This is a genomic window from Halomonas cupida, assembly GCF_900142755.1.
In the GTDB taxonomy this organism is placed as follows: Bacteria; Pseudomonadota; Gammaproteobacteria; order Pseudomonadales; family Halomonadaceae; genus Halomonas; species Halomonas cupida.
On the sequence record NZ_FRCA01000019.1, the window covers coordinates 8616 to 57070 of the forward strand.

At 59.0% G+C, this 48455-nt stretch carries 39 protein-coding genes and 1 pseudogene; 24 read left to right on the forward strand and 16 right to left on the reverse strand.

Annotation, left to right across the window (positions count from 1 at the left end; genetic code table 11):
• Nucleotides 1–146 precede the first annotated feature (146 nt).
• Together BUE38_RS21295 and BUE38_RS21300 are read right to left on the reverse strand one after the other, a co-directional pair.
• Complete coding sequence (locus tag BUE38_RS21295; protein ID WP_073437259.1) at nucleotides 147–1319, reverse strand: 1-acyl-sn-glycerol-3-phosphate acyltransferase; 1173 nt, start codon at nucleotides 1317–1319, stop codon at nucleotides 147–149.
• Entirely contained in the window at nucleotides 1316–2266 is a 951-nt protein-coding gene (locus BUE38_RS21300) for a recombination-associated protein RdgC (protein ID WP_073437260.1), read from the reverse strand. Before BUE38_RS21300 ends, BUE38_RS21295 begins: the two co-directional genes overlap by 4 nt.
• A gap of 244 nt (nucleotides 2267–2510) precedes the next feature.
• Here BUE38_RS21300 and BUE38_RS21305 point away from each other — a divergent pair, with 244 nt between their 5' ends.
• The 8 genes from BUE38_RS21305 (at nucleotide 2511) to BUE38_RS21340 (ending at nucleotide 14012) form a co-directional block, all read left to right on the forward strand.
• Nucleotides 2511–3041, forward strand: a complete 531-nt coding sequence (locus BUE38_RS21305) for an acyl-CoA thioesterase (protein ID WP_084542087.1) — start codon at nucleotides 2511–2513, stop codon at nucleotides 3039–3041.
• A gap of 182 nt (nucleotides 3042–3223) precedes the next feature.
• Nucleotides 3224–5998 (forward strand): DNA gyrase subunit A, encoded by a 2775-nt coding sequence (gene gyrA / locus BUE38_RS21310; protein ID WP_073437261.1) that lies wholly within the window; start codon nucleotides 3224–3226, stop codon nucleotides 5996–5998.
• A 78-nt stretch (nucleotides 5999–6076) separates the two neighbouring features.
• On the forward strand, nucleotides 6077–7180 hold the full coding sequence (gene serC / locus BUE38_RS21315; protein WP_073437262.1) for a 3-phosphoserine/phosphohydroxythreonine transaminase: 1104 nt from the start codon (nucleotides 6077–6079) through the stop codon (nucleotides 7178–7180).
• A gap of 9 nt (nucleotides 7181–7189) precedes the next feature.
• Complete coding sequence (pheA, locus tag BUE38_RS21320) at nucleotides 7190–8284, forward strand: prephenate dehydratase (protein ID WP_073437263.1); 1095 nt, start codon at nucleotides 7190–7192, stop codon at nucleotides 8282–8284.
• A gap of 53 nt (nucleotides 8285–8337) precedes the next feature.
• On the forward strand, nucleotides 8338–10626 hold the full coding sequence (locus tag BUE38_RS21325) for a bifunctional prephenate dehydrogenase/3-phosphoshikimate 1-carboxyvinyltransferase (protein ID WP_073437264.1): 2289 nt from the start codon (nucleotides 8338–8340) through the stop codon (nucleotides 10624–10626).
• Nucleotides 10623–11333 (forward strand): (d)CMP kinase, encoded by a 711-nt coding sequence (gene cmk, locus BUE38_RS21330; protein WP_073437265.1) that lies wholly within the window; start codon nucleotides 10623–10625, stop codon nucleotides 11331–11333. The genes BUE38_RS21325 and cmk overlap by 4 nt, the downstream gene beginning before the upstream one ends.
• Nucleotides 11334–11540: 207 nt before the next feature.
• Nucleotides 11541–13217, forward strand: coding sequence for a 30S ribosomal protein S1 (gene rpsA, locus BUE38_RS21335; RefSeq protein WP_073437266.1), 1677 nt, complete (start codon nucleotides 11541–11543; stop codon nucleotides 13215–13217).
• Nucleotides 13218–13637: 420 nt separating this feature from the next.
• The gene (locus tag BUE38_RS21340; RefSeq protein ID WP_073437267.1) at nucleotides 13638–14012 is read left to right on the forward strand and encodes a histone-like nucleoid-structuring protein, MvaT/MvaU family; all 375 of its coding nucleotides are present in this window, start codon (nucleotides 13638–13640) and stop codon (nucleotides 14010–14012) included.
• 266 nt (nucleotides 14013–14278) lie between these two features.
• Here BUE38_RS21340 and BUE38_RS21345 read toward each other — a convergent pair whose 3' ends face one another.
• Complete coding sequence (locus tag BUE38_RS21345) at nucleotides 14279–15085, reverse strand: helix-turn-helix domain-containing protein (RefSeq protein ID WP_073437268.1); 807 nt, start codon at nucleotides 15083–15085, stop codon at nucleotides 14279–14281.
• Between the two features lie 359 nt (nucleotides 15086–15444).
• Between BUE38_RS21345 and BUE38_RS21350 the strand changes: the two genes are divergently transcribed.
• Nucleotides 15445–15753: a hypothetical protein gene (locus BUE38_RS21350; protein ID WP_073437269.1), complete on the forward strand. Its 309-nt coding sequence runs from the start codon at nucleotides 15445–15447 to the stop codon at nucleotides 15751–15753.
• 21 nt (nucleotides 15754–15774) lie between these two features.
• On the opposite strand, the gene BUE38_RS21355 is transcribed toward BUE38_RS21350, so the two are convergent.
• The 4 genes from BUE38_RS21355 to BUE38_RS21370 form a co-directional block, all read right to left on the reverse strand.
• A complete protein-coding gene (locus BUE38_RS21355) occupies nucleotides 15775–16647 on the reverse strand; it encodes a DNA replication terminus site-binding protein (protein ID WP_073437270.1) in 873 nt (290 codons plus the stop codon).
• On the reverse strand, nucleotides 16640–16876 hold the full coding sequence (gene yacG, locus BUE38_RS21360) for a DNA gyrase inhibitor YacG (RefSeq protein WP_073437271.1): 237 nt from the start codon (nucleotides 16874–16876) through the stop codon (nucleotides 16640–16642). Before yacG ends, BUE38_RS21355 begins: the two co-directional genes overlap by 8 nt.
• 102 nt (nucleotides 16877–16978) lie before the next feature.
• On the reverse strand, nucleotides 16979–17602 hold the full coding sequence (coaE, locus tag BUE38_RS21365) for a dephospho-CoA kinase (RefSeq protein ID WP_073437272.1): 624 nt from the start codon (nucleotides 17600–17602) through the stop codon (nucleotides 16979–16981).
• A 144-nt stretch (nucleotides 17603–17746) separates the two neighbouring features.
• Nucleotides 17747–18568 carry a prepilin peptidase gene (locus BUE38_RS21370; RefSeq protein ID WP_073437295.1) on the reverse strand — a complete coding sequence of 274 codons (822 nt, stop codon included), beginning with the start codon at nucleotides 18566–18568 and terminating at the stop codon, nucleotides 17747–17749.
• Nucleotides 18569–18800: 232 nt separating this feature from the next.
• Between BUE38_RS21370 and nagZ the strand changes: the two genes are divergently transcribed.
• Nucleotides 18801–19814, forward strand: a complete 1014-nt coding sequence (gene nagZ / locus BUE38_RS21375) for a beta-N-acetylhexosaminidase (RefSeq protein ID WP_073437273.1) — start codon at nucleotides 18801–18803, stop codon at nucleotides 19812–19814.
• 21 nt (nucleotides 19815–19835) lie between these two features.
• A complete protein-coding gene (locus BUE38_RS21380; protein ID WP_073437274.1) occupies nucleotides 19836–20414 on the forward strand; it encodes a hypoxanthine-guanine phosphoribosyltransferase in 579 nt (192 codons plus the stop codon).
• Between the two features lie 130 nt (nucleotides 20415–20544).
• Here BUE38_RS21380 and BUE38_RS21385 read toward each other — a convergent pair whose 3' ends face one another.
• Together BUE38_RS21385 and BUE38_RS21390 are read right to left on the reverse strand one after the other, a co-directional pair.
• Nucleotides 20545–22236, reverse strand: coding sequence for an AMP-binding protein (locus BUE38_RS21385; RefSeq protein WP_073437275.1), 1692 nt, complete (start codon nucleotides 22234–22236; stop codon nucleotides 20545–20547).
• A gap of 103 nt (nucleotides 22237–22339) precedes the next feature.
• Entirely contained in the window at nucleotides 22340–22771 is a 432-nt protein-coding gene (locus tag BUE38_RS21390) for a MerR family transcriptional regulator (protein ID WP_073437296.1), read from the reverse strand.
• Nucleotides 22772–23346: 575 nt separating this feature from the next.
• Here BUE38_RS21390 and BUE38_RS21395 point away from each other — a divergent pair.
• The 5 genes from BUE38_RS21395 (at nucleotide 23347) to BUE38_RS21415 (ending at nucleotide 29462) form a co-directional block, all read left to right on the forward strand.
• Nucleotides 23347–24513 carry an acyl-CoA dehydrogenase family protein gene (locus BUE38_RS21395; RefSeq protein ID WP_073437276.1) on the forward strand — a complete coding sequence of 389 codons (1167 nt, stop codon included), beginning with the start codon at nucleotides 23347–23349 and terminating at the stop codon, nucleotides 24511–24513.
• Between the two features lie 67 nt (nucleotides 24514–24580).
• Nucleotides 24581–25813 carry an enoyl-CoA hydratase/isomerase family protein gene (locus tag BUE38_RS21400; protein WP_073437277.1) on the forward strand — a complete coding sequence of 411 codons (1233 nt, stop codon included), beginning with the start codon at nucleotides 24581–24583 and terminating at the stop codon, nucleotides 25811–25813.
• Complete coding sequence (mmsB, locus tag BUE38_RS21405; RefSeq protein WP_073437278.1) at nucleotides 25810–26727, forward strand: 3-hydroxyisobutyrate dehydrogenase; 918 nt, start codon at nucleotides 25810–25812, stop codon at nucleotides 26725–26727. The genes BUE38_RS21400 and mmsB overlap by 4 nt, the downstream gene beginning before the upstream one ends.
• Before the next feature lie 260 nt (nucleotides 26728–26987).
• A complete protein-coding gene (locus BUE38_RS21410) occupies nucleotides 26988–28169 on the forward strand; it encodes an acyl-CoA dehydrogenase (RefSeq protein ID WP_073437279.1) in 1182 nt (393 codons plus the stop codon).
• 3 nt (nucleotides 28170–28172) lie between these two features.
• Nucleotides 28173–29462 carry a CaiB/BaiF CoA transferase family protein gene (locus BUE38_RS21415; protein ID WP_073437280.1) on the forward strand — a complete coding sequence of 430 codons (1290 nt, stop codon included), beginning with the start codon at nucleotides 28173–28175 and terminating at the stop codon, nucleotides 29460–29462.
• A gap of 436 nt (nucleotides 29463–29898) precedes the next feature.
• Here BUE38_RS21415 and BUE38_RS21420 read toward each other — a convergent pair whose 3' ends face one another.
• From BUE38_RS21420 to ppsR, 5 genes are all read right to left on the reverse strand, one after another.
• Nucleotides 29899–31029 carry a DUF1513 domain-containing protein gene (locus tag BUE38_RS21420; protein WP_073437281.1) on the reverse strand — a complete coding sequence of 377 codons (1131 nt, stop codon included), beginning with the start codon at nucleotides 31027–31029 and terminating at the stop codon, nucleotides 29899–29901.
• A gap of 9 nt (nucleotides 31030–31038) precedes the next feature.
• Nucleotides 31039–32076, reverse strand: coding sequence for an imelysin family protein (locus tag BUE38_RS21425; protein ID WP_073437297.1), 1038 nt, complete (start codon nucleotides 32074–32076; stop codon nucleotides 31039–31041).
• A gap of 59 nt (nucleotides 32077–32135) precedes the next feature.
• On the reverse strand, nucleotides 32136–33590 hold the full coding sequence (locus tag BUE38_RS21430; RefSeq protein WP_084542089.1) for a di-heme oxidoreductase family protein: 1455 nt from the start codon (nucleotides 33588–33590) through the stop codon (nucleotides 32136–32138).
• Nucleotides 33591–33746: 156 nt separating this feature from the next.
• Nucleotides 33747–35027, reverse strand: coding sequence for an imelysin family protein (locus tag BUE38_RS21435; RefSeq protein ID WP_073437282.1), 1281 nt, complete (start codon nucleotides 35025–35027; stop codon nucleotides 33747–33749).
• Nucleotides 35028–35422: 395 nt separating this feature from the next.
• Nucleotides 35423–36256, reverse strand: coding sequence for a posphoenolpyruvate synthetase regulatory kinase/phosphorylase PpsR (ppsR, locus tag BUE38_RS21440; RefSeq protein ID WP_073437283.1), 834 nt, complete (start codon nucleotides 36254–36256; stop codon nucleotides 35423–35425).
• 406 nt (nucleotides 36257–36662) lie between these two features.
• Here ppsR and ppsA point away from each other — a divergent pair, with 406 nt between their 5' ends.
• On the forward strand, nucleotides 36663–39035 hold the full coding sequence (ppsA, locus tag BUE38_RS21445) for a phosphoenolpyruvate synthase (protein WP_073437284.1): 2373 nt from the start codon (nucleotides 36663–36665) through the stop codon (nucleotides 39033–39035).
• Between the two features lie 388 nt (nucleotides 39036–39423).
• A complete protein-coding gene (locus BUE38_RS21450) occupies nucleotides 39424–39804 on the forward strand; it encodes a hypothetical protein (protein ID WP_073437285.1) in 381 nt (126 codons plus the stop codon).
• A gap of 185 nt (nucleotides 39805–39989) precedes the next feature.
• Here the strand turns inward: BUE38_RS21450 and BUE38_RS21455 are convergent, their stop codons facing one another.
• On the reverse strand, nucleotides 39990–40937 hold the full coding sequence (locus BUE38_RS21455) for a hydroxymethylglutaryl-CoA lyase (protein WP_073437286.1): 948 nt from the start codon (nucleotides 40935–40937) through the stop codon (nucleotides 39990–39992).
• 395 nt (nucleotides 40938–41332) lie between these two features.
• On the opposite strand from BUE38_RS21455, the gene BUE38_RS21460 reads away from it, so the two are divergent.
• The 6 genes from BUE38_RS21460 (at nucleotide 41333) to BUE38_RS21485 (ending at nucleotide 47651) form a co-directional block, all read left to right on the forward strand.
• Complete coding sequence (locus BUE38_RS21460; RefSeq protein WP_073437287.1) at nucleotides 41333–42745, forward strand: aldehyde dehydrogenase family protein; 1413 nt, start codon at nucleotides 41333–41335, stop codon at nucleotides 42743–42745.
• 3 nt (nucleotides 42746–42748) lie between these two features.
• Nucleotides 42749–43861, forward strand: a complete 1113-nt coding sequence (locus BUE38_RS21465; RefSeq protein ID WP_073437288.1) for an iron-containing alcohol dehydrogenase — start codon at nucleotides 42749–42751, stop codon at nucleotides 43859–43861.
• 32 nt (nucleotides 43862–43893) lie between these two features.
• Nucleotides 43894–44547 (forward strand): GntR family transcriptional regulator, encoded by a 654-nt coding sequence (locus BUE38_RS21470; protein WP_073437289.1) that lies wholly within the window; start codon nucleotides 43894–43896, stop codon nucleotides 44545–44547.
• A gap of 287 nt (nucleotides 44548–44834) precedes the next feature.
• The gene (locus BUE38_RS21475) at nucleotides 44835–45815 is read left to right on the forward strand and encodes a TRAP transporter substrate-binding protein (RefSeq protein ID WP_084542090.1); all 981 of its coding nucleotides are present in this window, start codon (nucleotides 44835–44837) and stop codon (nucleotides 45813–45815) included.
• Nucleotides 45805–46395, forward strand: coding sequence for a TRAP transporter small permease (locus tag BUE38_RS21480; protein ID WP_084542091.1), 591 nt, complete (start codon nucleotides 45805–45807; stop codon nucleotides 46393–46395). Before BUE38_RS21475 ends, BUE38_RS21480 begins: the two co-directional genes overlap by 11 nt.
• Complete coding sequence (locus tag BUE38_RS21485; RefSeq protein WP_073437291.1) at nucleotides 46392–47651, forward strand: TRAP transporter large permease; 1260 nt, start codon at nucleotides 46392–46394, stop codon at nucleotides 47649–47651. The genes BUE38_RS21480 and BUE38_RS21485 overlap by 4 nt, the downstream gene beginning before the upstream one ends.
• Before the next feature lie 181 nt (nucleotides 47652–47832).
• Here BUE38_RS21485 and BUE38_RS21490 read toward each other — a convergent pair.
• Nucleotides 47833–48455, reverse strand: a pseudogene (locus BUE38_RS21490) (aldehyde dehydrogenase (NADP(+))); the annotation flags it as partial.

Genomic DNA, 48455 nt, shown 5'->3' on the forward strand with positions numbered 1-48455 from the left:
TCCCTGTGCCGCCATTAACCCAACATGAAAGCATGCCGGGTTAATAATTGATTACTCTCGCGAGCAGAGGTCAGCCTGCGACAGGTGATCGATATGCACCATCGCAGGCTGGTGGGAGAGGGGCTATCCCCCGGAAGAGGGAGGGGCTAGCGAAAAGATGTGGTGTTCGAGCAGTTGATGACTGGGTTGGCGTACTGGGTCAGCCACCAGTGGCGCAGGTCGTCCGGGACTTCGCCGAGTCGTTGGGTAAAGCGGGTACGGTCGGCATCGGTCACTTCGCTCATGTCCAGCAACTCGGGGTGGGTGCCCAGTGCCTCGAGTGCCAGATAATGGCTGGGAAAGAGGTGATACCCGCTGAGAACCTGGCGATCGATTTCCTCGGCGACCTGGTCCGGCGTCTCGAACTGGTCACCGAGGGGAGTACCGAAGCGCAGGTGCACACGGCCCTTGTGGCCGGTGATGCCGGCAACAATGGAGCTGATGTCCTCGAATTCGCTCTTGCGGTAACTACCTTCCTCATTGATCGCCTTGAGCTCGAGGGCCTTCTGCACATCGCAGGGGTCGTACTCGTAGCTGATCGACACCGGCACCAGACGCAGCTCCTTGACACCTTCGCCGAGCGGTGCCTGGCGGTTGTCGGTGCGGTGGGCCATGGTCATCATCTTGATGATGGCCGGGTCGGTACGATCAATACCGTCCTTGGCCCGACCTTCGCGCTGCGCCATCCAGATGGAGTGGTTGTCAGTGCAGATGGAGTGGCGGATATAGCTCGAGAGGTTCTGGTAGGCCGTCAGCATGGCACGCTTGCCCCGCGCACTGCGCGGCACGATGAAGCTCTTGTTGAGACGCATCAGGTCGGTGACATAAGGCTTCTTGAGCAGATTGTCGCCGATGGCAATACGCACGGTATCGCGACCGGCAAGATACAGCGCATAGTTGACGAATGCTGGATCCAGTGAGATATCGCGATGGTTGCCAATGAACAGGTAGGCGGTATCGCTATCGAGGCGATCGAGTCCATCGACCCTGAAGTCATCGGTGGAGGTGCGCAACATGCGTTGCATATACGCTGCAATGCGGCCCTGGAAACCCTTTACGGTGCAGACATCGCGTGTCTCGCGCTTGATGACCCAGCTCGCAAGTGTGCGTGATAGCCGCGGCATGTATCGTGACATGCGGGGTAGGCGGTAGCGGGTCAGGGCACCCAGTAGTTCGGGGTCTTCGGCAAGACGCGTCAGCGTGGCTGACACCTCGTCGTCCTGATAGGGACGAATGTCGTGCCAGGGGTCCTGGCGGGCAGGCTCGAGAGTCGATGTCATGATGTCGCCGCGAGAGATACGTTATCCATACTCGAGTGATTGGTTGCTTCACCGCCGAGCCAGTCGATCAGGCGATCGACGCTGTCACTCAGGGATTGAGCCATCAGCAGAAAGTCGGTTTCCATGCGCACCATGGCATCGTCACCGTCATCAGTCTGATTGGCTTCCTCGATCAGGGCGTCGTCAAAGGACAGTGACTTGACTGCCAGGTCGTCATGCAGGACGAAGCGCAGGCGGCCTTCCAGGCCGAGTGCCAGCTTGCTTGCCTGGCGACCACTTTCCAGCAACCGTTGAATGTCGTCACTGTCGAGGTCAACCTGGCGAGCGCGCAGAACACCGTCGTCGCCCTTGGCCTTCAGTTCCACCTGATCGCCAAGCAGCATATCAGCCGGACGTGCCGCTGGGTCAGTCAACCATGTGGTCATTGCGCGAATCGGCAATGTCTGTGTGGCCAACGGCGTTACCTTGAGGCTGCCCAGGGATTCACGCAACAGGTCGAGCAGTTCCTCGGCGCGTTTTCTGCTCGAGGTGTTGATGGCGATCATGTTGCGCCTGGTGTCCCACCACAGGTCTGTCTTCTGGCTGCGTACGAAAGCGCGCGGCAGCAACTCCTCGTAGACCTGTTCCTTGATGGCCTGTTTTTCCTGACGGCGCAGCTTGCGGCTTTCCCGTGCCTCGATTTCGGCGGCACGTTCATCGACCTCTTCGCGGACGACAGAAGCCGGGAGAATGCGTTCCTGACGCAGCGCAGTCATCAGGCGGTGGCCCTGCAACTCGTGGAGGTACTGAGTGCCTGCGCGTCCGGCCGGGGTTGTCCAGCCGATCCTGCGTGCTTCCGCGCCGCCCAGCGGGCGAAATGCCTGGGCGGCAAGAGCTGTTTCCAACTGAGTGCTGTCGAGGCTACTGGCGTCGTGCAGACGGTAGAGATGCAAGTGCTTGAACCACATGGAGCATTTCCCGGTACAGAAAGGAGGCACATTATGGACAATGGCAGCGATGGGTTCCAGTGGCGAAATGATTGAGCACAGCCGTGGTTTTGCCTTTGTCATGCAGCATCTGGTCGCGGCAAGCGAGCATCAAACGTATGTTTGAATTCGGTGTGGGCCCGCTTTACTCTGCCAGCAGCAATATTTTCTACTGTAATCACGTTCTCCATCACCACGTTCTCCGCCATCAAGGAGTACCTCTCCCATGAACACTGATACTTCCGCGGGCGCTCAAACCTCCATAGGCACTAATACCTCTGAGAGCACTAATGCCTCTGAGGGCGCTGTTACTTCCGAGAACACTATTGCTTCCGAGAACAGCAAGGCGACTCGTGTTGAGCTGCGTGTACGTGGCTATCACCTGGATGGTTATGGGCACGTCAATCATGCTCGCTATCTCGAGTTTCTCGAGGAGGGGCGCTGGGACTATTTCGATCATCACGCGGCATTGATGGAGCAGCTGCGTCACGGCCATATCGCTTTTGTGGTGGTCAATCTGAATATCGATTATCGTGCTGCTGCGGTTGCCGGAGATGACCTGGCAGTGGAGACTCGCCTGGCTGAAATCGGTTCGCGCAGCGCAAAAATGGCTCAGCGCATTGTTCGCCGCAGCGATGGGCAACTGGTCTGTCGGGCGGTTCTGACCTTTGTGCTGCTGGATGTCGCGGAGAACCGTGCCGTCACCCTTGAGGGCTCGTTGCGTGAGTCATTGAGCGCCCTGGTTGCGGGTGAGTAAAAACCGCCTGGACCACTTGCCTGGACCACTTGCCTGGATAACCCGCCTGGACAGCTCGCCTGGAAAGTCGTGGGTGGCGCTGCGCCAGGGCACCTATCAGTGGTATGATATGGCGCTGTATTTGTGCGCCTTGCCACGTTGTGACGCGCCTACCTGTTGCTGCGCAAAGGACTTGACGACCCATGGGTGACATCGCCAGAGAGATTCTGCCAGTCAATATCGAGGACGAACTCAAGCAGTCGTATCTCGATTACGCGATGAGCGTGATTATCGGCCGTGCGTTACCGGACGTGCGTGATGGGCTCAAGCCGGTTCATCGACGCGTACTGTTCGCGATGAATGAGCTGAGCAATGACTGGAACAAGCCCTACAAGAAGTCCGCCCGTGTCGTGGGCGACGTAATCGGTAAGTATCACCCACACGGCGACAGTGCGGTATACGACACCATCGTGCGCATGGCGCAGAACTTCTCGATGCGGCACGTACTGGTCGATGGTCAGGGCAACTTCGGTTCCATCGATGGCGACAACGCTGCCGCGATGCGTTACACCGAAGTGCGCATGGCGCGACTGGCCCATGAACTGCTGGCTGACCTCGAGAAGGACACGGTCGACTGGGTCGACAACTACGACGGCACTGAACGCATTCCCGATGTGCTGCCGACACGGGTACCCAACCTGCTGATCAACGGCTCCTCGGGGATCGCCGTGGGCATGGCGACCAATATTCCGCCGCACAATATGGTCGAGGTCATCAACGGCTGTCTGGCGTTGATCGATGACTACACCCTGACCATCGACGATCTGATGGAATACATCCCGGGGCCGGACTTCCCGACCGGAGCCATCATCAATGGTCGCGCCGGTATTCTCGAGGCCTATCGCACCGGCCGTGGCCGCATCTACGTACGCGCCTGCCACACCATCGAGCATGACGACAAGACCGGCCGTGACCATATCATTGTCACCGAGCTTCCCTACCAGGTGAACAAGGCGCGTCTGATTGAAAAGATCGCCGAGCTGGTCAAGGACAAGAAAATCGAGGGTATCGCTGAGCTGCGCGACGAGTCCGACAAGGACGGTCTGCGTGTGGTCATCGAAGTCAAGCGGGGCGAAAGCGGCGATGTGGTGGTCAACAACCTCTTCGCCCAGACTCAGCTGCAGAATGTCTTCGGCATCAACATGGTGGCGCTGGAGGACGGCGAGCCGAAGACCATGAACCTCAAGGAGGTTCTCGAGGCCTTCATCCGTCACCGCCGCGAAGTGGTTACTCGTCGTACCCTGTTCGAACTGCGCAAGGCGCGTGAGCGTGGCCATATTCTGGAAGGCCTGGCCGTCGCCATCTCCAATATCGACGAGGTGATCGAGCTGATCAAGGCCTCGCCGAATGCCGCTGAGGCGAAGGAGAAGCTGCTGGCACGCGCCTGGCAGCCAGGGCAGGTTACCGAGATGCTCGAGCGTGCCGGGGCCACTTCGTGCAAGCCGGAAGATCTCGAGGAAGGTTTCGGCCTGCTGGATGGTGGTAGAGAGTACCGCCTGTCGCCAGCCCAGGCTCAGGCCATTCTCGAATTGCGCCTGCATCGCCTGACAGGGCTCGAGACCGAGAAGCTGCTCGACGAGTATCTGTCGATTCTCCAGGCCATCGCTGAACTGATGGCGATCCTGGCCTCGTCTGAGCGTCTGCTTGAGGTCATTCGAGAAGAGCTCGAGGCGGTCCGTGATCAATATGGCGATAAGCGTCGCTCGGTGATTCAGGCCAGCCGTCTGGACCTGTCCATCGAAGACCTGATCGCCGAGGAAGACATGGTGGTTACCGTGTCGCGCAGTGGCTATGCCAAGACTCAACCGCTGTCGGACTACCAGGCTCAACGTCGTGGTGGACGTGGCAAGTCGGCTACGGCCATGAAGGACGAGGATGTCATCGAGCACTTGTTGGTGGCCTCGACCCACGACACTGTGCTGCTGTTCTCGAATCGCGGGAAGGTCTACTGGCTCAAGGTCTACGAGATGCCGGCGGCCAGCCGTGGCTCCCGGGGTAAGCCGTTGGTCAATCTACTGCCGCTGGATGAGGGCGAGGCGATCAACGCCATCCTGCCGGTCAACGAGTATGATCCAGACAGCTACATCTTCTTCGCCACGGCTCGCGGCACCGTCAAGCGCACCAGTCTTGAACAGTTCTCGCGGCCACGCAGTGTTGGCCTGATCGCCATCGATCTGGAAGAGGGGGATCGCCTGGTCGGGGCCGCCATTACCACGGGCAACGATCATGCGATGCTGCTGTCCTCGAATGGCAAGGCCATTCGTTTCGAGGAAACCCAGGTTCGCGCCATGGGCAGAACCGCACGTGGTGTGCGCGGTATTCGCCTGCTGAATGATGCCGAGGTGATCAGCCTGATCATCCCGCAGAGCCGCGAGATTGATGCCGAGGCCGAAGGCAGCGAAGAGTCGAGTGATGAGGTCGCACAGGTCACTGCGGGTGATGATCAGATATATATCCTGACCGCCAGTGAGAACGGCTACGGCAAACGCACTCGTCTTGAGGAGTTTCCGCTGCGTGGGCGTGGTGGCCAGGGGGTTATCGCCATGCAGACCAGTGACCGTAATGGCGCCCTGGTGGCCGCGATGCAGGTCTACTCCAGCGATGAAATGATGCTGATCACTGATCGCGGCACTCTGGTCCGTACTCGGGTTGGAGAGGTGTCGATCACCTCGCGCAATACCCAGGGCGTGATGTTGATTCGTCTGGGTGAAGCCGAGTCTCTGGTCAAGACAGTTCGTATCGATGAGCTTGACGAGGAACCGGGCGTATCCGGCGAGGAAGGGGAAGACCCTTCTGCTGAATCCGTTGCGGAAGCTGCGTCCGGTGACGACATTGAAGACAACCGTTCCGAAGAAGGGCCGGCCGGCGATGGCGGTGCAGAAGGCGCTACCGACGACGGCAAGCAAGACGAAGAATAATTCGTGTCCCGTGCCCCTGGTGAAACCCTATCGTCAGGGGCACACGCATCGACAAACAGTGAAGGACACTGGACATCCATGACGCGCCACTACAATTTCTGTGCAGGGCCTGCGGCTCTGCCGACTGCAGTACTCGAGCGGGCCCGCGAGGAGATGCTGGACTACCGAGGGCGTGGCCTCTCGGTAATGGAGATGAGTCACCGCTCCGAGGAGTACGTGGCCATCGCCGAGAAGGCCGAGGCTGATCTGCGCGAGTTGCTCGGAGTGCCGAGCCATTATCGCATCCTGTTTACCCAGGGCGGTGCCAGCCAGCAGTTCGCGGCCGTCCCCTGGAATCTGCTCGGCAAGGGCGGAACCGCCAACTTCATTGACACCGGCATCTGGGGCCACAAGGCCATCAAGGAAGCCCGGCATCTGTTCGGTGAGGCTCATGTTGCCGCCTCCAGCGCAGATCATAGTCATCTTGAAGTGCCTCGCCCGGAGGCCATTGCGCTGTCCTCTGACGCGGCCTACCTGCATTTCACGCCCAACGAGACGATCGGTGGTCTGGCCTTCGACTATACGCCGCAGGTCCAGCGAGACGACGGCAGTGAAGTTCCACTGGTTGCCGATATGTCCTCCAGCATTCTATCCGGGCCATTGGATGTCTCTCGCTACGGGATCATTTATGCCGGTGCGCAGAAGAACATCGGTCCCGCCGGGCTGGTTGTGGTGATTGTGCGTGAGGATCTGCTGGATCGCGCGCGCGATGACATGCCCTCGTTGTTCAGCTATCGCGAGCTGGCCGCTGCCGGTTCGATGATCAACACCCCGGCGACCTACAGCTGGTACCTGGCTGGGCTGGTCTTTGAGTGGCTGAAGAGCGATATCGGTGGTCTCGAGGCCATGGACGCGATCAACCAGCGCAAGTCCGACAAGCTGTATGCCGCCATCGACAACAGCGCGCTGTACAGCAACCCGATCGCCGTGGCCAACCGTTCGCGCATGAACGTGCCTTTCGTGCTGGCCGACAGTCGGCTCGACAAGGAGTTTCTGGCCGAGGCCGATCAGGCCGGGTTGTTGAATCTCAAGGGTCATCGCAGTGTGGGTGGCATGCGCGCCAGTATCTACAACGCGGTACCGGAAGCGGCCGTGGATGCGCTGGTGGCATTCATGAGTGATTTCGAGCAGCGGCGAGGCTAAGGGGACATCATGAGCAAGCCGAACAAGCAGGACCTGTCTTTGCTGCGTGATCGCATCGATCAGCTCGACGGGGACATTCTGCGGTTGATCAGCGAGCGTGCCGAGTGTGCGCGGCAGGTCGCGGAAACCAAGACGGCGTCCGATCCTGATGCGGTGTTCTACCGCCCCGAGCGCGAAGCCCAGGTGCTGCGCCGGGTGATGGAGCTCAATCAGGGGCCGCTGGATAGCGAGGAAATGGCACGGCTGTTCCGCGAGATCATGTCGGCCTGTCTGGCGCTGGAACAGCCGGTCAAGGTGGCATATCTCGGTCCGGAAGGAACCTTCACCCAGCAGGCGGCACTCAAGCACTTCGGTGAAAGCGCCATCAGCCTGCCGATGGCTGCCATCGACGAAGTCTTCCGTGAGGTTGAGGCGGGCGCCGTCAATTATGGTGTGGTGCCGGTCGAGAACTCCACTGAAGGTGTGATCAACCACACCCTTGATTCTTTCATGGACTCGTCGCTGCATATCTGTGGCGAAGTAGTCCTGCGTATCCATCATCATCTATTGGTGGCCGACACAACGCTCAAGGACAAGGTCTCGCGAATCTATTCGCACCCACAGTCCTTCGCCCAGTGTCGCAAGTGGCTGGATGCTCACTTCCCCCATGCAGAACGCGTACCGGTATCGTCCAATGCCGAGGCGGCACGGCTGGTCAAGTCGGAGTGGCACAGTGCGGCGATCGCCGGGGACATGGCTGCCAAGCTGTATGGGCTGACCCATGTTGCCGAGAAGATCGAGGATCGCCCGGACAACTCCACGCGGTTCCTGATCATCGGCAACCAGCAGGTGCCCATGTCAGGGGCCGACAAGACCTCGCTGGTAGTGGCCATGCGTAACCAGCCGGGCGCCTTGCACGACCTGCTCGAGCCGTTCCATCGCCATCAGATTGATCTGACACGTCTGGAAACTCGTCCATCGCGTACCGGCGTATGGAACTACGTGTTCTTCATCGACTTCGCCGGGCATCTCGATGAGCCACGAGTGGCTGCCGTGCTGGATGAGGTGCGTCTGCGTGCTTCAGAGCTCAAGGTGCTGGGTTCCTACCCCCAGGGTGTACTCTAGGAATGCCTGAGGGGTCTCTGGAAAGGTGTTCTCTGGAAAGGTGTGCTGCAGAAATGTCAGTCAAGCAGGACCTGAAGCTCCCTGACGCTTCGCGCATTCTGGTGGTTGGCCTCGGCCTGATCGGCGGCTCTCTGGCTGCCGCTCTGCGTGCCGCTGGAGTTGGCCGTGAGGATGGCACTGTCATCCTCGCCTGCGACCCCAATGTCGATGAGATTCGGCTGGGGGTTGAGATGGGGCTGATCGATACGGGGTCCACTCGCCTGGCGGATGTGGTCGAAGGTGCGACCCTGGTGGTGCTGGCCGTACCGGTGTTGGCGATGCGCAGTGTCATGGGGGAGTTGGCGGGGCTGATCTCGCAGTTGGCGCCCGATGCCGTGATCACCGATGTCGGCAGCACCAAGGCCGCCGTACGGGACATCGCCGTGGAGGCATTCGGTGGTTTGCCGCCACGTCTGGTGCTCGGTCATCCCATTGCCGGGTCGGAGAAGAGTGGTGTGGCGGCGTCCGATGCGCGGCTCTATCAGAATCACAAGGTCATTCTCACCCCCTGTGCGAATACCGCAGAGGATGCTCGGCAGTGTGTCGAGACTCTGTGGCGACTGACAGGGGCCGACGTATTGAGCATGGATGTCGAGCGTCATGATCAGGTGTTGGCGCGCACCAGCCACCTGCCGCATCTGCTGGCCTTCTCGCTGGTTGATACTCTTGCCCGGCAGGACGAGCGGATGGATATCTTCCGCTATGCTGCGGGTGGGTTTCGTGATTTCACCCGAATCGCCGGCAGTGACCCTGTTATGTGGCGTGATGTGTTCACGGCCAACCGCGAGGCGGTGCTTGATGCGCTGGATGACTTCGAGGTGGGGCTGAAGCGCTTGCGGCAGGCGGTGGCTCAGGGGGACGGTGATGGCATGTTGGCCACCTTCGACCGCGCACGCCATGCCAGGCATTATTTCGAATCCTTGCTAAACAAGACCAGTTATCAGGCGGAATATCAGATGCAGGAACCCAACAGCTTGCGTTACCTCGTTGCTCCCGGTGGCAGTGTCTCCGGCCGTATTCGTGTACCGGGGGACAAGTCGATTTCACATCGTTCGATCATGCTTGGTGCACTCAGCGAGGGGGTGACTGAAGTCACTGGCTTCCTCGAAGGGGAGGATAGTCTCGCGACGCTGCAGGCCTTTCGCGAGATGGGGGTGGCAATCGAGGGTCCACACCAGGGCCGGGTTGTCATCCACGGAGTTGGCATGCACGGACTGAAGCCGCCCGCTGGTCCGCTGTATGTCGGCAATGCCGGTACCGCCATGCGCCTGTTTGCAGGCCTTTTGGCTGGGCAGGCATTCGACACCGAATTGACCGGTGATACATCACTGGCGCGTCGGCCGATGGGGCGCGTGGCCGACCCGCTGCGCGAGATGGGCGCGGTCGTCGAGACGACCGAGGGCGGGCGTCCGCCATTGAAGATCAAGGGTGGTCAGTCGCTCAAGGGCATTGACTATGACATGCCGATGGCCAGCGCTCAGGTCAAGTCCTGCTTGCTGCTTGCCGGCATGTACGCCGATGGGGAAACCCGGGTGCGCGAGCCTGCGCCGACCCGTGATCATACCGAGCGTATGCTGAACGGCTTCGGCTATCGGGTCGAGCGCGAGGGCGATACCTGTTGGCTGCGGGGTGGCGGTCGGTTGAGTGCCGCGCCGATCGATGTACCGTCCGATATTTCCTCGGCGACCTTCTTCCTGGTTGCAGCTGCCATTACGCCCGGCTCTGATCTGGTTCTGGAGCATGTCGGCATCAACCCGACGCGCATCGGTGTGATCAATATTCTCCAGGCGATGGGGGCTGACCTTCAACTGCACAACCAGCGTGAGGTGGGCGGGGAGCCGGTGGCGGATCTGCATATTCGCTATGCGCCGCTGAAGGGCATCGAGATTCCCACCGACCAGGTGCCGCTGGCCATCGATGAGTTCCCGGCACTGTTCATTGCGGCGGCCAACGCCGAAGGCATTACACGCCTGCGTGGGGCTGAGGAGCTGCGCGTCAAGGAGTCTGACCGACTGCAGTCAATGGCCGATGGAATGACCATTCTCGGCATCGACAATACGCTGCTGGACGATGGCATCGATATTGTCGGCAAGGGTGGAGAAGCGCCGAACTATGGCGGCGGCAGGGTTCAGAGTCATGAGGACCACCGCATTGCCATGGCCTTCACCATCGCAGGTCTGCGAGCCAGCGCCCCGATTGAAGTCGATGACTGCTCCAATGTGGCGACTTCTTTCCCCAGTTTCGTCGATCTGGCGAGACGCGTGGGTCTGAGTCTTGATGAGGTGCGTGAGGAGGCGGTATGACGGCTCAGACCGCATCCTCGGCAGTGACCGTGCCGGTGCTGGCCATTGATGGTCCAGGTGGTGCCGGAAAGGGCACCATCAGTCGCCTCATCGCACAGCGCCTGGGCTGGCATCTGCTGGATAGCGGTAGTCTTTATCGCTTGACCGCTCTGGCGGCCCTGCGCAAGGGAGTGCCGCTGGATGACGAGTCCCGATTGGCCGATATTGCCCTGCAACTGGACGTGGTATTTCGTGCCGATCACGGGAAGACCGTGATCGAGCTGGAAGGTGCGGTGGTCACCAATGACATTCGTACGGAACAGGTGGGCGATAGTGCCTCTCGAGTCGCCGCGCTGCCGGCCGTACGCACAGCGCTATTGCAACGCCAGCGTGACTTTCGCCAGGCGCCGGGACTGGTGGCTGATGGTCGAGATATGGGGACTGTGGTATTCACGGATGCGCCGCTGAAGATATTCCTCACCGCCAGTGCCGAGGAGCGGGCGCGTCGACGTCACCTGCAGTTGCGAGAGGCTGGTATGGATGCTAGTCTATCGAGTCTTTTAAAGGAGATTCAGGCGCGCGATGCTCGCGATATGCAGCGTAGCGTGGCTCCGCTGGTGCCGGCCGATGATGCTGTCGAGCTCGACACCACTAGCCTGAGCATACCGGAAGTGGTGGAACAGCTGACCCAGCTGTTGGTCCAGAAGGGGCTGACGGAGGTCTGCTGACTCCCTTGCGGAGTTCCCGGCAAGATGTCATGACGTGGCCCGGTTGTCGAGTTCAGGGATATTGTTGAACTCGGAAGCAGATCCAGAAAAACCAGGCCAGGTCGAACCAGTGTCAACATCCCCGGGGGTTATCGGAAATGGCCCGCACTCGCTGGTGGTGCGGAGAAGCGGCCCTGCCGCACTCAACGTTGATCATGTAGGAACATCATGAGCGAAAGCTTTGCTGAACTGTTTGAACAATCTCTCCTGGACATCAACATGGAACCGGGCGCCATCGTTCCGGCCACTGTTGTCGACATCGAAGGTGACTGGGTTACCGTCAATGCCGGTCTGAAGTCCGAAGGTCAGATCCCTGTCGCGCAATTCCGCGACGACAATGGTGAACTGACTATCGCCGTTGGTGACGAGGTGCACGTTGCCCTCGAAGCCGTGGAAGACGGCTTTGGTGAAACCCGCCTGTCCCGCGAGAAGGCCAAGCGCGCCGAAGCGTGGAAGGTGCTGGAAGCTGCCTTCGAGAAGGAAGAGATCGTCAAGGGCGTGATCAACGGCAAGGTCAAGGGCGGCTTCACAGTCGACGTCGACTCCATCCGTGCCTTCCTGCCCGGCTCCCTGGTTGATGTTCGTCCGGTTCGCGACACCGCGCACCTGGAGAACAAGGAACTCGATTTCAAGGTCATCAAGCTCGATCCGAAGCGCAACAACGTTGTCGTTTCTCGTCGTGCCGTGCTCGAAGCCGAGAACAGCGCCGAGCGCGAAGCGCTGCTGGCGACCCTGCAGGAAGGTCAGCAGATCCTCGGTATCGTCAAGAACCTGACCGACTACGGTGCCTTCGTTGATCTGGGCGGCGTTGACGGCCTGCTGCACATCACCGACATGGCCTGGAAGCGCATCAAGCATCCTGGTGAAATCGTTGCTGTCGGCGACGAGATCTCCGTCAAGGTGCTGAAGTTCGACCGTGAGCGCAATCGCGTGTCTCTGGGTCTGAAGCAGCTGGGCGAAGATCCGTGGGTCAACATCAAGGATCGTTACCCGGAAGGCATGAAGGTGCACGCTCGCGTCACCAACCTCACCGACTACGGCTGTTTTGCCGAGCTGGAAGAGGGTGTCGAAGGTCTGGTTCACGTCTCCGAAATGGACTGGACCAACAAGAACATCCATCCGTCCAAGGTTGTCCAGGTGGGCGACGATGTCGACGTCATGGTTCTGGATATCGACGAGGAGCGTCGTCGTATCTCCCTGGGTATCAAGCAGTGCACTGCCAACCCGTGGGAAACCTTCAGCGGCCAGTTCAACAAGGGCGACCGCGTTGCCGGTACCATCAAGTCGATCACTGACTTCGGTATCTTCATCGGTCTCGACGGTGGTATCGACGGTCTGGTTCACCTGTCCGACATCTCCTGGACGGAAACTGGCGAAGAAGCCGTGCGTTCCTTCAAGAAGGGCGACGAAGCTGAAGCGGTCATCCTGTCCATCGATCCGGAGCGTGAGCGCATCTCTCTGGGCATCAAGCAGCTCGACTCCGACCCGGTCGCTGAGTTCCTGGCTGTAAATGACAAGGGTGCCATCGTGACTGGCCGCGTTGTCGAAGTTGATGCCAAGGAAGCTCACGTTGAGCTCGCCACTGATGTCATCGCCGTACTCAAGGCATCCGAGATCAGTGCCGATCGCGTCGAGGATGCTCGTAACGTCCTGAACGAAGGCGATTCTGTCGAAGCGCGCATCATTGGCGTGGACCGCAAGAACCGTCAGATCGCTCTGTCCGTCAAGGCCAAGGATCAGGACGATACTCGTCGCAACATGAGCAAGCTGCGTGACCAGGAATCCGAAGTGGGTGGTCCGACCACCATCGGTGACCTGATCAAGCAGCAGATGGGCCAGGATTGATCCTGATTCCATCTTGTCAGCACTGATCCAGGGTCAGTGCTGATTTGATCGCTGAAGCGCCGCCCTCAGGGGCGGCGCTTCTGTTTTTATGGGCACTGGTATTGCTATGGTGTCAAGAACTCGCTGGCTCGCCTTTCTGCTGGATTGTATTTCTTCTGTATAGTGAGCTGCGTAACCGTAGCGTTATATACCTTCATGTTACGAAGAGAAGTCTCTTTTTCTCTGAGAAAGACTTTCTCCATCAAGGTTTTCTGCTCATTTTCAGTTCCGGTTTGTGGTTGCTTCCGGTAAGAGGGGTGGGTTTGCGAAGTGTTCGAAGAAAATGCTGCTATTATAAAATTGCTTCAGTAGTTGCGAGTTTCAACTACAGCAGCAATAATAGGCCGCGCATTCCCGAAAACATAATTCAAGGTAACTTTCATGTCTTCAATCTTGAATGACTACGTACAGCTCGAACAGCAGCTCAAGCAGGTTCAGGCTCAGCTCGACAAACTGCAGAATGATGATCGCCTCAAGGCGGAACTGGAGTTCAAGAGCAAGCTCGAAGCATTGATGAGCAAGTTCGAGAAAACTCCTGCGGATGTCATTGCTCTGCTTGATCCGAAGCCCGCTAGTGCCAAGGCAGCCCCGGTTTCCACTGGTGGTCGCCGCAAGCGTAAGCTGAAGATCTACAAGAACCCCAACAGCGGTGAAGTGGTGGAAACCCGTGGTGGTAACCACAAGACATTGAAGGCCTGGAAGGAGGAGTTCGGTGGTGACACCGTTGAGTCCTGGCTGGTTCGTGTCGAAGAGTGATTGCATAGCCCAGGATAGACGCAGCCCCGCTGCGTCAAATCCTGCCGATGGTATTCTCTTCGGCGGGCTGTTGTGTTCTGTCTTGTAGGTCTCTATTCCTGCTTCTTGTTCCAGTCCCACAATTTGCCAGTAATGTTAAGGCAATGAAACCTGTTGGAGGAAGGGTAGGAGTTTCTGGTCGTCACTTCTCCTGATGACCTGTACAAGGCAGGACAATGGCCGCAGAGTTATCTCTGCGGCCATTGATTGAGGCGAGAAGCGTTATTTCAATCATCCTCGAGAAGCGGCAGACGCAGCTCGAGTCCCGGTTTGCTCTTGACCAGCTGTGGTGCCTCTCCGCTGAGGTATACGCCGTGCTCCGACAGGCCCCGACAGGCCATGAACAGCATGGCACTGGTGAGATGCGAGCTGTCTTCCAGCGAGATCGAGGCGTAGCGTTGTGCTGGCAATACCACGAGACGGAAGGGTAGTGGTAACGCCAGGCGGTGAGCATGTTCCTCATCCACCAGGACGCCAAGGTCAATGCGCGGTGATTCACTCGCCAATGGGTGGTCGTGAAGGATGGCGATGGGAGCCGCGTTGGTGATTCGTGCTGGAAGGTCATAGGCGCCTTCAGCGTTGCGCTCCCAGTTGTCGAGATTCTCGATGATTTCCGGCGGCTGGTAGAGACGTGTTACAGCGGCTCTACGCAGTGGCAGTTCAATCATCTTGACCGAGAAGTGCGGCAGGGTATGGCGTTGGCGGTAGAGTTCCAGTCGCTGGTTCTGGCGGTATTCGCGCGGAGCCACATGGTAACGGCGCTGGAAGGCTCGAGTGAAGGCAGAATGATTACGATATCCGCAGCGCCTTGCGATATCATGTACACCGTGCGGCGTGTGGATCAGTAGCCGTGCAGCCTTCTCGAGACGCAGCATGTCGCGATAGGCGCTGGGTGAGATACCGAAAGATTGACGGAAACGCCGGCGTACCTGTGATGATGAGTAGCCCATGCGTGTTGCGAGGTCTTCAATGCTGAGTTGACTATCCAATGTCTCCTGCAGCCAGATTTCCGCGCGCATCATCTCGTTGAACATATGTCGTGCCTCCCTGATCCAGTGGCAAATGCGTGACCTTGTTGAGGTTCGCTGGATTTGATCCAGGCATTGCCCTGGTGGCCTTTATGGGGAGCAGTCGTGCCCCGCGTTGGTCATTGTGATTCGATTTGTTGCGTGTGGATACATCCTGTTACGTTGTTATGCAGTGTAGGGCGTGTTGATGGCAAGTTCAATGTGCCGATTTGATCGATTGTGCACAAGAAATAATCCATGTAATACATACTTAACATGTTGAATTATGGATAAATTCTTGTGACACATGTTTTCTGTGATGGCGGTGCGATGGCGCAGGACGTCTATTTTCGCACTCGGATTCTGTTCTTTACGGCCGGTAACAAATGAAACAGCAAAAGACTTCCAAGCCTATGGATGAACGTGAAAAGTTACGTAAATTCCGTGAGTTGGATGATGCCTTCGCGGAGGCGCTGAAAGGGCTGGAGGGTTCAGGCGAACCTGATGATGCCCCTGATGCGCCACCGGAAATTTCTGCGGAGGAACGCGAGCGCGAAGAGGCCAGAAAGGCGCAGGAAGCTCGCGATGCGGAATTCAGAGAGCAGTTGCACAGTTTGATGAAGGAATATGCCCAGACACCGGTTGATGTCTATCAGATGGTGAGAGTTATCGAAGAGCGCCGCCGTCAGGCTTGACGCCGACGCATGGGCAGTGGCTCAACTTGAGCGATAACGAAACACCCTGATGCTGGGCAGGAAGGCTTCGTCTTCCAGGCGCTCATCACTGCGGCGAGCGCGCTGGCGTTCTCCGGGAGGCTGAGGAGACGGCATGTTGTGGTCGGGTAAGCACTGATCCGGGCAGGGCACGAACAACGGCATGGATACGTTCATGGCGCGTCGATTGCGGCCGTCTGCCAGAGGCTCTCGATAGAACAGATTGGCACGCATCAGCGGCGCCTGGCGCTGTACCTGAGCCAGTGGCTCCGATGAAGGGATGCCTGCCAGTCGCTGTAACTGGATGCGTATATGTGGCGCTTCATTATCCAGTGCGAGCAGGCGCTTCTCTGCATCGGCCACTGTCAGACGCGTGATCGATCTGCCGCTGCTGTACCAGGCCAGACGTACCCGTGATAGCGGGGCTTCGGCCAGTGGAACACTTCGCCAGCACTGCTTGAGGTGCAGTCGTGCCAGTCCAGTGCCCATGAGGTGGGTATGTAACTGAGGGTGGCGAAAGGGCAACACCGCCTTGATCTCGGGAATCAAGCCAGGAGCCTGTTGACGTATCTGTGCGGCTGTACGCGCAAAGCGTGCCTTGGCATTATTGAGCTCATTGACGGCTTTGAGCGTGCTCTCATCCGCGGCGACGATACCTACATGGCTGCTGGTGGCACGGCCATCCTGACCGTCCTGATACCAGACATCCAGAAGTGCCTGCCTGAGCCAGTCCACATCTGCACATTGTGCTGCGAAGGCCCAGGCCGGCAAGCGTGCCGCAGACCATGCTTCCACCAGACGTTCCACATCTTCGATGATATGGTCGAAGGCGTGTTCCAGTTCAGCCAGTAGCTGATATGACGCCGATTCAGCCATCGCGGTTCATGTCGCGTTCGGCACGGGCTACCCACTCATCGATACTGGTCTCGTCCATGGCGGGTTCGCCGGCGATACGATGAGACTCGTCAGCCCAGGCGCCCAGATCGATCAGTCGGCAGCGCTCACTGCAGAAGGGGCGGAAGGGATTCCTGTCGCTCCACTGGACCTTCTTCCGGCATTGTGGACAGGCCACTTCCAGTGGACGCTTGTGGTCAGTCTGGCTCATGAGATTTCTCGATGGTTTCCAGTGAAGGGTTTCCAATGCATGGTTATCAATACATGGTGTACCAATAGATGGCTATCGATAACCAGCCGCCAGGATGCCAGATTACCGCTCAGGGGGCAAAGTTGAGTGGGCAATGATGTCGCGGTATCGACGGTCGAGGTTGGCGACCTGATCGGTCAATGAGGTGAGGTCGCCGTCATTGACAATCACATCATCGGCTCGAGAGAGACGCTCGGCACGGGGCATCTGGGCGGCGATGATGGCCCTTGCCTGGTTTTCGTCGACATCATCGCGCTGGCAGGTTCGGGCTATCTGTATGTTCTCCGGTACATCGATCACCAGGCAACGATCGACCATGCTGACCTGCCCGGATTCAAACAGTAACGGTGACACCAGCAATACATAGGGTGACCGGGAGGCCAGCAATCCATCGAGCCTCTGATACAGGCGATCGCGAATGCGCGGATGGGTGACACTCTCCAGCCAGCGCCGTTCCTCCTCATCGGCGAAGACAATCGCGCGCAGTGCACTGCGTTTCAACTGGCCGGACGCATCGATGATCGATGGGCCATGGCGGGCCAGGATCTCCGCCAGCGCTGGTTCGCCAGGCTCGACCACTTCACGAGCGATGTGATCGGCGTCGACCCAGCCGATACCGAGTTCAGCAAAGGCGTTTGCCACCGTGGATTTACCTGAGGCAATTCCACCCGTCAGTCCGATGATCATGATTGTGCGTTTCCGTTCTTCGGTGTCCGGGCCATTGTGGTGTCCCCTGGGTTTCCCTGCTTCATCAATTTTCCAGGTCCATAAACTTTTATAGCCATTCGGCGTCCCTGTGCCGCCATTAACCCAACATGAAAGCATGCCGGGTTAATAGAACAGCGAAAGGTAGCTGGCCATCAGTGTGTCACCTGCCACGAGGCCACACCAGCCCGCCACGGCCAGCCAGGGGCCAAAGGGTAGGGGCTGGCCCCTCAGCCGAGGTATCAGCGCCTGACTCAGGATACCGACAAGCGCTCCGCTACCGGCGGCCAGCACCAGGGTCATCGGCAACATTTCCCACCCCAGCCAGGCTCCCAGCGCTGCCAATAGCTTGAAATCACCATGCCCCATTCCTTCGCGACCGGTGATCAAACGGAACAGACCGGCAAAGGTCCACAGCACCCCATAGCCGACCATGGCACCGATGACTGCGGAGTCGAGCATCTCCGGGGCACAGAGCAGCTTGTGTGCGAGTCCGGCCCACAACAGTGGTAGGGTGAGGGCATCGGGCAGCAACTGGGTCCTCAGATCAATCGCGGCCAGTGCCAGCAGCGTGAGTGCGGCGCCGGTCAGCATGAGGCTCGACAGTGTCATGCCATGAACATGAATAAGGGTAACCGCCAGGGCGGCTGCGGTAAGCTCGATGGCGGGATAGAGCAGGCCGATCGATGCATGACAGTGCGCACATCGGCCGCGGCGCTTGAGCCAGCCGATGAGCGGAATGTTGTCATGCCAGGCGATGGCGTGATGGCATTGTGGGCAATGAGAGCCGGGAAGTGCCAGTGACAGACTGGGCTCATGGTTTGGTTCCGGCTCGAGTATCGCTCGGGCCTCACTGCGCCACTGTCGAGCCATCATTTTCGGCAGTCGCTCGATGACAACGGTGAGAAAACTGCCCAGGCACAGGCCTGCCAGAGCGGTCACGAACATCAATACAGTAACGGCATGTGGGTCGCTGGACACGAAACGGCTCCTGCCTGAAGAGTATGGCCCGGCGCTTCCCTGCGGGCGCCTCTGGAATACGGCATGGGTGCCGCAGTACGGATTTCGTGGCCTATTCTAGCCATGTCATACGACGCTGTCCGGTGCGGATGGCTAGACACTGTTGCCGCGAGCGACTTTGGTCTAGAATCTCCCTCTTTTTTCGCGATCAGGTAGGCACATGACTCAGACGCTTGGACCGGTGATGATCGATCTCGCAGGCCCCGAACTGGCAGCCGACGAGCGAACCCTGCTCCAGCATCCAGCGGTCGGCGGCGTAATTCTGTTTGCGCGTAACACCGAGAATGCGGTGCAGGTACGAGAGCTCTGTCAGGCCATCCGCGAGGTCCGTCCCGACCTGCTGTTGGCCATTGACCAGGAAGGTGGTCGGGTACAGCGCCTGAAGGAGGGCGTCACTCGTATTCCGCCGATGGCACGCATCGGTCAGCAGTTCGAGCAGACCCCTGAGGTCACGATGCGTCTCTGTCAGGATACTGGCTGGCTGCTGGGCATGGAGATGGCGGCCTGTGGTCTGGACTTGAGTTTTGCGCCGGTGCTGGATATCGACCGCGGGCTCTGTTCTGTCGTAGGCAATCGCAGCTTCTCCAGCGACCCCCTGGCCGTGGCTGCCATGGCGGGGGCTTTTATCGAAGGCCTGCACGAAGCCGGGATGGTGGCGGTTGGCAAGCACTTCCCGGGTCATGGTGGCGTTAATGTCGATACCCATCATGGCGTCGCGGTGGACGAAAGGGATCTGGATACGCTACGTCAGCAGGATCTGGTGCCGTTCACGCAGCTGGCTGGGCGCCTTGATGGCGTGATGCCGGCTCATGTGGTGTTCCCTGCCTTCGATGCTCGCCCGGCCGGTTTCTCTCCGTCCTGGCTCGGGATGCTGCGTGAGAGCCTTGGTTTCAAGGGCGTAATCTTCTCGGATGACCTGAGCATGGCAGGAGCTCATGTGGCGGGAGGGCCGGCTGAGCGTGCACTGGCCGCACTGGAGGCCGGCTGCGATATGGCGTTGATCTGCAATGACCGTGCCGCGGCAGTGCAGGTGCTGGACGCCTGTGAAGGTATGACCAGCCGGCGCGCAGCACGCCTCCGTTATGCACGGGCCAGGCCTGACCTTGATGCCTTGACTGCGCTGTCACGCTGGCGTCGGGTGCATGCGCACCTGGAAGCAATGAATTCCGATTGAATCTGTTACGAGTGATTTCACATGCCTAAACTGGACCCCGTTCATAGTGCTTCGCTGGATGATATGCGTGAAGTCATGGACAACGCCGACTGTCTGATCAACCACGATGAGGTTGAGCTGGCGCTGGATCGCATGGCCGACGAGATCACTCGCGACCTGGGCGACAAGCTACCGGTCTTCTACTGTGTGATGAATGGTGGCTTGATTACCACGGGACACCTATTGCCGCGTCTGGGCTTTCCGCTGGAAGTCGACTATCTGCATGCCACTCGTTATCGCGGCAAGACTCGTGGCGGTGAGTTGTTCTGGCGGGTATCGCCGGAGATCCCCATGGCCGACCGCCATGTAGTGATCGTCGATGACATTCTCGATGAAGGTGCTACCCTGGCCGCAATCCTCGCGTACTGCCGCGAAGCGGGCGCGCGCAGCGTCTCTACGGCTGTGCTGGTGGACAAGACCCACGACCGCAAGGCCGTTCCGGACCTCAAAGCGGACTACTGCAGCCTCGAGGTCGAGGACCGCTATGTCTTCGGCTTCGGCATGGACTACAAGGGATACTGGCGCAACGCACCGGGTATCTTCGCCCCGAAGGGGATGTAGGAGATACTGAGCTACGAGCTACGAGCTACGAGCTACGAGCTACGAGCTACGAGCTACGAGCTACGAGCTACGAGCGGTCAGTCCGGTAGGAAACTGCTCGCTGCTCGTGACTCGCAGCTCAATGCTGGGGCTATAGCCCCAGCTCCTCGCTGGCCTGCTGGCGCATCTTGAATTTCTGGATCTTGCCGGTGACGGTCATCGGGAATTCGTCGACGAATTTCACGTAGCGCGGAATCTTGTAGTGGGCGATGCGGCCCTTGCAGAATGCCTTCAATCCTTCCTCATCCAGCTGTTCACCTTCCGACAGCTTCACCCAGGCCATGATTTCCTCGCCGTATCTGTCACAGGGTACACCGATGATCTGCACATCGGAGATGGCCGGATGGGTGTAGAGGAAGTCCTCGATCTCGCGGGGATAGACGTTCTCGCCGCCGCGAATGATCATGTCCTTGATGCGCCCGACGATGGTGACATAGCCTTCGTCATCCATGGTTGCCAGATCGCCGGTGTGCATCCACCCGGCCGTGTCGATCGCCTGCGCCGTCGCGGCCTCGTTGTTCCAGTAGCCGAGCATCACGCTGTAGCCTCGGGTGCACAGCTCGCCGGTTTCGCCGCGTGGCACCAGTGCCCCGGTGTCCGGGCTGACCAGCTTGACCTCGAGGTGTGGATGAATGGTGCCGACGGTGGTGACGCGCTTTTCGAGCGGTGCATCGGTGGTGGTCTGGAAGCTGACCGGACTGGTTTCGGTCATGCCGTAGCAGATGGTCACGTCCTGCATGTGCATGCGTTCGATGACCTTGCGCATGACCTCAATGGGGCAGATCGAGCCCGCCATGATGCCGGTGCGCAGCGTCGATAGGTCGTAGTCGGCGAAGTCGGGATGTTCGAGTTCGGCGATGAACATCGTGGGCACGCCGTAGAGCGCGGTAGCCTTTTCTTCGGCGACTGCCTGTAGTGTCGACTCCGGAGTAAACCCAGCCTCGGGGTAGATCATGGTGGCGCCGTGAGTGATGCAGCCCAGGTTGCCCATTACCATGCCGAAGCAATGGTAGAGCGGCACTGGAATGACCATACGGTCCTGTTCGCTGAGCTTCATGGCGCGGGCGACGAACAGACCATTGTTGAGAATATTGTGGTGAGAGAGTGTGGCGCCCTTGGGTGCGCCCGTGGTGCCGGAGGTGTACTGGATATTGATGGGGTCGTCGAACTGCAGGCTGGCCTGCACATCGGCCAGTTCTTCGGCACCTACTTCGTCGGCGCGCTCAAGCATGCGCTGCCAGGTCAGCATGCCGGGGAGGGCGCGTTGGGCATCGAGACAGATGACACGCTTGAGATCCGGAAGACCCGCCAGTCGCAGAGGTGCTGCCGTGCGTGACCGCTTCAGTTCCGGAGCGAGCTCGGCGAGAGTGCCGACATAGTCCGATGTCTTGAACTCACCCTGCAGGATCAGTGTCGAGGTGCCTGACTGTTTCAGTGCATAGTCCAGCTCATGGGTACGGTAGCTGGGGTTGATGTTGACCAGTACGGCGCCAATCTTGGCGGTGGCAAACTGGGTCAGTGCCCACTCGGCGCAGTTGGGAGACCAGATGCCGACACGGTCACCCTTGAGAACGCCCATCGCCAACAGGGCACGGGCAACACGGTCGACCTCGGCCCGCAGCTCCCGCCAGCGGTAGCGTAGTCCCTGGTGGCGGCTGATCAGGGCCTCGCGTTCGGCAAAGCGAGCGGCGGTATCATCGAAACAGTCACCAATGGTCTGGCCCTTGAGTGGCAGGTCACTGGTACCACTGACATAGCTGAGAGGAGTCGTCTGGCGTGTCATGCGGGTTCTCGATTGTTGTTGATGGTCGATTTCGTATTGGCGGAGCAGCCTGTTTATTGTGGCTTCCATGGTTGGCGCTTCGGCCCGGCTTGTAGTGGTTTGGTCAGGCTTGTTGATGCAGTTGATCCAGCGCTTCTCTGGCGCGACGCTCGACATCATCCATTTCCAGGCGCATCAGACGAATGTCCTCGACCTGGCGTTCCAGCTCTGCCCGTTTCTCGACGATGATCTCCAGCAGACGCTGAAGCTGGCGTGCGTTTCCATCCGGCATGGCGTCATACATCATCACCACCTCGCGTATCTCGGCCAGCGAGAATCCCAGGCGCTTTCCACGCAGAGTGAGTTTCAGTCGTACACGGTCCTTCTCGCGATAGATGCGCTTCTGCCCCTGACGCAACGGCGACAGCAGGCCCTCCTGCTCGTAGAAACGGATGGTGCGTGGGGTAACCTCGAACATGCGCGCCAGCTCCCCGATTGACCAGCTACGCTGTGGTCGTTCACTGGAGGTGCTTTCGCCGTGTGGGGCGTCGGTCATGATGGTGTCCTGTGGGCTCTGGTCATGTGCATGGTCACACTGGTTGTGAACGGGGCGGCCCATGTCACGTGGCACTACACTATTAACATGGCAATCAAATAGCTCATCCTGATCGATGTGATTGTCGTCCGCACCACACTGGCGCGGTCTCGCGTCGGCCTGATGGCCGACGGCGGCACGTCCCTGTGCCGCCATTAACCCAGCATGAAAGCATGCCAGGTTAATAAATGATGCCATGACTGTGTAGCGGAAAGTCCATGTTGGTGCGCTCGGGTCTTCTACAGATCCTGGATCAAGTTTACGTTAACGTAAAGTGTGGCTCGTACGACTATGGGTTGATATAGCATAAACCAAGCAAGTGCTAGGTTGGGCGGCATTCGATGACTGCTGTAGCGTCGATAAGCCCGCTTTCCGCATCGCCTGCCAGGCAATCAATGATCTGCTAGCAATGATCTGCCAGGTGCTGAACGACAGGAGTTGGCTATCGGCCTTTCATGTTATCGACTCCGATGTATTTGACACCTTGGGTTTTCGATACCCGGTTTCGACATCCCCAGGCTTGAAGAGGATTATCCATGGATTTTGCCCTGACCGAAGACCAGCAGGCACTGGTTGCCGCGGCGGCGGACTTTGCACGCGCCGAGTTGATGGAACATGCCGCAGAGTGGGATGCCAGCTCGCACTTTCCGTTGGGTGTCATCCGTCGTGCCGGGGAGGCTGGGTTTCTTGCCATCTATACGCCGGAGGAGCGGGGAGGGCTGGGGCTGTCGCGGCTTGATGCCTCGCTGATCTTCGAGCAGCTTTCCCGGGGCTGCATTGCCACGACCGCGTATCTAACCATTCACAATATGGTGACGTGGATGATTGCCAACTGGGCCTCAGAGGCGGTCCGTGAGCGCTATGTCGAGGCCATGGTCACAGGTGAGCTGTTGGGCTCCTATTGCTTGACCGAGCCGGGCGCGGGCTCGGATGCTGCCAATCTGCGCACACGAGCTACTCGGGATGGCGACCACTACGTAATCGACGGATCCAAGATGTTCATTTCCGGCGCAGGGTCCACCGAAGTGCTGGTGGTGATGGCGCGCACCGGAGAGCCCGATAGTGGTGCATCGGGCGTTTCTGCTTTCGTGGTGCCCGCCGATGCCGAGGGAGTGTCCTATGGCAAGAACGAGGACAAGATGGGCTGGAAGAGTCAGCCGACTCGTTTGATCAGTTTCGATGGCGTCCGAGTGCCGGCGGAGAACCGGCTCGGCGAGGAAGGCGAGGGATTCCGCTTCGCCATGAAAGGGCTCGATGGTGGGCGTTTGAATATCGCCAGTTGCTCGCTGGGGGCCGCCCAGCATGCGCTGCAACTGGCTCGCGACTACATGCACGAGCGCAAGCAGTTTGGTCGTGAGCTGGCTTCCTTCCAGGCGCTGCAGTTCAAGCTGGCCGATATGGCCACCGAGCTCAGTGCGGCACGTCTGATGGTTCGCCAGGCGGCATGGAAGCTTGACCAGGCCGACCCGGAAGCCACTGCCTGGTGCGCCATGGCCAAGCGGTTCGCTACCGACGTGGGATTCAAGGTCTGCAATGAAGCGCTACAGCTTCACGGAGGCTACGGCTACATTCGAGAGTACCCGCTGGAGCGTCTGGTGCGGGATACCAGAGTTCACCAGATTCTCGAGGGCACCAACGAGATCATGAGAGTGATCGTCGCCCGCCGACTGCTCGATGATGGTGTGGTTGAGGCGTTGCAGTAGCCGTTGGCGACCGTTTGTTCGACGATCATTTACCCAAGGACCGTTTACCCAACGATGGGAGAGCAGCATGACCGAAGAGCTGGTCAGGGTTGAGATGCATGCCACCGAGGATGGTGGGTACGTAGCGGTGGCGATGCTCAATTCGCCACGCACCTTGAATTCGCTGTCGCTGGAGATGGCCCGACAACTGGATGCGCGGCTACAGGAGTGGGCCGAGGATCCTGCGGTACATCTCGTCTGGCTGGACAGCGAGGGCGACAAGGCGTTCTGCGCTGGTGGTGATGTGGTCGCTCTGGTGCAGGCACTCAAGCGTGAGGAGCAGGGCGAGGGTCAGCCGGGGGATTTTGCCCGCGAGTACTTCAGTGCGGAATATCGCCTCGACTACCGGCTGCACACCTATCCCAAGCCGGTCATCGTCTGGGCCGATGGCATCGTCATGGGTGGTGGTCTGGGATTGATGGCTGGATCACGCCATCGGCTGGTCACTGAAACGTCGCGAATCGCCATGCCCGAGATCACCATCGGTCTGTATCCGGATATCGGGGCCAGTTGGTTCCTCAATCATCTGCCATCGGGTATCGGTACCTATCTCGGCTTGACCGGTGCCAATCTCGATGCACGGGATGCACTGGACCTCGGACTGGCGGACCGCTTCGTGCCACGGGAAAGTCGGCAGGCGCTGCTTGAGCGGCTGGCGAGCAGCCATATCGTGCCCGGTACCGCCGATGATGCCGAGGCGGCCGTGGCCGCCGCGCTGACAGAATTCGAGGACCGTTCGCGAGCACCCCGGGGGCGTGTCCGGAAGTGGCAGGATCACCTCCAGTCGCTCGCTCAGCAGGCGACGGTCAACGCTGCGGTGGCGGCAATTCTTGCCGATGACACCGACGATGAGTGGCTGGCAGCCAACCGCGCCAGGCTTGAGGCCGGGTGTCCCCTGAGTGCACATCTGGCCTGGCAGATGCTGGCGCGACATCGACACGGGTCGCTTGGCGATGCCTTCCGCGAGGAACTGGTGGTCTCGATCCAGTGCTGTGTGCTGGGTGACTTCGCCGAAGGCGTACGCGCCTTGCTGATCGACAAGGACAAGGCGCCGCGCTGGCGTCACCGGGATGTGGCCGGGGTCTCGGAAGCGGATCTGGCGGCGATGTTTGGTGCCCCCTGGGGGCAAGACCCTGGGCCACTGGATGACCTGCACGACAATGATCTCGGCGGCAAGGCGCGGGAGGCGACGGCATTTTCCACTCGGGGTGAGAGTTCTACCGACTCTGGAGTCAGTGATATGGAGGGAGCAGCGTCATGAAGATTGCATTCATTGGTCTCGGCAACATGGGTGCGCCGATGGCCACCAATCTGATCAAGGCGGGCTTCGAGGTTCATGTCTTCGATCTCGTCGAGGAAGCGCTCAAGGCGCTGGAAGCCGAAGGTGCCACAGTCGGCCGCAGTGCGCTGGAGATTACCGATGGTGCCGACGTGGTGGTGTCGATGCTGCCCGCGGGACGCCATGTGCGTGGCCTGTACCTGGGAACAGATAGCCTGGGGACAGACAGTGAGCCGGGGCTGTTTTCCCGCTTGAGCTCCGGCCCCTTGATCATCGATGCCTCGACCATCTCGCCGGACGACGCCCGAGTGGTGGGGGCCGCCGCTACCGAGCATGGGCTGCGCTATCTCGATGCACCGGTGTCGGGAGGTATCGGTGGGGCTCAGGCTGGCACCCTGACCTTCATCGTTGGGGGCGTTGCCGAGGACTTCGAGTCAGCGAGGCCGGTACTCGAGGCCATGGGCAAGAACATCTTCCATGCCGGCTCAGTGGGCAGCGGACAAGTTGCCAAGATCTGCAACAACATGCTGCTGGGTATTTTGATGAGCGGCACCGCCGAAGCCCTGGCGCTCGGGGTACGCAACGGCATGGATCCAGCGGTGCTGTCGGAGATCATGAAGCAGAGCAGTGGCGGCAACTGGGCGCTGAACGTCTACAACCCCTGGCCAGGCGTCATGGAGGGTTCTGCGGCGTCGCGCGATTATCGAGGGGGCTTCCTGACCGATCTCATGATCAAGGACCTGGGGCTGGCCTGGCAGCTGGCGCTGGAGTCAGGTGCGCCTGTGCCGATGGGATCCGAGGCGCGTAATCTATTCATGCAACACAGCGCTCAGGGCAATGGCAAGCTGGATTTCTCGAGCATACAGTGGTTTTACCGGGCAGGCATGGAGAGCTGAGCGGACAGGGAAATTGTTCAGCAGGGGTTGGCAGGAAAGCTCATTAGGTCTACATTTGTTAAAAATGTAGACATTTTACAGGGATGGCAGCGTCTCTGCTGCTGTCGAGATGGCAGTTGAGATGGCAGTTGAGATTGTCGCTGAGACTGCTGCCGAGCCGCTTTCCGCGGGATCATCTTCTGTGCAATGGATCCTGCCGCAAGCCTCGTCACAGGACAAACCCTGTCACAAGCCCTATCACCAGACAAAGAGTTGCCACTATGAGCCAGATTACCCCGATGAGCTGGGAAGACCCCTTCCGCCTGGTTGACCAGCTCAGTGAAGAAGAACGCATGGTCCAGCAGACCGCGCACGATTACTGCCAGGACAAGTTGATGCCGCGAGTGCTCGAGGCCAATCGCCACGAGCGCTTCGATCGCGAGATTCTCAGTGAGATGGGGGAGTTGGGACTGCTCGGCGCCACCATTGATGGCTATGGCTGCGCTGGCATGAGCTACGTCAGCTATGGCCTGATCGCTCGTGAGGTCGAGCGGGTCGACTCCGGTTACCGTAGCGCCATGAGTGTACAGTCGAGTCTGGTGATGTACCCGATTCACGCCTTCGGCAGCGAGGCCCAACGCGAACGTTACCTGCCGAAACTGGCAAGTGGAGAATGGGTGGGCTGCTTTGGCCTGACCGAACCAGATCACGGCTCGGATCCGGGCAGCATGGCAACCCGTGCCCAGCGGACTGAGTCCGGCTGGCGGCTCAATGGCACCAAGACCTGGATTACCAACTCACCGATCGCCGATGTGTTCGTGGTCTGGGCGAAGGACGATGAGGGTGTGATCCGTGGCTTTATTCTCGAGAAGGATATGCCCGGACTGTCGGCGCCGAAGATCGAAGGCAAATTCAGTCTGCGCGCTTCGATTACCGGTCAGATTGCTATCCAGGATGTCGAGGTCTCCGACGATCAGCGTCTGCCTGGCGTGCAGGGGCTCAAGGGGCCGTTTTCCTGTCTCAACCGCGCACGTTACGGCATCAGTTGGGGTGCCATGGGAGCCGCCGAGGCATGCTGGCATGCGGCACGTGACTACACCCTGGAGCGCAAGCAGTTCGGCCGTCCTCTGGCGGCCAACCAGTTGATCCAGAAGAAGCTTGCCGATATGCAGACCGAGATTGCCCTGGGGCTGCAGGCTTCGCTGCGTACCGGCCGAATGATCGATGAAGGGCAACTGGTGCCAGAAGTGATTTCCCTGATCAAGCGCAACAACTGCGGCAAGGCGCTGGACATCGCCAGGGTCGCGCGGGACATGCACGGCGGCAATGGAATTTCCGACGAATATCATGTGATTCGCCATGTCATGAACCTCGAGGCGGTCAACACCTATGAGGGCACTCACGATGTGCATGCGCTGATTCTTGGCCGTGCCCAGACCGGAATTCAGGCATTCACGGGTTGAGTCATGCATAAGTTCTCGCAACCGGGTTCTGTGACAGAGGGTGCGGCAACAGGACGTACGACCCCAGCCCCACTGGCCGGGGTCACCGTGCTGGACATGTCTCGAGTACTGGCTGGCCCGTGGTGTGGCCAACTGCTCGCGGACCTGGGGGCTCGCGTGATCAAGATCGAGCATCCTGAACGTGGTGACGATACTCGCGGCTGGGGGCCTCCCTGGCACTGTCGAGAACGTCACCACCATCGGGAGCGTCAGGAAGGTCAGGAAAACCTGGAGGATCCCGAGCGTCAGGCGGCGTACTACCTGTGCGCCAATCGCGGCAAGCAGTCGCTGGCAGTGGATATTGCCAGTGAGTCCGGCCAGCAATTGATCCATGCTCTGGCGCGGGGCGCTGACATCGTGCTCGAGAACTTCAAGGTCGGAGGGCTGGCGCGCTATGGCCTGGATGCCGAGAGTCTGCGCCGTACCAATCCCGCGCTGATCGTGTGCTCGATCACCGGCTTCGGCCAGGACGGTCCCTATGCGCACCGGGCCGGATACGACTTCATGATCCAGGCGATGGGCGGATTGATGAGCCTGACCGGCGAGGCCGACGGCATGCCAATGAAGACCGGCGTCGCCATCACCGATGTGATGACCGGTCTGTACGCCACCATTGGTGTCCTCGCAGCGTTGAACCAACGCCGCGAGAGCGGAGAGGGCAGCCATATCGATCTGGCGCTGCTGGATGTGCAGGTCGCGACACTGGCCAATCAGGCGCTCAACGCGCTGGTCAGCGGCCAGGCGCCCGAACGCCACGGCAATGCCCATCCCAATATCGTTCCCTATCAGGCTTTCGCCTGTGCCGATGGCCATCTGGTGTTGACAGTGGGCAATGATGGCCAGTTTGCGCGTCTGGCGCGTTTGTTGGGGCATGCCGAATGGTGTGAGGGGCCCTGGGCGACCAATGAGGGGCGAGTCGCCTGGCGCAAGGAACTGGTACCGCTGGTTCAGGCCGAACTGTTGAAACGTGGTCGTGAGGAATGGCTGGCCGAGTTCGAGGCGCTGGGAATTCCCGCAGGGCCGATTCATACACTACCCGAAGTGCTGAGCGACCCCCAGGTCCAGCATCGGGAAATGGCCCGACAGCTGGACGGCGTGCCGCAGGTGGCCAATCCGTTACGGTTCAACGGAGTCAGTGCCACAGGGCAGCAGCCGCCACCGGGGTTGGGTGAACACAGTGAGCGTATTCTCACCGAGATGGGACTCTCCGCGGCGGATATCCAGCGACTGCGCGAGGAAGGGGTGGTTCGGTAAAAATCAGCTACGAGCTACGAGCTACGAGCTACGAGCTACGAGCTACGAGCTACGAGCTACGAGCAGCTCAAGCTATAAGCTGTAAGTGACTTCAGCTGGGAGCCATGAGCACGCTACGCTCGAGCTGAACCCCGAACCTCGATTCCTGAGCCAAGGCGCGTAATCATCAGGTCGGCTCTGGGCAGCTCGCCACTCGTTGCTCGTGTCTCGAAGCTGGGGCTGTCAGGTTGGCACTGGGCAGCTCGCCACTCGTTGCTCGTGTCTCGAAGCGGGTCCATCAGGCTGACACTGGACAGCTCGCCACTCGTTGCTCGTGTCTCGAAGCTGGGTCCATCAGGTCGGCACTGGGCAGCTCGCCACTCGTTGCTCGTGTCTCGACGCTGGGGCTGTCAGGTCGGCACTGGGCAGCTCGCCACTCGTTGCTCGCCGCTCGCCGCTATGTCAGATGATTATCCCAGCGCAGTGGTAGCTCGTTTAGTGTGGTCAATTGGCCCTTCATATCGAGATGGCTGACCCTGCCGGTGCCACTGGTGACCAGGTAGCCGCCCTGACCGTCACAACGGGCGCCGGCGGCATCATCCAATGCCGGGCTGGCCATCAGTTCCCCGCTGTGGCGGTTGATCATGACGACACGCCCGGCGCGTGGTGCCGTGATCAGTGCACTGGGAGCATGGTGGCTGATGGCGACGCTGGCGGTGTAGGAGGCCAGTGATGTCTGCAGTGACTCAGGCAGGTCGGTCTCCGTGAACTTTCCGTCGGCGGCGCGTCGTGCAATCAATGGGTGGTCGGTTTCCCACTCGGGTCCCTGGAACTGGTAGCCGGCGATGACTTCTCCCTCCGGGCCAATATCCAGGTGACGGCAACTGAGCTGGTGATGAGAAGGCCGGTGACGCTCGATGACCTCGCCACTGCGGCGGTCGATCAACAGCAGCGCAGGGTCCATGTCTTCGAGGTTGAGCTTGATGCGTCCCATGTCGGGGTGTGTCTTGATGCCACCGAGCGCCACGGCCAGTGTCTCTCCATCGGGCATCAGTGCCACTTCGTGGGGGCCGATACCTGCCAGCTCGAAATCTTCCTCCAAGCGGTAGCCGTGTTCGGCGTCATAGACGCGGATCAGGCCCATGGCATCGTCGATTCGATTGGCGGTGACATAGAGGCGACGACCGCTCGGCTCGAAGACGCCGTGGCCGTAGAAGTGATGGCCATCTCCTGCCTCTATCTCATGCAGGGGCTGGCGTCGGCGCGGATCAATAACATGCAGACGGGTGCCGGGGCGGCGGGCAAACAGTACCGCCTGGGTGTGACCGGGGCGTAGGCAGCCGCCATGACAGCGCTCGGGTACCGGAAGCAGGAAGTGCTCGCTGGCATCCCGGCTCAGCCCCGCCAGAAAGTGTTGGCCATCAAGGTTATCGACGGCGCTGAAGAACCACCGGCGTTGAGCAGTGTTGCCTTCGTAGCGGCTGGCCATGGCTCTCAGAGGCAGTGGCATACTCGCTGCGGCGAGGCTGCCCAGTCCCAGCTTGAGCAAGCGGCGCCGCTGCTGGTCAGTGCACGGGAGTCGATGCATGTTCATGGCTCAATCGCCGTCACTGGAGTTGAAGCCCCGTACGACTCCCAGAGCCACTGCAATCTGCTGATTCAGCAGCTCTCGAAGCTGGGCGACCTCGATATAGAGAGTGGTCAACTGGGCAAGCGCCTGGTCGTCTTCCAGTCCGGTGGCGATGCCGCTCTGCAGCGATTCGGCCTGGTCGATGGTATCGCTGAGCTGGGTTTCGAAGGCATCCGCCAGTTCATCCTGCTGGTGGGATTCCAGTATCTGTCGCAGGCCCGGTGCAAAGCCCTGCTGGAGGCCATGCAGACTGCCGGCTATCAGCGCCACGGAAGCATCGCTGCGCCAGGCTTCCGCCAGGTAGTGATTGGCGGGCGATCCCATCATGCCCAGGGGCTCTCCGAGGCGCTTGTCTTCAAGGCTATCGAGCAGTTGCATGGCGCCATGTAGGGTGGCGGTGGTGTAGCTGTCGGTCGCGAGGTAGTGATCGCCGAAGTCTGTCCAGTCCGTGGCCAGAGCGGCACTGGTGTCAGCCAGGTGGCCGCTGATGGATTGTAATAGCGAGCAGGGCAGAGGGTCGCTGAGTTGGCGCTCGTCCATTGCTTCGTCGTAGAGCAGATACTCGAGGGCAGGAAACCCCTGTTCAGCGACCCCGGCATTGTCGATATCGGACTGGGTGATGGGTTGTGGCTGGCCGTCTGTGGGCTGGAGCAACCGCGATGCCATGCGAGTGCCGACCAGGTTCTTGCGGTCCGGCCAGAACTGCATCTGCCAGGCGCGGCTATCGACCTCGATGGGACCAAAGTCCACCAGACGTATGGCCTGCCAGTCCTGGTAGGCCTGCAGCCACTGTGCATCGAGGTGGTTGCGGGAGTCTTCATCGGGGGCGGCACAGTAGTCCGACGCTGCCTGCTTCAGCTCATCTGTGCTGGTGGCCAGCGCCGCATAGAGCGTGCCGAGATCGGTGTGCCAGCGTTGGCGTGCAGCAGCGTCATCGGTCGATTCGGCCTGTGCTGATGCTGGTAGCGACAACACCAGAGCCAGCGGTAGCAGCGTCAGGGCCATTGGTTTCGAGCTAAACAGCCACGGGGTCAATGGTTTCAGCTCAGAGTGGGAACCAGCGCTCATAGTGACTCCAGGAAGCGGATCAGGGCAGTGCGTTGTGCGGATGGCAAGTCAGCGTAGGCATGGGTCGCCGTCTCGGCTTCGCCACCATGCCAGAGAATGGCCTCTTCCAGGCTGCGAGCTCGGCCATCGTGCAGGAAACCGGCCAGTGGATTGATCTGCTGTGCCAGGCCGATCCCCCACAGCGGAGGCGTTCGCCACTCCCGACCGTTGGCCAGAAACTCCGGGCGCTGGTCGGCAAGGGCATCTCCCATGTCGTGCAACAGTAGGTCGCTGTAGGGCCACAGGGTCTGGCCTGCCAGCTCTGGACGCTGGGTGCTGTCCGGGGTCGTCAGGCGTGGTCGATGGCAGGACGCACACCCGATCTCGTTGAAGGTATTGGCGCCCAACTGGACCTCGGCATCATCCATGTCCCGACGCTGTGGCACGGCAAGGCTACCGGCGTAGAAGGTGATGAAGTCGGCGACCTTGTCGGTGACCTCCGGGGTGCCGCCGTTGGCGAATTCATCACAGGCCTGCTCGGGCATGCAATCGGTGTCCGGCACCAGAGAGGAAGTCAGGCCCATATCACCGGCAAAGGCATGCAGGCTCTGCTGCTCGATAGTCGGCTCACCGGCCTTCCAGCCGAAGCGGCCGAGTGTGGTGCTTTCGCTGCGTAGATCCCAGACCCGATTGGGTCTGCCGGAAATGCCGTCGCCGTCCTCATCATCCGGGTCGGCCCAGGCCAGGATCTGCGCCTCATCGACCGCTTCGAGCAACCCCAGGCCGATCATTGGTGGTGCAACACGGGGGGAGGTCAACAGCTCATCTGGCAACTCGCCGTAGGTGGGGCTGATGATGCGGTACTCGGGCACTCGCAACTCGACGCGACTGCCATCGCCCAATTCGACGTCGCGCGGTGTATAGCTGAGCTGCATCTCCGCTTCCGGAAGCGCTCCCGGAATGGCCGCGGTCTGCAACTGGCGGCCGTAATGGGGCACGGGCACCGCGCCGGTGCGCTCGACCAGTTCGTCATCGTCTTCCCCCGGGGGCAATGACAGGCGCAGAAACAGCGACACTGAGCGTTCGTCACCGGCGGGAGGATTGCCGCGGCCGTCCTTGATATGGCAGCCCTGACAACTGTTGGTATTGAGCAGCGGACCGAGGCCGTCACGGGCATCGGTGCTGGCCGGCGCCACCACCCAGGGATTGCGGAAGAAGCTGTTGCCGACGCTGAAATCGAGACGCCCGGTCATCGGCAGGTTGCCCAGCGGCAGGGAATAGGCATTGTGATCAAATTGTTCGACGGAGCCATCGCCACCGGTCATGGGGGTACGCTGTAGATTAGCGTGAGAGCTGCGTTGCTCGGCGTTCACAGCCAGGGTAGGGGCGGACAACAGAGCCAGGGTAATGGCCAGCAGCACAGGCCCGCGAATAGGGCGTAGCACTGGGTTGGTATCAGAACGGGCGGACATGAGGGATGACAGACTCCATACAGACTCTATATAGAAGAAGGGCCACACGTCAGGGACGTGCGGCGCTATCGACTATCGTTGATCAGGACGCGCCCGATGTAACACCGCCACACTCGGATATGGTTCCGCTACATTCGGCATATGGCGCCGCCACACCTAGAACGTATGGCCAGCGTCATCCGGTTGCAGCGAGCTAACACCCAGAGCACCGGCAGCCTGCTCGATGGAGCCGGTCTGCGACACCAGCGCCAGGATGGCATTGTTGACCACTTCGGCACCCTCGGCGTTGTCCGGAGCAATCATCATGTCAAAGGTCATCGGAGATTCATTGTCTTCAGCTCTGGCCTTGAGGTCGCTCAACGCTGCCATGGACGCCTTGAGTTCATGATCAAGCTGGGCGGCCAGGTCGGCGTCCTGCTGTTCGAGCAGTGACTCGAGTGAGGCACCATCGAAGTCAGTACCATCGCTGCGCTGGTAGTGGCCGGTATAGACGTTCTGGATACCGAGGCCATTGTAGTAGTGGGAGTTATGGGTGTTGTCGCTGAAGCAGTCGTGCTCGTCCTCATAGGAGTTGGCTTCCAGCGCCACCTTCATGCGCTCGCCAGCCAACTCGCCCAGTGACAGCGAGCCCATACCGAACAGCATACGACGCAGGCCTTCAGCGGCAGGTTCGGCAAGTAGCTCGGAGCGGTAGTTCTCCTCGGCAATGGGGGCCCACTGATTGACCATCCACTCCAGGTCCTCGACCAACAGGTCGCTGGCGGCAGCCAGATAGGCACGGCGGCGATCACAGTGGTCATTGGTGCAGGCTTCGCCGACGACGAAGTCGGTGACTTCACGCTCACCGGCCCCCGCTTCGTAGCCGTGGGGGTCCTGACCCCAGAGCAGAAACTCGATGGCGTGATAACCGGTGGCCACATTGGCCTCGGAGCCACCGATCTCATTGAGGCTGGCCAGCAGTTCCGGGGTGATCTCGCTGACATCGATGTTCTCGCCACCGATGTTGATCGTGGATGAGGCGATGATATTGGCGGTGGCACCGGCATTGCCCAGTTCGTGCTGATAGCCATCGGCTTCAACGTAATCGATCAGCCCCTCATCCAACGGCCAGGCGTTGAGCTGACCTTCCCAGTCGTCGACGATGGGGTTGCCGAAACGGAAGACTTCGCTCTGCTGGTAGGTGACGCGGGCGTCCCGCCAGGCCGAGCGAGCCGCTGCCAGCGTCTCGGGAGTCGGTGAAGCGAGCAGCGCTTCGATGGACTCGTCGAGAGCTCTGGCCGTTCTCAACGCATCGGTGTAGACGGTATGCGCAAGATCCGCGTAGTGAGTCACGACCTGCTCAGGAGTGACATCTTCCGCCTGAGCGGCAAATGGCATGGCAAGGGCGCTGACTGCGACAATGGCAGACAGCGGACGACGGGCGAGACGATGGGTCATGATGGAGCCCTCGATTTGTTGAATCGTTTTCGAAGCCACTGAACGTAGAGGATCAGTGCCTGATGCCTGCGTACTGATTTTCAAGACCGGTTTTCAAGACCAGCTTTTCAAGATCGGCTTTTCCAGACCGGTTCTTCAAGGCCGTCTTTCAGGATCGGTCTGTCGTGACCGGGTTTTCGAGATCGGGCTGACGGTGCGCTGGATCTTCTGACCCTGTGTGGCGAATTGTGGTCGATCGCGCAAGGGCTTGTGCGACGGGCACCACCGTCACTGTATTTGATAGTAACGAGATTCAATCTCATTGCAAGTTGAACATCCGAGGTAGGGGGGCCTCGAGTGCTGATGCTCGAAAAGGCACAGGCGAGGGGCACCCATGCCTCGGTCGACGACGGCTGTCAGCGGGGTGAGAAGCGGCGATTGATGCCGGTTTCGGCAATCATGCGGGTCGAGATTTCCTCGATGGAAAAGCGCGTGGTGTCGATGAAGGGAATATGCAGTTTACGGTACATCGTCTCGGCCTGGGCGACTTCCTGCATGCACTGGTCGATGGAGCTGTAGCGGCTGTTGGGCCGACGCTCGTGGCGGATGGCGGAGAGGCGGCGTGGATCGATGGTCAACCCGAACAGCTTGTGGCGATGGCGGGCCAGTACCGCCGGCAGCTTGAGCGTGCCGCTTTCGTCCTGGTCATCCTCGGTCAGGGGGTAGTTGGCGGCACGTACGCCGAACTGCAGGGCCAGATACAGCGAGGTCGGTGTCTTGCCACAGCGTGAGACTCCCACGAGGATGACGTCCGCCTTGTCGTACTGATGGGTGCGCGCGCCGTCGTCATTGTCGAGAGCAAAGTGCACCGAATGGATGCGATCCATGTAGGCATCGTCGCTGGCGATCGCGTGAGTACGGCCGACGCTGTAGGAAGAGTGGGTTTCCAGCTCTCGCTCGAGTGGTTCGAGGAATGTCGAGAAGATATCGACCTTGAACCCCGGTGCCGAACGAATGACGTCACGGATATTCTCGTCGACGATGGTATCGATGATGATCGGCTGAGCGCCGTCACGAATCGCCGTGGCCTCGATGATGCTGACCAGGGATCGCGCTTTCTCGATGGTGTCGATATAGGGCTTGGTCAGTTTGCGAATATCCACATTCTCGAACTGTGCAAGCAGGCTGCGGCCGAGGCTTTCTGCGGTAATACCGGTGCCGTCGGAGATGAAAAAGGCGGTACGAGTCATGTCTGGCCCCTAGTGATCAATGTTCGCATTGTCTCCGCCGCCAGAGTTCTTCACAAGGCGAGGACCGCCACAAGACAGGGATCATCACAAGACAGAGGTCATTACAGGGTCAGGACCATCACATGCGGGTTGTCGGGAGGCGTATGGCGAGCGGCGCCTGTAACCGGACATGGGGAAGCCTTGATGGACTGCCAGGCGAGCCACCGGGCGGGCTCGAAGCTGCCCATTGGTGCAGTGAGTGAGTTGCTCGACTACACAATATGCAGGAAATCGGCAGCTGTTGTAAAAATCCTCCAGTGACTTCGCTGTTAGACTAATGGCGAATATGGTGGGGCGCTGATAAAGTCGCCAGCATCCATTCTTGACGACGCAACATCACTGAGACGTCGGCCTCCAGGGGGATTACGTGGAAAAGTACATTGTGTGGTTCGATCAGCTTGGCATGAATGATGTTGAGCGTGTCGGAGGCAAGAATGCCTCGTTGGGCGAAATGATTTCCAACCTGGCTGGGGCTGGTGTCACGGTGCCCGGCGGATTCGCCACCACCGCGGAAGCCTACCGCGAATTCCTCTCCCACCAGGGACTGAATGATCGCATCAACGCGGAATTGGCACGCCTGGATGTGGACGATGTCGCGGCACTGGCGAAAGCCGGCTCGACGATTCGCCAGTGGGTCACCGACACTCCGCTGCCACCGGCCTTTGAAGCAGCTCTGGCCGAAGCCTACGACCACATGCTCAGTCAGCATCCCAACCTCAAGGTGGCCGTGCGTAGCTCCGCCACTGCCGAGGATCTGCCGGATGCTTCCTTTGCTGGTCAGCAGGAAACCTTCCTCAATATCGAGGGCTACGAGAACATCAAGCGCGCGGTACATGAAGTTTTCGCTTCGCTGTTCAATGACCGGGCGATTTCCTATCGCGTACATCGCGGCTACGCCCACGAGAATGTCGCTCTGTCCGCCGGTGTGCAAAAGATGGTGCGCTCCGAGACGGGAGCCAGCGGTGTCATGTTTACCCTGGATACTGAGTCCGGCTTCCGTGATGCGGTGTTCGTGACGTCCTCCTGGGGACTTGGCGAAACCGTCGTGCAGGGCGCCGTCAACCCGGATGAATTCTACGTCCACAAGTCGACGCTGGCCGCCGGTCGTCCGGCGGTGCTGCGTCGTAACCTGGGTTCCAAACTGATCAAGATGGTCTATACCGATGACGCCAGTGCCGGGCGTTCGGTTGCTACCGTTGATGTTCCGCTGGCCGACCGCATGCGCTTCAGCATCAATGACGAGCAGATCATGTCGCTGGCGCGTCAGGCGGTGATCATCGAGCAGCACTATGGCCGCCCGATGGACATCGAATGGGCGCTGGATGGTGACGACAACGAGTTGTACATCGTCCAGGCGCGTCCCGAGACGGTTGTCTCCCAGCAGGAGGGTGGCTCACTGGAGCGTTTCCAGCTCAAGGAAAAGGGCCGTACCCTGGTGACCGGGCGTGCTATTGGTCAGCGGATTGGCCGTGGCGAGGTCAAGGTGGTCATGTCGCCGGACGACATGGACAAGATCAACTCAGGCGATGTGCTGGTCACCGACATGACCGACCCGGATTGGGAGCCGATCATGAAGCGCGCCTCGGCCATCGTTACCAATCGTGGTGGGCGTACCTGTCACGCGGCAATCATTGCTCGCGAACTGGGCATCCCGGCAGTGGTCGGTTGTGGCGATGCCACGGCGGCACTGGAAGATGGGCGTGATGTCACGGTGTCCTGTGCCGAAGGGGATACTGGCCATGTCTATGATGGTTTGCTGGAATTCGATCGCAGTGTTACCAGCGTCGATGCCATGCCGGAAATACCGTTCAAGATCATGATGAACGTGGGTAACCCGGACCGTGCCTTCAGCTTTGCTTCACTGCCGAATGCCGGTGTTGGTCTTGCGCGCCTCGAGTTCATCATCAATCGCATGATCGGTGTGCATCCCAAGGCTCTGCTGGATTACGATACTCTGCCCACCGAACTGCAGCAGACCATCGACGTGCGTACTGCGGGTTACACCGATCCGGTCAGTTTCTATGTCGACAAGCTGGTCGAGGGCATTTCGACGCTGGCGGCAGCCTTCTACCCGCAGCGGGTGATCGTGCGCATGTCGGACTTCAAGTCCAATGAGTACGAGAATCTGATCGGCGGCAAGATGTACGAGCCTGGTGAAGAGAACCCGATGCTCGGCTTCCGCGGCGCCTCGCGCTACATCTCGGAAAGCTTCCGTCCCTGCTTCGAGCTGGAGTGTCGGGCGATGAAGCGCGTGCGCGACGAGATGGGCCTGGACAACGTAGAGCTGATGGTTCCGTTCGTGCGCACGCTGGGCGAAGCCAGCGAGGTGGTCGACCTGCTCGCCGCCAACGGTCTCAAGCGTGGTGACAATGGCCTCAAGGTCATCATGATGTGCGAACTGCCGACCAACGCCCTGCTGGCCGATGAGTTCCTCGAGTACTTCGATGGTTTCTCGATCGGTTCCAACGACCTGACTCAGCTGACGCTGGGGCTGGATCGTGACTCCGGCATCGTCGCGCACCTGTTCGACGAGCGTGACCCGGCGGTCAAGAAACTGCTGTCCATGGCCATTCAGGCCTGCAATGCCAAGGGCAAGTACATCGGCATCTGCGGCCAGGGGCCTTCGGATCATCCGGAACTGGCCAAGTGGCTGATGGAGCAGGGCATCGACTCGGTGTCGCTCAACCCGGACGCCGTACTCGAAACCTGGTTCATGCTGGCGGGTGAAACCCTCGACTGAATCTGACCTGAGCTGTTCCACCAACGCCGCGGCCATCCCGCGGCGTTGGTGTTTATGGGCCTTGGGCAGGCCTTGAGCCCGTGGTTGTCAGCCCTGTCAGGATGTCGTGAATTGGCGACACTGGTGCAAAAGTCAGGGAGAGTTGTGCAGATGGGCTGTTTCACCGCCGCAAGCAGGTAGACTGGGTGCGCTATTACCGTGGCAATCAAGTCGATCATCCTGACCGATCTTGATTGTCGCCCGCGCTACACCGGCACAGATGCGTGGATCTGCTGGTGTGACGCGGGCTCGCGCCGGCCGGGGGGCCGACGGCGGCACGTCCCTGTGCCGCGAGTGACCCGACATGAAAGCTTGTCGAGTCAATAAACAAGCCGTTGGAGGACTTGTCATGAATAAACTGTTCACCGTTGCTGGCAAGAATGCCGTTCTGGCTGTTCTGTTGGCCTCATCCCTGGCCCTGGTGTCAGGTGCCGCTTCGGCCGATGATGATTGGGATGACGACTGGGACGACCGTCGCCATCGTTACCATCATCATGACGATGATGATTACGAGGACGCCCGCGAAGAGTATCGGGAAGCGCGTGAGGAGTACCGCGAAGCCCAGCGCGAGTATCAGGAAGCACGACGTGATCGCGAGCGCTACTATCAACGGGATCGTGACTGGCAGCGGGATAGCTATTATCAGGGCAACCGCTATGACGATCGGCAGACGATCAACAGCGCTGCTGACCAGGTGATCAATGAAGTCGTGCGTCAATTGATCAACTAGAGTTGACTCAACTGGGTTGGCTGAGCGTGGATAATCGAGCGCAGGGTTGTAAAAGGTCCAGAACCCAAGCCATGTCAGAACGAAATGCCCCCTCTGGAGCTCATGCGGCTCGAGAGGGGGCATTCTGTCTTGAGGGTCGGCTATCGGCCCCTCTCGCCATTCAGAGATTCCTGCAGCTCTCGTCCTCAGTTACCAGCATGCTCCTTCACAAGATCCGGTACGGCATGAAGGTTGAGGCGGTGCCCAGCCTTGAGAACCTGGCTCGGTACATCATGATGCACCAGGGCTGGCAGTTGCGAAGCGGCCTCAAGAATCTGTTCCAGAGCAATACCTGTGCGATAGCCCATAAGTTCCAGCATATGCACGAGATCCTCGGTACATACGTTGCCAGTGGCGCCAGGAGCATAGGGGCAGCCACCGAGTCCACCGAGGGCGCTGTCGAAGCGGTCGGCACCAGCTTCAATTGCCGCCAGGGCATTACTTAATGCCATGCCCCGGGTGTTATGCAGGTGCACCGTGAGCTGTAGGTTGTGAAATCGCTCTCTGAACTTGTCCACCACCTCGGCGACCTGAGTGGGGTAAGCCATGCCGGTGGTGTCACAGAGGGTAATGCCACGCACCCCTTGTTCTGCGAAGCGCTCTACCCACGAGAGTACTGTTTCGAGCGGTATATCACCTTCCATGGGACAGCCAAAGGCGGTTGAGAGTGAAACATTGATCGCGGTACGGGTCGGCTGTATCTCCTTGATTACCTCGCTCAGACCGTGAAATGACTGCTCACATGTCATCCTCAGGTTGGAGAGGTTATGGCTCTCACTAGCTGACATGACGAGATTGGCCTCATCGACATCACAGGACAGCGCGCGTTCAGCGCCACGTAGATTCGGCACCAGAACCGTGTAATCGATACCGGGGTGGCGTTTGATCCCTTTCATCACCTGTTCGGCATCGCGCAGTGCTGGAATCGCTTTCGGCGATGTGAATGAGGTTACTTCGATCCTGGCATAACCACACTGGCTCAGTTGATTGATAAGCTTGATTTTTTCGTCAGTGTCCACAAATCTTGCTTCATTCTGGAAGCCATCACGTGTAACGACCTCCTGCATATATATCTTCTTGTTGTTGCCTTGCATGGTACTTGTCTCTCACTGCTGGTTGGATGATGCCCCTATCCATCATGGGGTCGTCAGGTATCTGGTGGGGGGCTCCACGTATCGGCTGCAGCCCAGGCGTTGTCCTCGATGAGAGAAGGAATAACTGACCGAAGGGAAACGTCGAACAACCGATTGGGTTCCTGGATTTTTCCTTGTAATTCATTTTGTTGTAAGTCCTGGCTCATCACGGCTTGTCGTGGCCTCGACCAATCCTGCGGCTCGGATATCGTGGTCCCCCATGGATTCCAGCTCTCTGCGGGTTCTCTGACGTACCTCTAATGAGGATGTTGTCGAGCTGTTGACATTCTAACTGAAATGTCAGTTACTACAACAACAGAAATAATAGAAATCCTCCATGGCGGAAGGACGATAAAATGACCAACACACTAGACAGCATTGATGCGCTTGTTGCGAAGGCGCGTAGAGCGCAAGCGATCCTGGACGGGTACAGTCAGGAGCAGGTTGACCTGATTGCTGCAGCCATTGTCTATCATCTATCGCGCCCGGAGCTTGCGACCCGAATTGCTGAGATGGCATATGAGGAGACTGGGATGGGGCTTGTCGCGAGCAAACGCGCGAAGCTCACTCAGAAGATGCCTGCCATTTTCCACGACATCCGCAAGGAGAAGACCGTCGGTGTTATCGATCGCGACGAGGAAAACGGTATTACGATCATCGCAAAGCCTTTCGGGGTCATCGCTGCCCTTGTTCCGAGTACAAATTGTGAGGCTACCCCAATCTTCAAGTCGGTCCTCGGTATCCGTGCCCGTAATGCGGTGATCTGCGCTCCTCATCCAGCAAGCAAGGTAACCACTCAGTTTGTTGTCAGTATCATTCGCGAAATCCTGCGCTCCCTCGAAGCACCTGATGATCTGGTTCAGTGTATCGACACGCCATCGAAAGCGCTGGCGGGAGAGCTGATGGCTCAGTGCGATCTGACGATGGCCACAGGCTCTGGCGATATGGTGAAAGCCGCCTATTCTTCGGGCCGACCAGCCTACGGTGTAGGCGTGGGGAATGCTGCAGTCATCATCGACGAAACTGTCGACCTCGAGGAAACCGCGGCCAATATCAGCATCGGCAAGACTGGTGACAATGCCTCAGGTTGCTCCGCGGAGAACGCGATCATTGTTCACGCGTCGATCTACGATGAGTTCCTTCAGGCCCTGGAGGCACAGGGGGCCTATATCGCCACCATGGGTGACAAACAGAAGTTGCAGGCGGTGATGTGGGAGGGTGGGCATGTATCCCGCAAGGTCGTTGCACGACCTGCCGGAGAAATTGCTGCGCTGGCAGGGATCGAGCTGCCAGCGGACAGCCGTTTCATTGTCGTCAAGGAAACCGACACTGGCCCAGGCTTTCCCTTCTCAGGTGAGAAACTGAGCCTTGTACTGACCTGCTACAAGTACGAAAGCTTCGAAGAGGCGGTGGCGTTGGTGAACAGGATCACTGATTACTCGGGGTCTGGCCATTCCTGCGGAATTCACTCCAATGATGGTGTTCGCATCCTCAAGTTGGGGCTGGAAACGCGTACGTCAAGGGTCATTGTTCGTCAGCCGCATGGAATAGCCAATTCCGGCAGTTGGTCGAACGGACTGGCCAAGACATTCTCACTTGGCTGCGGAAGCTGGGGCGGAAATTCGGTTTCCGAGAACGTGACCCAGAAGCACTACTACAACACGACAAGAATTGCGGAACCGATTGAGCGCAAGGTGCCGGATGAGGCAGAGATCTATGGCCCGATGCTCAACAGGATCGCTGACCTGCGCATCGCACTGGGAGTATGACGTATGGAATTCGCCATTCGCCCACGAATTCACGACTATGACACATTCGCTGCCTTCGAGCAGGCACATGCCGTCGGTTCGCGAGATCTGATACTCACGCAGCGCTTCCTGCACGAGACATTCTTCTCGCAGACCCAGGCGCAGACGCTGTTCTACGATGACTACTGTGATGGCGAACCTACGGATAAAGCCGTCGATGCCATGTTGACCGAAGTGCGCTCGCGCGATTTTGATCGGCTGATCGCGATCGGTGGCGGCTCAATCCTTGACTGCGCCAAGGTACTGGCACTCGATTCGGACGATACCGTGGCATCGTTGTTTGCTCCAGATGTGCAGCCCGGACGAAAGGTTGAACTGTTCCTGTCCCCGACGACCTGCGGGACAGGCTGTGAGGTGACCTGCGTCTCGGTGTTTGACTTCCCCGAGGTCGGCAGCAAGATTGGCAAGGGGTTCAACGCAGGTTTTGCCGATCATGCGGTGTTGATCGACGAATTTCTCTCGAATATCCCCTATCCGGTCTTTGCAAGATCGTCGGCCGATGCGCTAGTCCATGCGCTGGAGATCTATCTTGCTCCGGGAGCGAGCGTCTACACCGACATGTTCTGCCTTGCTGCCACGCGCTCGATTCTGCAGGGCTATGTACGCATTGCCGGATTAGGGCCTGGCGTTATCCAGGAGGATGCCAAAGCCTACCTCGCTGCGAGCAACATGGCTGGGATCGCTCTCGCGAATGTACTGGCTGGGGGAGTCCATGCCATCGCAATGCATTTTGGTAGTGAGCACCATGTACCACATGGAGAAGCGACACGGCTATTCCTGCCGCCTGTCTTCAAGACCTACTACAGCAAGGCACCCACCGGAAAGATTGCAGACATTGCGCAACTGATCGAGGAAATCCTGGGTCCCTGTGGTTCGGGACAGACACCTTTCGAGGCACTGGATGTTCTTCTATCCAAGGTCGTTCCGACACGGCGGCTGAGTGAATACGGTATGAATATGGGTGATGCCGATCGCTACGCTGACAAGGTCATTGAAACGCAGCAACGGCTGCTGGTGAACAACTACACACCTCTTTCAAAAGCCGATATTGTTCAGATATATAGTCAGCTCATGTGAAAGTAGTTACGGAATATTCAAGAGGTGAGGGGATGACACATAATTTTTCTGAAAAGGCGTATAACACGCTATGGGAACGCATTGTCAGCGGAGAGTTGCGTGCCTCGGCGCCGATCGACATCCCTCGCATCGCCAATGAGCTCGAGATGAGTGTCGCGCCGGTACGTAATGCCATCAAGAGACTGGAAGCGGATGGGCTGGTGGCAGTTATCCCTCGCTCGGGCACCTACGTGCGGGATTTCACTATCCAGGACCTCATCTATGGCTATGAACTCGTGGAAGCACTGGACGGAATGGCCGGCTACCTGGTGGCGGAACGCGTCGCCGCGAACGACATCGATGGACTTGAACTCGAGGTCAGACTCACCTCCCTTGTTGACGAGATGGAGCAGAACCTCGCTCGCGAACACGTCCGCCAATGGGCGGAGCTGGATGCGCGTTTTCACCAGATCATCTTCGATATGGCCGATAACGCGTTGATTGCGAACAGCTATCACTCAGTTCGTAGTCGCATGAAGCTGGTCCTGTCATTCATCAGTCCGATTCATGTCGATCGAGAGAACTCAGTGCGTGAACATCGCCTGATCATCTCGGCGATCACTTCAGGAAACCGCGAGGAGGCACGGCGGCTTTGCCAGAATCACCGCAGCCTTGTGCGGCAGATACTGAAATCGCTGTTGGCATAGATATGCCAGGACAATAGGCCGGGAGGAAAACCGGTATTTGTTACGGAAAACCATGCAGTGATGGCTTGGGGAAGCGTAGCTTCACTGCTGGGCTTCAGCATGGGCCAGGTGACATTAAAGAAGATGGAAGATTGGCCTGTTTGAGTATTATATCAATGCTGGAGAATTGCTGAGTTTGCGTGGTTGTTGTTGATGATAAATAAAGGAGGAGAAAAGAAGCAGTATATTCTGTCGATTTCACGAAGTTGTTGGTCGAAATAACAATTAACAATTTGGAGTAGCTCATCATGAAAAAACTGATTGGTAGCCTGCTCGTTATAGGCTCAACGGTCGTCACTTCTTCGGCGTTAGCTACACAGACACTGCAGCTTTCCCACAGTGCTGCGGAAGGCAACCCCAAGTGGGAGGCCTCCGAGCTTTTCGCGAAACTGGTGGAAGAAGCGACTGATGGGGAGATCAAGATTGACGTTGGAGGTAACTCACAATATGGCGATGACATGGAAGCCATCTCTCAACTGCGTCTTGGAACCCTCGCGCTAAGTGCCAATGCTCAGGGCTCTACGTCTTCGGTGGTACCCCAGTTCTCCGTTCTTGGTCTTCCGTTTCTGTTTGACTCTCTGCCGACGGCATGGCGTGTCATGGACGGACGGGTCGGTGACGAGCTCAAGCGCCTGGCTGAAGAGAATGGTCTGGTACTCCTGGCTATGTGGGATAACGGCATCCGCCATGTCAGTAACAGTGTAAGACCGATAGAGAATCCAGAAGACCTGGTGGGGCTCAAGATTCGTACGCCTCCGGATGAGGTGACTGTCGATATCTTCGAGGCCCTGGGTGCCAATGCAACCCCGATGAACTTCTCTGAGCTCTATATTGCTCTCCAACAGGGTGTTGTAGATGGCCAGGAAAATCCGCTGATGAACATCTACTCGTCCAAGCTCTATGAGGTTCAGAGCTATATCTCGATGACCGGCCACAAATACGAATCGACACCGCTTCTCATGAGCAAGGCAGTCTGGAGCACCCTGTCCCCCGAGTATCAGCAGGCCATCCAGGAGGCCGCGGTAGAGGCCGGTGATTTCAATCGTCAGGCATCGCTCGAAGCCGATGAAGAACTGAAAAGTAAAATGGTCGAGGCCGGCGTCGAATTCAATCAGGTAGATCAGCAGCCTTTCATCGACGCGACCAGTTCGGTATACGATACCTGGCACGAAAAGTATCCAGAACTGGTGGATATGGTCGTCGAGGAAGCCCAGGATAATGCTCAGTGAGCGGGAGGATGCTGTGGTGAAGCTCTCCGAGGAGAGGAGTGTTGGTGAAGTGGCTTTGGTCACTTCACTGATGCTGAACTCCAGAACGGCCATCTATCAACTGTTCCGGTGGATTGCCATCCTGTCCATTATTTTCATGTTTCTGTCACTGATGACCGGTGTGATAGTACGATATATATTGTCCACCGATATGGGATGGGTAGCGGAAATACCCAACCTGTTCTTTCCCTGGCTGACAATGAGTGCCATTGTCGCGGCAGCGGTCAGGAACGAGCACATAGGTATCAACCTGATCGTGGATCAGCTCCCGGCACCTGTCAGGCACTCGGTCAGCCTGGCCACCAATGCTCTGGCCGCAATCGCCTTTGGGACCATGGCCTACTACGGCCTGGATGTCATCGAGATCGCAGGTAGCCAACGGCTTCCCATCACCCATGTTGCCATGTCCTGGGCCTACTGGTCGGTTGTTGTTGGGTTTACTGCTCTTGCGATTGTTGCCTTGATCAACATTGGGCTGTTGCTGGCTGATTGTCAGACATACTCGGCGTCCGGGAAGCTCCATGGGGGAGAGGCATTATGACTGCTCATATGCTCCTGGGGTTCATTATCTTCATGTTGCTGGCCATGCCGGTGGGCTATTCCCTGGTCATCAGCGGTTGGGCGGCACTTTCGGTATTTGGGTCAATGCCTTCCAGCATGGCAGTAATGAAGATCTTCCAACCGACCCAGAGTTTTCCCCTGCTCGCCATTCCTTTCTTTATATTATCGGGAAGTTTGATGATGTCTGGAAAGTTGGGCCAGAAACTCGTCGGACTAGCCTCCATGTTGGTCGGAAAATATCACGGCGGCCTGGGGCAGGTGTCGGTTGTCGGCTCAACCGTTTTTGGAGGGGTTTCCGGGTCCTCCGTGGCCGAGGCTTCTGCGTTGGGCTCCATGCTGATTCCCTGGCAGAAGAAGGAGGGGTATCCGGGGGCTTTCGGTGCCGCAGTCACATCGTCCTCTTCCGTCATCGCCGGACTCATGCCACCTTCCATACCATTGATCCTGTTCGCGGTCGTATCCAACGCCTCCATCGCTTCCCTGTTTATCGCCGCTGTGATTCCGGCATTGCTACTGGCGTTTGGTATGATGTTTGCCTGTTATATCACCGGCAAGCGCCGAGGCTTTCCCCGACTCACCATGAAATACACCCGGGCCGAGGTGAGATCAACCATTCTCAATGCACTGCCAGCATTGATGATGCCGGTGTTTATCCTGGTTCTGTTGCGTGCTGGGATCGCCACACCGACCGAGGTCAGTATCATTGCAGTGGCCTACGCCCTCGTAATCAGTGCCCTGGTCTATCGTGACCTGAGTGGGGCGCGAATCATGGCGGCCCTGACCAATACCGTCATCACTACTGGTGTCGTAATGTTGATCATCACGGCGGCCAATATCATTGGTTATATCCTGATATCTGGTGGTGTACCTCAGACGGTTGCGAACTGGGCAGTAGAGCACCTCAAGGATCCACTGTTGATCATTCTCGCCATTAATCTTTTGCTGCTGGTGATCGGCATGTTCCTTGACCTTCCCGCCGCTATCCTGTTGCTTGGCCCAACTCTGGTATCCATAGCCAATGCAATTGGTCTGGACCTGGTACAGTTAGGCATCATGATGTGTGTCAACTTGAGTATCGGGCTGTTTACGCCGCCTATTGGTACCACCTTGTTTGTTTCATCGGCTATTGCCCAGGAGAAGATTGGTGCGGTGGTCAGGGAGTTGGTGCCTTTCTATCTGGTAGCGTTGTGTGTGTTGTTGCTGGTGTCTCTGGTGCCGGCACTTATCATCTATTGATAAGGCCGATAGAGACCATAACGCTTGTCCGGCTCGGCCCGGGAGCAAACCAGGCCAAGTGCAGCCGGTCGGAGGAAAAGAGAGCTGGCCGGTTGACCAATGCCCCTCTCATCGCTGCACTATCGCTATATAGCCTGTGCAGTTCTGGAGAGGGGCACGTCAGTAGCTGAGGGGGCGTCGCTTAGCTCCGCTTGCCATCCACCAGCCGGCTGACGTCCAGTGGGTTGCCGCCACGCAGAGCCTCGGGCAGCAGCGCCTGGGGCAGGTTCTGGTAGCACACCGGGCGCAGGAAGCGCTGGATGGCGGCGGTGCCCACCGAGGTGGTACGGGCATCCGAGGTCGCCGGATACGGGCCACCGTGGACCATGGCGTCGCAGACTTCCACGCCGGTGGGCCAGCCGTTGGCCATCACTCGTCCGGCACGGCGCTCGAGGATCGGCAGCAGCTCACGGGCCACCTCGATATCGTCGTCATCCATCTGCAGGGTCGCGGTCAGCTGACCTTCGAGGTGCTCAGCGACACCCTTGACCTCATCGAGGTCGGCACACTTCACCACCAGCGACGTCGAGCCGAAGACTTCGGCCTGCAGCGCCTCCTCGGCGAGGAAGTCTGCGGCTCTGGCCGTGAACAAGCCAGCCTGACACTGGTTGGGGCCTTCGCCACGTTGGCCACGCGCCACTTCCTGCGCCTTGTCGCTGGCCGACAGACCACCGACACCACTCTCGTAGGCCTCGAAGATGCCCGGCGTGAGCATGGTCTGGGCCGCCGCTACCTTGACCGCTTCACCGGCCGCCGCGACAAAGG

What these genes read in the sequence shown, in the direction of transcription:
- BUE38_RS21475 (WP_084542090.1), top strand. Translation starts at nt 44,835, where the DNA reads ATGAAAAAACTGATTGGTAGCCTGCTCGTTATAGGCTCAACGGTCGTC.
- BUE38_RS21450 (WP_073437285.1), top strand. Translation starts at nt 39,424, where the DNA reads ATGAATAAACTGTTCACCGTTGCTGGCAAGAATGCCGTTCTGGCTGTT.
- BUE38_RS21455 (WP_073437286.1), bottom strand. Translation starts at nt 40,937, where the DNA reads ATGCAAGGCAACAACAAGAAGATATATATGCAGGAGGTCGTTACACGT.
- BUE38_RS21470 (WP_073437289.1), top strand. Translation starts at nt 43,894, where the DNA reads ATGACACATAATTTTTCTGAAAAGGCGTATAACACGCTATGGGAACGC.
- BUE38_RS21425 (WP_073437297.1), bottom strand. Translation starts at nt 32,076, where the DNA reads ATGGCCCTGACGCTGCTACCGCTGGCTCTGGTGTTGTCGCTACCAGCA.
- coaE (WP_073437272.1), bottom strand. Translation starts at nt 17,602, where the DNA reads ATGATCATCGGACTGACGGGTGGAATTGCCTCAGGTAAATCCACGGTG.
- BUE38_RS21345 (WP_073437268.1), bottom strand. Translation starts at nt 15,085, where the DNA reads ATGTTCAACGAGATGATGCGCGCGGAAATCTGGCTGCAGGAGACATTG.
- BUE38_RS21325 (WP_073437264.1), top strand. Translation starts at nt 8,338, where the DNA reads ATGTCAGTCAAGCAGGACCTGAAGCTCCCTGACGCTTCGCGCATTCTG.
- BUE38_RS21420 (WP_073437281.1), bottom strand. Translation starts at nt 31,029, where the DNA reads ATGCATCGACTCCCGTGCACTGACCAGCAGCGGCGCCGCTTGCTCAAG.
- serC (WP_073437262.1), top strand. Translation starts at nt 6,077, where the DNA reads ATGACGCGCCACTACAATTTCTGTGCAGGGCCTGCGGCTCTGCCGACT.
- BUE38_RS21380 (WP_073437274.1), top strand. Translation starts at nt 19,836, where the DNA reads ATGCCTAAACTGGACCCCGTTCATAGTGCTTCGCTGGATGATATGCGT.
- BUE38_RS21385 (WP_073437275.1), bottom strand. Translation starts at nt 22,236, where the DNA reads ATGACACGCCAGACGACTCCTCTCAGCTATGTCAGTGGTACCAGTGAC.
- BUE38_RS21300 (WP_073437260.1), bottom strand. Translation starts at nt 2,266, where the DNA reads ATGTGGTTCAAGCACTTGCATCTCTACCGTCTGCACGACGCCAGTAGC.
- BUE38_RS21485 (WP_073437291.1), top strand. Translation starts at nt 46,392, where the DNA reads ATGACTGCTCATATGCTCCTGGGGTTCATTATCTTCATGTTGCTGGCC.
- nagZ (WP_073437273.1), top strand. Translation starts at nt 18,801, where the DNA reads ATGACTCAGACGCTTGGACCGGTGATGATCGATCTCGCAGGCCCCGAA.
- BUE38_RS21430 (WP_084542089.1), bottom strand. Translation starts at nt 33,590, where the DNA reads ATGTCCGCCCGTTCTGATACCAACCCAGTGCTACGCCCTATTCGCGGG.
- BUE38_RS21395 (WP_073437276.1), top strand. Translation starts at nt 23,347, where the DNA reads ATGGATTTTGCCCTGACCGAAGACCAGCAGGCACTGGTTGCCGCGGCG.
- BUE38_RS21460 (WP_073437287.1), top strand. Translation starts at nt 41,333, where the DNA reads ATGACCAACACACTAGACAGCATTGATGCGCTTGTTGCGAAGGCGCGT.
- BUE38_RS21295 (WP_073437259.1), bottom strand. Translation starts at nt 1,319, where the DNA reads ATGACATCGACTCTCGAGCCTGCCCGCCAGGACCCCTGGCACGACATT.
- BUE38_RS21415 (WP_073437280.1), top strand. Translation starts at nt 28,173, where the DNA reads ATGCATAAGTTCTCGCAACCGGGTTCTGTGACAGAGGGTGCGGCAACA.
- mmsB (WP_073437278.1), top strand. Translation starts at nt 25,810, where the DNA reads ATGAAGATTGCATTCATTGGTCTCGGCAACATGGGTGCGCCGATGGCC.
- BUE38_RS21305 (WP_084542087.1), top strand. Translation starts at nt 2,511, where the DNA reads ATGAACACTGATACTTCCGCGGGCGCTCAAACCTCCATAGGCACTAAT.
- rpsA (WP_073437266.1), top strand. Translation starts at nt 11,541, where the DNA reads ATGAGCGAAAGCTTTGCTGAACTGTTTGAACAATCTCTCCTGGACATC.
- BUE38_RS21350 (WP_073437269.1), top strand. Translation starts at nt 15,445, where the DNA reads ATGAAACAGCAAAAGACTTCCAAGCCTATGGATGAACGTGAAAAGTTA.
- BUE38_RS21370 (WP_073437295.1), bottom strand. Translation starts at nt 18,568, where the DNA reads ATGTTCGTGACCGCTCTGGCAGGCCTGTGCCTGGGCAGTTTTCTCACC.
- ppsR (WP_073437283.1), bottom strand. Translation starts at nt 36,256, where the DNA reads ATGACTCGTACCGCCTTTTTCATCTCCGACGGCACCGGTATTACCGCA.
- BUE38_RS21435 (WP_073437282.1), bottom strand. Translation starts at nt 35,027, where the DNA reads ATGACCCATCGTCTCGCCCGTCGTCCGCTGTCTGCCATTGTCGCAGTC.
- BUE38_RS21410 (WP_073437279.1), top strand. Translation starts at nt 26,988, where the DNA reads ATGAGCCAGATTACCCCGATGAGCTGGGAAGACCCCTTCCGCCTGGTT.
- BUE38_RS21355 (WP_073437270.1), bottom strand. Translation starts at nt 16,647, where the DNA reads ATGGCTGAATCGGCGTCATATCAGCTACTGGCTGAACTGGAACACGCC.
- BUE38_RS21400 (WP_073437277.1), top strand. Translation starts at nt 24,581, where the DNA reads ATGACCGAAGAGCTGGTCAGGGTTGAGATGCATGCCACCGAGGATGGT.
- yacG (WP_073437271.1), bottom strand. Translation starts at nt 16,876, where the DNA reads ATGAGCCAGACTGACCACAAGCGTCCACTGGAAGTGGCCTGTCCACAA.
- gyrA (WP_073437261.1), top strand. Translation starts at nt 3,224, where the DNA reads ATGGGTGACATCGCCAGAGAGATTCTGCCAGTCAATATCGAGGACGAA.
- BUE38_RS21465 (WP_073437288.1), top strand. Translation starts at nt 42,749, where the DNA reads ATGGAATTCGCCATTCGCCCACGAATTCACGACTATGACACATTCGCT.
- pheA (WP_073437263.1), top strand. Translation starts at nt 7,190, where the DNA reads ATGAGCAAGCCGAACAAGCAGGACCTGTCTTTGCTGCGTGATCGCATC.
- BUE38_RS21340 (WP_073437267.1), top strand. Translation starts at nt 13,638, where the DNA reads ATGTCTTCAATCTTGAATGACTACGTACAGCTCGAACAGCAGCTCAAG.
- cmk (WP_073437265.1), top strand. Translation starts at nt 10,623, where the DNA reads ATGACGGCTCAGACCGCATCCTCGGCAGTGACCGTGCCGGTGCTGGCC.
- BUE38_RS21480 (WP_084542091.1), top strand. Translation starts at nt 45,805, where the DNA reads ATGCTCAGTGAGCGGGAGGATGCTGTGGTGAAGCTCTCCGAGGAGAGG.
- BUE38_RS21390 (WP_073437296.1), bottom strand. Translation starts at nt 22,771, where the DNA reads ATGACCGACGCCCCACACGGCGAAAGCACCTCCAGTGAACGACCACAG.